Origin of the sequence: Lentzea flaviverrucosa, from assembly GCF_003350445.1 — a bacterium.
Classification (GTDB): domain Bacteria; phylum Actinomycetota; class Actinomycetes; order Mycobacteriales; family Pseudonocardiaceae; genus Lentzea; species Lentzea californiensis.
On record NZ_QQAU01000007.1, the window covers coordinates 341,686 to 398,481 of the forward strand.

Genomic DNA, 56,796 nt, shown 5'->3' on the forward strand with positions numbered 1-56,796 from the left:
TCATGACGGTGCGCCGGTCGAACCTGTCGCTGATGACGCCCGTCAGCGGGCTGAGCAACGACGGCGCGAAGTCGCCCACGAGCAGCAGCGCCGCCACCGCGATCGCTTTCCCCAGCACGGACTGCACGTGCACCATCAGCGTGACGAGACTGAGCGCGTCCCCCACGACAGAAACGACCCGTGCGGTGCTGAGCACGCGCAACGGGCCGTTTCCCTTCAGAAGCGTCAGCACATGGCTACTTTGCCAACACCTGGTCCAGCTGGTCAGCCAATTTGTTCATGATGCCGGCGTAGGAGGAGTAGCTCAGCGGCGCGACCGCGTTCCACTCGACGAACCGGCCGGCCTGCACGGCGGGCAGGCCCTGGAAGACCGGGTGGCCCTCCTTCATCTGCTCCGGGGTGAGCACGTGCTGGCGGGTGTCCCACATGATCACGTGCTCTTTGTACGTGCCGGAGTTCTCCCACGACAGCGACTGGAAGTAGCCGCCGCCCTCGGTGTCGGGCTTCTCCGGCGTGAGCAGCGGCAGCCCGAGCTCCTCGACGTACCAGTCGAGGTCGGGGTTGCGGGCGGGCACGGCGACGTAGAAGAGCTTCGGGTCCGCGCCGATCACCTGGATCTTCTGCTTCGCGTCCGTCATCTTCTTGCCGATGGCCTTGAGCCTGTCGGCGGCCTTGGTGAACGCCTCCTCGTCGGCCTTCACCTTCGCGGACTCGACGTCGGCGCCGAGCGACTTCGCGAGCTCCTTGAAGCGCTTGATCCCGTCCGGCAGCTGGATCTTCGACTGGCCGATGCCGACGGTCGGGGCGACCTTGAGGACCTTCTCCTCGAACTCGGCGGTGAGGTGCCAGAGCCCGGAGACCTCGGGGTAGTAGCCGGCGACGACCAGGTCGGCGTTCAGCGCGGCGAACTTCTCGAAGTCGATCTCGCCGTAGCCGGGGCCCGTGACGTCGGTGACCTTGCTCGGGTCGATGCTGCCGGCCTCCGGGTCGGTCGTGCCGTCCGCGCGCTTGAGCGGGCCGAACGTGCCGACGACGTTGATGCCGTAGTCCTTGAGGGCGCCCGCGGCGGACACCTGCGCGACGACGCGCTCCGGCCGTTTCGGCGCGGTGACCTCCTTACCGCGATCGTCCTTGAAGGACCACTGGCCACTTCCCTGCTCCGTGGGAGCGTTTCCACCGCACCCGGCCACTAGGCCGAGCAGCAGAACCGCGGCGACTGTCCTGCGCACCTGTCCACCTCCTGATTTAGGCTTGCCTAACCTATCAAGAGGTCGGCTAGCCGAAAATTCGCGGTAGGCGCGTCACCGTGCGGAATCGTCCGGCCACCGGGCGTTCGCACGCAGGTCGAAAAGGACCGCTCGTCCACCTCGACTGAACCCCGGCACCCGTTCGGCCGTAGGCCTCCTGAGAAGCCGATTCCGACTCCTGAGGAGGCCGCGTGCCCGGCCGTGCTGCAAGGACTACCGCTTTGGCCGCCGTGATCGCCGCGACGGTGGTGTCGATGCCTTCGGCGCACGCGCAACCCGCCGACGACGCGCTGAAGGTCTACAACGACCTGACGCGGGAGGCGGAGAAGCTCAGCCAGGACCACCTCAAGGCGCAGGGCGACCTGTCCAGGGCGAACGGGATCGTGGTCGCCGCCACCGAGGCCGAGAAGAAGGCGCTGGCCGAGTCGGAGCAGTTCCGCGGCCAGGTCGACACGCTGACCGAGGCGACGTTCGAGGGTGCCCGGCTCAACGACCTCTCGGCGTTCCTGACCTCGACGTCCCAGCAGGACTTCCTGGAGCGCATGCAGGCGATGAACATCATCGCCGCCGACCAGAACGCGGCGGTGTCGCGCATGAGCGCCACGCTGGCCGAGGCCACGAAGGCCCGCACCGACGCGACCAACGCCGCGGCCGCCGCGGAGAAGCTCGCCGCGGACGTCTCCACCCGCAAGGTCGCCATGGAACAGCAGGTGTCGACCGCGCGGACGAAGTACCAGTCGTTGTCCGCGCCGCAGAAGCAGACCCTGGCCGCTCCCGGCCCCAAGGTCACCGTGAACGCACCCGCGGGTGCGGCCGGCGTCGCGCTCACCTTCGCACTGGGCGAGCAGGGCAAGCCGTACGTGTTCGGCTCGAACGGACCGAACTCGTGGGACTGCTCGTCGCTGATGCAGGCCGCCTACCGGGCCGCCGGGGTGTCCATCCCGCGCGTCACCTACGACCAGGCGAAGGTCGGCCGTGGCGTGGGCCGCGGCGAGGTCGCGCCGGGCGACCTGATCATCTACTACTCGGGTCAGTCGCACGTGGCGATGGCCGTGGACGGCACCCGAGCGGTGCACGCCTCCACCGAGGGCACGCCGGTGAAGATCGCGAACATCGACTCGATCGGGCCTATTTCGGTGATTCGCCGGGTTGTCGGGTGACGCGTCTCTCCTACCCCGCGATAAACCCACGTGGAGGACTGTGAGAGCGTGCTGGCCGGTGAACTGATGGGGCCCGGTGGTGGACGAGAGCAAGGTCATTCCGTAACCTTGCCGAGACCTTCGGCCCAGCAGTTAACCCACTCGGGGCACCCGCCAAGGTTGTCGCCTCACGCGGAGTAGTTCTCGCGGGGGCGACTGCCAGGAAAAAGGAGGAACCGCGACGTGGTGTCGCAACCCTCACGCCGCATCGTGCGTGGAGCTCTCGTAGCGACGGCAGCAGTCGTCGCGGCGGCACTCCCCACGGCGCCGGCCACCGCACAGCCCAATGCCGCGGACGCGCTCAAGAAGTTCAACGAGCTGTCCGAGCAGGCCTCGAAGCTCAACCAGGACCACCTCAAGGCCCAGGAAGACCTGAAGGCCAAGCAGGGCGAGCTGGACAAGGCCAAGGGCGACCTGGCCAACGCTCAGAAGGCCGAGGAGTCCCTCCGCGGTCAGGTCGACCTCCTCACCGAGGCCACCAACTCCGGTGCGAACTTCAGCCAGATCTCCGCGCTGCTGGTGAGCGACTCGCAGCAGGACTTCCTCAACCGCATGTCGGCCATCAACATCCTCGCGGCCGACAACGCGGACGCGCTGCAGAAGCTGACCGACGCCGTCAACGCGGCCGACGCGGCGACGAAGTCGGCCAACGAGGCGACCGAGACGTCGAAGAAGCTCCTCGCCGAGATGGACCAGAAGAAGGCCGATCTCGACAAGCAGCTCGCGGAGGCGACCACCCAGTACCGGTCGCTCAGCAACACGGTGAAGAACCAGCTGGCCGCGTCCGGCGACATGTCGAACATCTCGGTGCCGGCCGGCACCGCGGGCCGGGCTCTTCAGTTCGCGCTCGGCGAGCGCGGCAAGCCCTACGTCTACGGCTCGAACGGTCCGAACTCCTGGGACTGCTCGTCGCTGATCCAGGCCGCGTACCGCGCTGCGGGCGTGAGCATCGGCCGCACCAGTTACGCGCAGGCGGCCGCCGGTCGCCCGGTGAGTCGTGGCGAGGTCAAGGCCGGCGACATCCTGGTCTACTACTCGAGCCAGTCCCACGTGGCGATGGCCGTGGACGGCATTCGCGCCGTGCACGCGTCGACCGAGGGTCAGCCGGTGAAGATCGCCGACATCGACTCGATCGGACCGATCTCGGGCATCCGCCGCATCGAGGGCTGATCTCCTTCTGGTGCTGAACGCCCTCTGCCTCCGGGCAGGGGGCGTTTTTCACTCCCTCGGGTGCACGTGCGCCGCTGATCCGGCGGCGCGGTGGCGGCCTGACTAGGTTCCGCTTCGGGCGCCGCCGGTTCGGGCGGTCGTCATCGTCCGAAGTGGAGTTTGTTGTGGACACCTTGCAAGCCGGGCAGGAACTCACCCGCGGTCAGCAGCTGACCAGCGCCAACGGGTACATGCTGACCCTGCAGTCCGACGGCAACCTGGTCCTGTCCGAGAACACCGGCACGGTGTGGGCCAGCGGCACCGACGGCAAGGGCGCGGTGCGTGCCGCGCTGCAGGCCGACGGCAACTTCGTGCTCTACACGAGCGACGACAACGCCGTGTGGTCCACCGGAACGCAGGGCAACGAGGGCGCGCGCCTGGTCCTGCAGGACGACAGGAACCTGGTCGTGTTCGGTGGTGACGGCGGCGCGAAGTGGGCCTCCAACACCAACACCGACTCGCCGCAGGCCTCCCCCGAGGCGGCTGCTCCGGCGCCGGTCGAGGAGGCGCCGGCCGCGCCCGCCGCTCCGGCCGTGCAGACCTACACCGTCGCGGGCGGTGACACGCTCTGGGCGATCGCCGAGCGCTTCTACGGCGACGGCAACCGCTACGGCGAGGTCGCGTCCGCCAACGGCATCGCGAACCCGGACCTCATCCACCCCGGTCAGGTGCTGACCATTCCCTGAGCCCGGGGCTGTCACGAATCGGGCCGGCCACTTCTCGTGAAGGGGTCCGGCCCGATTCGCATGCCGGGGAATCATCGTTGATCCCACCTGACCAAGAATCTCAGTCGGACGTCTCCTGGCGCGCGATCGCGAAGGCGGGGTTGCCCTCGTCGTCCTGGCGCACGTCGAGGACCTTGTCCTCCAGGAACTGTGCGGCCGCCGGCTCCAGGATGACCTTGGCGCCCGCGGGGGCCGCCACCACCTCGTCGCCGTCGACGGCCTCGCTGAGCGACAGTTCCAGCGCCGCCTGGCTGTCCTGCTCGGTGGCCAGGGCGAAACGCAGGCCGATGTCGTCGGTGGCGCCCTCTGACTGTGTCGTCAGCTCGTTGATGACCTCGGCGGCCATCGGCGTGACTTCGAGCATGTCGGCCCCTTACATCGGAAACAAGAAACTCGTTCCGTGTTCCCGGGCTGGGCCGACTTCAACCGCCGTTCGGCGAAGTCGCAGGTAGAAGGCCCTTTTCTCGCGGTAGGGCCGATGTTCTTGATCGACGGGGACACGATCCCGCGGTCGGGAACGCGAAGCCGGGAACGCTGCCGGATCTGGTTCGCCGGCCCGCCGGCCCGCCGGCCCCAGGCGACATCTCGCCACTCCTGCCGGCCAGCCCGAACTGCACCGCGCTGCTCAGACCAGCCGCCCAGGCGGCCCCTCGCCGCTCCTACCGGCCGACCCCAGGCGGCACCACGCCACTCCTGCCAGCCAGTCCAGGCGGCACCACACCACTCCCGCCAGCCAGTCCAGGCGGCACCACACCACTCCCGCCAGCCAGCCCAGGCGGCCCCTCGCCGCTCCTACCGGCCGACCCCAGGCGGCACCACACCACTCCCGCCAGCCCAGGCGGCACCACACCACTCCCGCCAGCCAGCCCAGGCGGCCCCTCGCCGCCCCTACCGGCCGACCCCAAGCAGCACCACGCCACTCCTGCCAACTGACCCAGGAGGCACCTCGCTGCTCCTGCCAGCCGACCGAGCGGCACTCACCGCCCTCAGGCGACGCGGTGCGCCTGCCGCGACACCTCGTTCCGCACGTGCCCGCAGGCCGAGCACACCCGCTGCACCGGGATCAGGTCGGCGACCAGCCGCCACGAGTCGGCGAACGACGGCACCTCCTGCCCCGGCACGAGCAGGCTGTCGAGCACCTCCTGCCGGCGGCGGCCCTTCTCACGGCTGCGCTCCACCGGGTCGCGCCGGTGGGCGAGGGCACGCGTCTCCGCCTGCGCCTGGCGGCCCTGCGAGCTGAGGGGTCCGCCCCGGCGAGGGGCGTTCAGGGCGGCGTTGCGGCGGTTCACGCGGTACCACTCGCCGAGGGAGATGCCCGCCAGCGGTGGCTTGGCGAGGCCCGCGCCGTCCGCCGTCCAGGTGCGCAGGCGGGCTCGCAGGAACTCGTGCGCGACCTGGGCGCGGGAACGGGGGCGGCCCTGGCTGGTGCCGTCCGGCTTCTTGTCGATGGCGACGAGCAGGGCGTCGACGCTCCAGCCCGCCCGGAACCACGGCTCGAGCAGGCGCCGCACCCAGCGGCGGTCGGCATCGGCCCACGAGGCGCGCACGCACAGGGACTCCACGGCGACGTCCACGTCGGAACCGGTGGACGGCACCACGCGGCCTGGCCAGCGGTTGGGTTCGATCTGCATCGGGAACTGACCTCCTCTAGCACGCACACGAACACCTGTTCGACATGCTGCCACGGGGGTCTGACAAAAAATGAACCTCCAGGCTCTGACCAGGGAGAACTCACCCGTTCAGCAGAGCCCGAACGGTGTGCGGCGTGGCCGTCGCACAACCCCCGGGACCGGCGCTAACCTGCGGAAATGACCCACCACGAGCCTCACGACGAGGTCACCGGCGATCGGATGAACTGGCTGCGCGCGGGCGTCCTCGGCGCCAACGACGGCATCGTGTCGACCGCCAGCCTCGTGGTGGGCGTCGCGGGCGCCACCACGGACCGCTCCCAGATCCTCGTCGCGGGCCTCGCGGGCCTCTTCGCGGGCGCCATGTCCATGGCCAGCGGCGAGTACGTGTCCGTGAGCAGCCAGCGCGACGCCGAACGAGCCCTGCTCGCCCAGGAGCGCCGAGAGCTCAGAGACACGCCCGAGCAGGAGCTCGAGGAGCTCAAGAAGATCTACGAGGACAAGGGCCTCGACGAGCAGACCGCGGAGGAGGTCGCCAGGCAGCTCACCGAACACGACGCGCTGGCCGCCCACGCCGACGCCGAACTGCACATCGACCCGGACGAGCTGACGAACCCGTGGGGTGCCGCCATCGCGAGCTTCGTCGCGTTCACGATCGGCGCGCTCCTCCCCCTCGCCGCGATCGCCCTCACCCCGACCGGCCTGCGTGTGCCGGTCACGGTCGCCGCCGCCGTCCTCACCCTCGCCCTGACGGGGTTCATCAGCGCCAGGCTCAGCGGTGCCGGCAAACGCCGCGCGGTCGTCCGCAACATCGCGGGCGGGCTGATCGCGATGGGCGTCACGTACGCCATCGGCTCGCTGGTCGGCCAAAGCATCGGATAGCGCCGTTTTGGGTACTGGGAGCCCATGAGCGAAGAACGCGGCGCCTACGTCCAGGAGAACAGCGAGGACTTCGAGGGCTTGGACGAGGACAACCTCGGACACGACCCGCTGGAGACCGAGCCGGAGGAGGGCTGGGCGGAGTCCACCAAGTACGGGATGACGGAGTACGAGCAGGCTCACCCGCGACCGCTGGACGAACGGCTCGCGGAAGAACGCAGCGATGTCGGTGAGACGGGTGCATGATCGAAACATGAGCCTCGGCATCCCGGAGAAGATCACCGCGTTGCTCTTCGACCTCGACGGCGTGCTCACGAGCACGGCCGTGCTGCACCGGCAGGCCTGGCGGCAGACGTTCGAGGCCATGGGGCAGCCGTTCAGCGAACAGGACTACCTGGCCTACGTGGACGGAAAACCGCGCTACGACGGCGTGCGCAGCTTCCTGACCTCACGCGGCCTCACGCCGTCGGAGGACGAGGTGCGCCGCATCGGCGACCAGAAGAACGACGTCGTCAACTCGATCATCGACGAGCAGGGCATCACGCCGTACCCGGCCTCGGTCGACTACCTGAAGGCGGCGAGGGCGGCGGGCATGCCCATCGGCGTCGTCACGTCGTCCGCGAACGCCATGCGCGTCCTGCGGGCGGGCAACCTGCTGGACTACGTCGACGCGCTGGTGGACGGCAACGTCATCATCGCGTCGAACCTGCGCGGCAAACCGGCGCCGGACTCGTTCGTCGAGGGCGCCAGAAGACTCAAGACCGCACCCGAGAACGCCGCTGTCTTCGAGGACGCGCTCGCGGGCGTGAAGGCAGGGCACGACGGCGGGTTCGGGTTCGTCGTCGGCGTCGACCGCGGCGACCAGGCGGAGGCGCTCAAGGCGGGCGGCGCCGACGTGGTCGTCGACGAGCTCGACGAGCTGCTGTCATGAGCTACGCCGTCGAACCGTGGCAGCTGCGCTGGCAGGGCCTGTCCGTGGGCCACCTGCACCAGACCGAGTCGACGTTCGCGCTGTCCAACGGCCACATCGGCATGCGCGGCAGTCTGGACGAGGGCGAGCCTAGGGGCCTGCCCGGCACGTACCTCAACGGCTTCTACGAAGAGCACCAGCTGCCCTACGGGGAGGGTGGCTACGGCTACCCGGAGGCCGGCCAGACCGTCGTCAACGTGACCGACGGCAAGATCATCCGGTTGCTGGTCGAGGACGAGCCGCTGGACATGCGCTACGGCAACGCCATCGAGCACGAACGCACGCTCGACTTCCGCTCCGGCACGTTGCGCCGCCGCACGGTCTGGGAGTCACCGACGGGCAGGCGTGTGACGGTGCGCAGCGAACGGCTCGTGTCGTTCACGCAGCGCGCGGTCGCGGCCATCAGGTACGAAGTCGAGCCGATGGACGACCTGCAGCTCGTCGTTCAGTCCGACCTGCTCGCCAACGAGCCGAACAAGAGCCGCAGCAGCGACCCGCGTGTCGCCGCCGCCCTGGACTCCCCGCTGGTCAACGACTTCACGATGGCCGAGAAGACGCGGGCCGTGCTGTGCCACCACACCAAGGTGTCCGGCCTGCGCATGGCCGCCGCGATGGACCACGAGATCGAAGTCGACGGCGTCGACACCCGCACGGAGATCCGCGCGGAGGACGACCTGGCCCGGTTCACCGCGGCCGTCGACGTGCCCGCGGGCGGCTGCCTGAAGCTCACGAAGTACATCGCCTACGGCTGGTCCGGCCAGCGCTCGACGCCCGCGCTCCGGGCGCAGGTGGAGGCCGCGCTCGCCGGCGCCTGTCAGACGGGCTGGGAAGGGCTCCTGCAGGAGCAGAAGGAGTTCCTGGACGACTTCTGGGAAGTCGCGGACATCGAGATCGAGGGCGACGACCAGCTGCAGCAGGCGATCCGGTTCGCGCTGTTCCACATTTTACAGGCCGGGGCGCGCGGCGAGTCCCGTGCCATCCCCGGAAAGGGCCTCACCGGGCCGGGCTACGACGGCCACGCGTTCTGGGACACCGAGATGTTCGTGCTGCCGGTGCTCACCTACACGGTTCCGGACGCGGCCCGCGACGCCCTGCGCTGGCGTCACTCCACATTGGACAAGGCCCGTGAGCGGGCGAAGGTGCTGGGGCTCGAGGGCGCCGCGTTCCCGTGGCGTTCGATCAACGGCGCCGAGTGCAGCGCGTACTGGCCGGCGGGCACGGCGGCGTTCCACGTCTCCGGCGACGTCGCGTACGCCACCCAGCAGTACCTGAACGCCACCGGTGACGAGGACTTCGATCGCGACGAAGCCACCGAGATCCTCGTGCAGACCGCACGGCTGTGGTTGTCACTGGGTCACCACGACCCGCACAACGGGTTCCGCATCGACGGTGTGACAGGCCCGGATGAGTACTCGGCCATCGTCGACAACAACGTCTACACCAACCTGATCGCCCAGCAGAACCTGTGGGCCGCCGCCGATGCCGCCGAACGGAACCCGTGCGACGCCACGGAAGAGGAGATCGCGGCCTGGCGCAGGGCCGCGGACGCGATGGCGGTCCCGTACGACGAGATGCTGCAGGTGCACCCGCAGGCGGACAACTTCACCAAGCACGCGGAGTGGGACTTCGAGAACACGCCGCAGGACAAGTACCCGCTGCTGCTGCACTACCCGTACTTCGACCTGTACCGGCGTCAGGTGATCAAGCAGGCGGACCTCGTGCTCGCCATGCACGTGCGCGGCGACGCGTTCACCGACGAGGAGAAGGCGCGCAACTTCGCCTACTACGAGGCCAGGACGGTGCGGGACTCGTCGTTGTCGGCGGGCACGCAGGCGGTGCTGGCCGCCGAGGTCGGGCACCTCGGACTCGCCTACGACTACCTGGTCGAGGCCGCGTTCACCGATCTCCACGACCTGCACGAGAACGTCACCAACGGCCTGCACATGGCCTCGCTGGCGGGGGCGTGGACGGCGCTGGTGGCCGGGTTCGGCGGCATGCGGGACCACGGCGGCGAGCTCACGTTCGCGCCGCGGCTGCCGGAGGAGCTGACACGCTTCTCGTTCCGGATGTCCTTCCAGGGCACGAGAATCTCGGTGGACGTCTCCGAATCCGGGGCCACCTACCGGATCGTGGACGGCACCGAGCTCACCACTCGGCACCACGGCGAGCAGATCACGATCACCGCGGACGCGCCGGTGACCATGCCGCTCCCGGAAGCTCCCGACCTCGAGCGACCGAAGTCGCCGTTCGGCCGGGAGCCTCGCAGGCATTAACCGAGTTGGGAGACCTGGTAGTGCGCGATCAGGTCTCCCTTCACGAGCACGCTGAGGTGGACGTTGAGCGTCGGCCGGTCGACGAACGAGAAATCGACGTTCAGATAGCCGAGAACGAGATCTTCGGCCAGCCGGCGCGTTTCCAGAATCTTGTACTCGGCTCTCAGCCCGATGGGCTGAGAATCGTAGTACTGGGCGACAGCGGCCCTGCCCACACCATAAGGGCGAAGGCCCTGGAAAATGGCGTCCTCGGTGAAGTTCGCGGCCACGCCCTCGGGGTCGTGCGCGTCCACGGCGGCCTTCCACCGGTCCATCACGTTCTCGATGATCATGTCAGTGCCCCGCGCTCTGGCCGCCGTCGACGTGCAGGACCTCGCCCGTGACGAACCCGGCCTGTTCCAGGAAGGTGATCGCGTCGACCACCTCGGAGATCTCACCGATCCGGCCGGCGGGGTGCAACCCGGCGAGCGCCTCGTGGGTCTCCGGGGCGTGCATCGGCGTCTTGATGATGCCGAGCGCGACCGTGTTGAAGCGGATGTCGCGCGCCGCGTACTCGACCGCCAGCGACTTCGTGACGGCGTTAAGACCGCCCTTGGTCAGCGACGCGAGGGCCGACGGCACGGCCGACAGGGCGTGGTCGACGAGGCTCGTGGACACGTTCACGACGTGGCCGCCGCTCGCCTCCATCGCCTTGACGGCGCTGCGGGTGATGTCGAAGAACCCGACGAGGTTGGTGCCGGTGACGGTGGCGAAGTCCTCGTCGGTGTACTCGGTGAACGGCTTGGCGACGAAGATGCCGGCGTTGTTCACGAGCGAGTCGACCCGGCCGAACCGCGCCTGCGTCTCCTGCACGACCCGCGCGCCCTCACCGGTCTTCGAGAGGTCGGCGCGGATGGCGAGCACCTCGGGGTCGTCCGAGTCCTCGATGGAACGCGAGACCGCGACAACCGAATAGCCGAGCTTGCGATAAGCGGGAACGAGTGCCGCGCCAATTCCCTGCGACGCTCCCGTGACGATTGCCACCTTGCTGGTCATTTTCCTGCTCGCTTTCGAAGGAGGAGTAGTGGATCTGACAGCCACAACCACCCGCGAACCGGCTTCATTTCACGGAATTGTGACGCCTTTCCTCCAACGTGTGAGGCTCAGCCTCCCAGTGCGCGGTAGGGGTCGTCGGAGGGCAGCCAGGCGCGGTCCAGATCGAGGTCGCCCACGTTCCGCACGATCGCTTCGGCCGCGGCGACGACGTCCGCGCGCTCCTCGTCCTCCCGGCGCACCAGCGACCAGGTCCACAGCGCCTCGGGGTCGACGACGGGCCGTGCCACCAGGTCCGGCGGCAACGGCGTGGTCTGCCCCTTCGGCGAGTTCAGCACCGGCGTCGTGCACACCCGCACGTGGTCGAAGAACGCCGGGCCGGTGATCGCGCCGTTGTGGATGCGCCGGACGCGGCAGCCGGTGTCCCTGGCGAACTCCTCGGCGTAGTCGTTCCAGGACTGCCACGACGTCACGTCGTCGTCCACCAGCACCGCGATGTCCTTCGCCCGGACCGGGCTCGTGTCCGTGCCCACCGCCACCGCGTAGAGCCGGTCGGCGCCGAGCAGCTGCGCCTTCAGTCCGAGCTGCTCGGCATCGGCCTTGCGGATCCAGCACACGGCCAGGTCGAGGCTGCCGTCCGCCACCCGCGCCGCCTGCTGGTGCGACGGCACGACCCACGCGTCCACGTAGAGCTGCGCGACCCCGGCCGTACGGGCGGTCAGGTCCGGCGGCAGCCAGTTGACGTACCCGATGCGCACCGGCCGCGACCCGGACAGCTGCCGCGCGTGGCGTTGCAGCTCGTCGGCCCGTTCCAGCAGCGCCCGCACCTCCGGGACGAGCGCGGCACCGGCGGACGTCAGCGCCACGGTGCGGCGGTCGCGGGCGAACAGCGGCACGCCGAGGTCCCGTTCCAGCGCCTTGATCTGCTGCGACAACGACGGCCCCGCGATCAGCAGCCGGGCCGCCGCCCGCCCGAAGTGCAGCTCCTCGGCGACCGCGAGGAAGTACCGGAGTTGACGCAGTTCCACGGCCGTCATCTTAGGAGGCTCAGGCTCCCACGCAGGAGAAAGCCGGTCGTGGCATCCGTCGCGCCCCGGTCGCACGATGAGGTCATGAGAGAGTTCATCGTCGAGATCACCACCACGATCCCGGACGGCACACCCCAGTCCGAAGTGGACTCGCGTCGCGCGGCCGAAGCGGTGCGGGCCAAGGAACTCACCGCGAGCGGCAACCTCGTCCGCCTGTGGCGCCCGATAGGCGAACTGCGCAGCATCGGCCTGTGGCGCGCGGAGGACGAGGCCGACCTCCACTCCCACGTGCTCGGCACCCTTCCGTTGAGCCCGTGGATGAAGTTCGACGTCACGGCCGTGCAGTCCCACCCGAACGATCCTGGCCGGCTGTGAGCGTCCGGGCCGCGGCGGCGCTGGCGGCGGCCATGGGCATCGGACGGTTCGTCTACACGCCGATCCTGCCGCTGATGACCGCGCAGGCGGGTCTGAGTGCCGCGTCGGCCGCCTCACTGGCCACCGCCAACTACCTCGGCTACTTCGCCGGCGCGTTGGTCACGATCGTCCGTGCACCAAGCAGGACCACGAACCGCGTCGCGCTCGTGCTGCTCGTGGCCACGCTCGCCGGGATGCCGCTGACGCACGGCATGGCGGCGTGGTTCGTGCTGCGGCTGGTGGCCGGCGTGGCGAGCGCGCTGGTGTTCGTCGCCGCGGTCAACGCTCAACCGGGCTGGGGCATGAGCGGGGTGGGCGCCGGCATCGCGTTGTCCGGCCTGATCGTGCTGGTCCACGCGCAGTGGGAGTTCGCGTGGTGGGTGGCGGCGGCCTTGTGCGCGGTGCTCTCGCTCGGGGCGTGGAACCTCCGGCCCGAACCCCCGCGGCCGCCGGTCACCGGCGCCAGGCAACGAGGCTTCGGCGCGCTGTTCACCAGTTACACCCTCGAGGGCGTCGGCTACATCATCGCCGGAACGTTCCTGGTCGCCGCCATCAGCGGGCCTCTCGGCAGCAGCGCGTGGATCCTGGCCGGCCTCTCCGCGATCCTCTCCCCCGTGCTGATCAAGCCGCGCCGGTACGCCCTCCCGATCGCGCTCGCCGTCCAGGCCGCAGGCATCGCGCTGCCGGTGCTCGTCGACGGCACCGCCCTGATCGCCGTGGTCCTGTTCGGCGGCACGTTCATCGGCATCGCCGCCACCTCGCTCAGACTCGGCACGGAACTCGGCTTCCCCCAAGCCGCCGCCATCCTCACGGCCGGCTACTCGGCGGGCCAGATCATCGGCCCGCTCGTCGCCACCCCGTTGCTGCACAACGGCTACGACCAGGCGTTGCTCCTGGCGGCCGCGATCGTCCTGCTTGCCGCGATCACAGCTCCAGCACCACCTTCACGTCACCGGGCCGCTGCTCGAACGCCTCGGCGAAGGACTCCAGCGGCACCCGCCGAGTGATCATCGCCGACAGCCAGGCGTCGTCCGCCCGGTCCAGCACGGCGGAGGCCTCCCGGTAGTGGCGCGGGTTCGCGTTGACCGTCCCGAACACGATCCCGTTGCGCAGCACCAGGTCCCGGTTGATCTGCCCGATGTCGGCGGGCACCACCTCGGTGGACGGCACGCCGGTCAGGCACACCAGGTCCCGCCCGAGCAGGCGCGCGACCAGTGACGGCGCACCGGTCGCCTCGATCACCACCGGGCAGTCGGGCAACGTCCGGTGGTAGGTGGCTCCCAGCGACTCGACCAGGTCCGGCTTCGGGCCGTCCACCGCCAGGTCGAACACGTGCACGTCGAGCCCGCGCTGCACTCCGATCAACGCCGCCAGCAGCCCGATCGGCCCGGCGCCGGTCACCAGCACGCTCTCGAACGGGTACAGCGCCAGCCGGTCCAGCCGCTCCCACGCCTTGACCACGACGGAGGCGGGCTCGACCAGGACACCCGTCGAAGAGCTGACACCGACGGCATAGGCGGCGGGCACCGTCCACAACGTGGAGCCGTAGCCGTCGAGGCCGGTGATGCCGCGCTCGGTGTACTGCCCGTTCCGGCACATGTCGAACTCGCCGTGCGCACACGCCACGCACGGCACCGGGTCGGGCCTGCGGACCACCCCGGCCACCAGCGAGCCCGGTTCGAACCCCGGGCCGCTCACGACACGCCCCAGGGACTCGTGTCCGATCACGAGAGTTCCGCCGACGCCGAACTCGCCGCGCACGATCTCGCGGTCCGTTCCGCAGATGCCGATCGCCAGCCCCTCGACCAGCAGGTCCTCCGGCCCGGGCACCGGATCGGGCAGTTCGGTCAAGGCCAGCGACCCGGCTCGTGCAAGATCCACCGTGAGTGCGCGCATGAGAACCATTCTTGACATATGAACCGCGACGCGCTGGTATGAGAGCGCTCTCACGCAACCCTGTCTCAGTGAGGAGATAGTCGATGCGCAAGCTCCTGCTGCTCGCGACATCGGCCCTAGTCGGGCTGACAACGATGTCTGCGCCTGTTCAGGCGGCTCCACCGAACCTGCTCCCGCTCACCGTCACGAACAACTCGGGCCGCGGCGACGCGACCCACCTGTACGTGTTCGGCGAGATGGGCGGCCGGCTCGGGTACGTGAACGCGAACGGCCAGTTCACCGCCTGGTCCGGAGGCGGTAACCCCCCGACCCCCGCACCGGACGTCTCGATCCCCGGCCCCGGGAACGGCGCCAGCCGGACCGTGCAGATCCCGCTCAACCTCGCCGGTGGCCGGATCTACATGTCCTTCCGGGACAAGCTGAAGTTCTCCCTGGTGCCGAACGGCCTGGTGCAACCGGCGCCGTGGGCCGCGGGTGACCCGAACCGCGACATCCTGTTCGACTGGAGCGAGTTCACCTACAACGGCGGCGGTTTGTGGCTGAACAGCTCGCAGGTGGACATGTTCTCGGTTCCCCACGCGGTCGAGGCGACGTCCCAGGCGGGCGCGACCAAGCGCACCGGCCAGGTCGTCTCCAACGGCCGCAACCGCATCTTCGACCAGCACCAGCAGCTGGGCGGAGACTGGGCGCGGCTCGTCCACACCCGCTCCGACGGCACGCGGCTGCGCGTGCTGAACCCGAGCAAGGGCCTCGACGCGGGCCTGTTCTCCAGCTCGTACTTCGCGAACTACGTCAGCAGCGCCTGGTCGACGTACCAGAACACGCCGCTGACCGTCGTGCCGTACCAGAACGAGCCGAACCGCAAGTTCACCGGCCGTGTCAGCGGCGGGGTCCTCAACTTCACCAACACCGCGGGCCAGCAGGTCGCGTCGTTCCAGCAGCCGTCCACCCGTGACATCCTGAACTGCGACGGCCGGCTCGCGGCACCGAACAACGACGTCGGCGCGATCTCGCGCTCGCTGTGCGCCGGGCTCAACCGCTCGACGTTCGGCTTCGTCCACACCCAGCCGACGTACGACGCGAGCCAGTTCTACACCCGCGCGACCACGAACCACTTCTCGAAGATCGTGCACCAGAACATGGTGGACGGGAAGGCCTACGGGTTCGCGTTCGACGACGTCGGCGCGTTCGAGTCACTTGTTCACGAACCGAACCCGCGTTCGGCGAAAATCACGCTGACCGGATTTTAGACCGAAGTATTCTTGCGTTTGATCGACTTTCACTCCACTGTGTGAGACGCCGTCGCCGCGGCTCTCACACAGTGGAGTCGTTGTGTGCGTACGGGTCCTGCTGGTCGAAGACGACGAGCGAATCCAGCAGGCTTTGGGCCTCGCCTTGTCCGATGAGGGTTTCTCAGTGGACGAGACGGGTTCGGGCGAAGAGGCGTTACACCGTTTGGAGACCGAATCGTTCGACGTGGTGCTGGTCGACCTCACCCTGCCGGGCGTGGACGGCCTGGAGGTCGTGCGAACCCTCCGCACACGCGGTGACCTGCCGATCATCGTGGTGACGGCGCGCACCGACGCCCGTGACGTGATCGCCGGGCTGGAGGCGGGAGCGGACGACTACGTCACGAAACCGTTGATGGCGAGCGTTCTCGCCGCACGCGTCCGCGCGTTGTTGCGCCGGCGCGGACCGGGCCGCGAATTCGTTCGGATAGGGGCACTGGAAATCCGTCCGCAGGAAGGCCTGGTGCACCGGGCGGGTGAACGCGTTCACCTCACCAGGACGGAATTCCGGCTGTTGCTGGAACTCGCTGGTGCGGGCGGCCGAATCGTCACCAGGGAACAGTTGCTGCAAAAGGTCTGGGGATACGACTACTTCGGCGACACCCGGTTGCTCGACGTGCACATAAGGCGACTTCGCCGCAAGATCGAGGCGAACCCGGACGATCCGGAGCTGCTTCTCACCGTGCGCGGCAGCGGCTATCGGATCCGCTCGTGAAACTGACGCTGCGCTGCCGGGTCACCCTCTCGTTCGGCTTCGGCCTGCTGGTCGTCACGAGCGTGCTGGCGTTCGCCACCTGGAACCTCGCCTCCGGCTACATGCTGCGGCAGCGGGAGGCGAGCGCCACGCGGCAGGCCGAGGTCAACGTGCGACTGGTCGAGAGGTCGCTGGCCTCGCCCGGTCTCGGCGAACTGCTGACCGGCCTCACGACCGGGCCCGACTCGTCGATCCTGGTGCTGAGGCACGACGGCCTGGTGCGAGCGGGCCGGGTGGTCGAGCCGTCCCAGCTGCCGGCCGGGCTGGTGGAGCACCCGCCGGGCACGCAGCGGATCACCGTGGACGGCCTGCCGATGCTCGCCGTCGCGCGGCCGGTGGCGGGCGACGCGGTCTACGTCGAGCTGTTCGGGTTGCAGCAGCTGAACCGGACGTTCGCGTTCCTGAGCGCGGTGCTGATCGCCGGCACGGTCGCCTCGGCGCTGCTCGGCGCGGCACTGGGCTCGTGGGCGTCGAAACGGGCCCTGAAACCGCTGGCGGAGCTGAACTCCGCAGCGGGCCGGATCGCCGGCGGCGACCTGCACGCCCGGCTGCCCGACCAGGACGACCCGGACCTCGCGGCACTGGCGGCGAAGTTCAACTCGACGGCGCACGCGCTGGAGCAGAGGGCGTTGCGGGACGCCCGGTTCGCCTCGGACGTCTCGCACGAGCTGCGGTCGCCGCTGACGACGATGGTGAACGCGGGCGCGGTGCTCCGCCGGCGTCGTGAGCACCTGCCGGGCACCGCCGGGACCGCGCTGGAACTGCTGACCTCGGAGGTCGACAGGTTCGCGCGGATGGTCGTGGACCTGCTGGAGATCTCTCGCGCCGACCAGACCGACGACTACGAGCCGGAGGAGCTCGACCTGAGCGCGTTGGTGCGCAACGTGATCGCGACCCGCTGGAACGCGGTGCCGGTCGAGGCGGGCCCGGTGCGGGTGCTCGGTGACCGGCGGCGGCTGGACCGGGTGCTGGCCAACCTCGTGGAGAACGCCGAACGGCACGCGGGCGGCGCGATCTTCGTGGCGGTGAGCAGGACGGGCGACAGGGCCCGCGTCGAGGTCGAGGACGACGGGCCGGGTGTGCCGGAAGCGTTGCGGGAGCAGATCTTCGAGCGGTTCGCGCGGGGCAGGCCCGGCAGCCGGGGCGACGACACCGGCAGCGGGCTCGGGCTCGCTCTGGTTCGTGAGCACGTGCAGCGCCACCACGGCCGCGTGTGGGTCGAGGACCGCTTCCCGCGTGGTGCGCGGTTCGTGGTGGAGCTGCCAGCTCTTACGAAGTCATGACGTGATGGGGTCGGGCGGCGCGCTACCCGGCGATCCGGTCCTACGGTCGGTCCATGCGAGTACTGATCACTGGCGGGGCCGGGTTCATCGGGTCGCACGTCGCGGACGAGCTGACCGCCCAGGGCCATGAATGCGTGGTGCTCGACGCGTTGCTGCCCCAAGCTCACGGCACTGTTCCTTCGCTGGAGCACGAACTGGTCGTCGGCGACGTGACCGACGCCGCCGCGCTGGGGCCGTTGCTGTCCACAGTGGACGCTGTGTGCCACCAGGCGGCGATGGTCGGGCACGGCGTGGATCCGTTCGACGCGCCTTCCTACGCGCGTCACAACGACCTGGGCACGGCGGTGCTGCTGGCCGAGATGCACAGGGCCGGGGTGTCGCGGCTGGTGCTGGCGTCGTCGATGGTCGTTTACGGCGAGGGGCGCTACCGGTGCCTCTCGCACGGGATCGTGCGGGCAGAACGGACCGCCGGGGACGTGGCCGCCGGCATGTACGAGCCGCGCTGCTTCTGCGGTGACTTCGTGGTGTCCGAACTGGTGCCCGAGGACGCTCCGCTGGAGCCGCGCAGCACCTACGCGGCGACCAAGCTGGCGCAGGAGCACCTCGCGCTGGCGTGGGCACGGCAGACCGGCGGCAGCGTGTGGGCCTTGCGCTACCACAACGTCTACGGCCCGCGGATGCCGCGCGACACCCCGTACGCCGGGGTGGCGTCGATCTTCCGGTCCGCACTGCAGAACGGCGTCGCACCGCGGGTGATGGAGGACGGGCGGCAGCGGCGCGACTTCGTGCACGTCACCGACGTGGCCAGGGCCAACGCGCTGGCGCTGGCGTCCCCGCGCCCCGGTTTCGAAGCCGTGAACGTCTGCTCCGGCACCCCGCACACGATCGGTGACCTGGCGTTCGCGCTGGCCGACGCGTGCGACGGACCGACTCCGGAGATCGTCGGCGGGGCGCGGGCGGGCGACGTCCGGCACGTCGTGGCGTCGCCCGCGAAGGCGTTGGACGTGCTGGGTTTCGAGGCGCGGGTCGGGTTCGAGGAAGGCGTGCGGGAGTTCGCCTTCGCCTCGCAGCGGGAACCGGTCACCAGTTCGTGAGCACCAGGTGGTTCACCGCCAGGGCCGTGACGGCCTGGGCGGTGAGCCACCGCTTGTCCAGCTTCGCCGTACCGGCGAGCAGCCAGACCGCGAACGGCAGCCAGATCCGCTCGGTCTCGGCCTTGCTCAGGCCGGACAGGTCCGCCGCCAGGATCGCGATGCCGGCCGCGACGACCCACTTGTCCCGGCGCAGTCCCTTGATCCCGGCCGGGCCGATCACCAGCGCGAGTGCCGCGAGGTTCGCCCAGGCCCAGTACCAGTACGGCCTGGTGTCGCCGATCCCCTGGTAGTAGCGGAGTTTCACGAGCTCGTAGCCGTCGAGCCACCAGAACCCGCTGAGCGCGAACGCCGCCACGACCGCGAGCGCACCCGCGACGGCCCAGCCGATCCTCCTGCCGACCGCGACGATCGCGAGCGGGGCCAGCAACACCAGCCCGTAGGACAGGAACAGGCACCAGCCGAGCACGACGCCGCCCAGCAACGGCCACCGGGTGAGCAGGTAGATGCCGACGGCCGCCACCCCCATGAACATGCCGTCCGCGGACGCCCCGACCCACACCGCGCCGGGGAACAGGACGAGGAACGGCAGCACCGCGTTGGTGCCGATGGCCTTGGGAATCGCCACCGCGGCGAGCGAACCGACGAGGACGCAGAAGATCGAGGCCGCCGCTCCCCCGCCGAGACCGATGCGGTCGAGCGCGACGAACGTGAGCAGCGCGCCCGGCGGGTGCCCGGAGACGTGCGTGGTCCACGAGTCGGGCTGGAAGTCCGGGATGCGCGCGGCGAACCCGCGCAGCATCGCCGGGACGTCGGTGACGCCGGGAACCTCGTGCAGGTACTCGTCGTCCGTCGTCAGCCTGGTGGCGAACCGGTTCCAGCCGTCGATCATCGCCAGCGAGAAGGTGAACGCCACCGAGGCCGCGTAGGCGATCGGCAGTGCGAACCTGTGCTCGGTGAGCTCGGGACCTTTGGCGACCACGAGGAACGCGATCAGGACCGCCACGGGCGTGCCGGGGCCCAGGTGGGGCTGCCAGTCGCCGAAGAGCGGTGCCGCGGCGGCGAACAGGACGCCGGGATCGTTGACGTTGACGACGACCCCGGTGATGATGGCGGCAGCGACGAGCAGCCCTGCGATGACTAGACGCACCGCGCCCAACCTAGGGGTTCGGCCGGGTGCTCGCGGACCTCGCAAGACAATCGTAAGAACTCTTCCGGGCGTCACAATTCCGTAAGCACCACAACACTTTTCGATGGTCCAGGGTGGACACATGGATGTCGTGTTGCCCTGCCTGGACGAGGCCGCCGCACTACCCGCGGTCCTCGCCTCCCTGCCTCCCGGACACCGCGCGATCGTCGTGGACAACGGGTCGTCCGACGGCTCGCCCGAGGTGGCCGCCGCGTGCGGCGCCCTGGTCGTGCACGAGTCGAAGCGCGGCTATGGCGCCGCCGTGCACACCGGTCTGCTCGCGGCCACCTCTGAGCTGGTGGCGTTCGCCGACGCGGACGGGTCGCTGGACCTGGCCGAACTGCCCGCGATGGCCACGCTCCTGGCCGATGCCGACCTCGTGGTCGGCCGGCGAAGGCCCGTGCACGCCGGCGTGTGGCCGTGGCACGCACGCGCCGGCAACGCCGTGATCGCGTCCCTGTTGCGGCGCAGGGGTTTGGACGTCCACGACATCGCACCGCTGCGCGTGTGCCGGCGAGAGGCGTTGCTGGCACTGGACCTCCAGGACCGCGCCTTCGGCTACCCGCTGGAACTGCTGGTGCGCGCGGCCGAAGCGGGCTGGCGGGTGCGCGAGGTCGACGTTTCCTACGGGCCTCGTGCGGCCGGCACGCGGTCGAAGGTGTCGGGCTCGGTGCGCGGCACGCTGCGGGCGGCACGGGACATGGCGGGAGTGCTGCGATGAGGTTCTGCCTGCTGATCATGGCCAAGTCGCCGGTGCCGGGCCAGGTCAAGACGCGGCTGTGCCCGCCGCTGTCGGCCGGGGAGGCGGCGGACGTGGCGGCGGCCTCGTTGCTGGACACGATCTCGGCGGCGCTGGACACCTCCGGCGCTGTGCCCGTGGTGGCGCTGGCGGGGGTGGTGCAGCGTGAGGACGTCCGCGACGCTCTCGCCGAGTGCGTGGTGGTCCCGCAGCGCGGTGCCTCGTTCGCCGAGCGGCTCGTGCACGCGCACGCCGACATCACGCGGTTCCGGATGCCGGTGCTGCAGATCGGGATGGACACGCCGCAGGTCACGCCGTCGTTGCTGGAGTCGTGCGCCGAGTTCGGGGAGGCGGCGCTCGGGCTCGCGGAGGACGGCGGCTGGTGGGCGCTCGGGCTGCGGGACCCGCTGCGGGCCGCGGCATTGCGGGACGTGCCGATGTCGCGTGCGGACACGGGAGCGCTGACGCTGGAGGCGTTGCACGGAATGGAGGTGCGGACGCTGCCGGTGCTGTCCGATGTGGACACGATGGCGGACGCCCGCGCGGTGGCACTGCAGGTGCCGGGCAGCCGGTTCGCGGCGGCACTGGCCCAGGCCGCGGCGGTGGCCCGATGATGTTCGACCAGGCCCTGAAGGGTCATCCCGGCTGGCTCGACCTCTCCGGCACGACTCCGCGCGAACTCAGCGTCGCCCGCTGGCACGCCGACGCGGACGGCGGCGACTGCGTCCTCCTCGACGCCTGCACCGGCCCCACCCTCGACGTCGGCTGCGGCCCCGGCCGTCTCGTCGCCGCGCTGCTGGACCGCCGGGTCCGCGCGCTCGGCGTCGACGTGTCCCCGGAGGCGATCCGGCGCACCACCGAACGCGGCGGCATCGCGATCCGCCGCGACGTGTTCGACCTGCTGCCGGGCGAGGGCCACTGGCAGCACGTCCTGCTCGCCGACGGCAACATCGGCATCGGCGGCGACCCGGCCGTCCTCCTGAGCCGCGTCCGGAACCTGCTGCGGCCCAGCGGAACCGTCGTCGTCGAGGTCGAACCGCCGGGTGCGGGCCTGACGACCGGCCAGGCACGGGTGCGCACCGAGGACACCCGCGGCCAGTGGTTCCCGTGGGCCTGGAGCGACGCGGAGTCCCTGACCGCCGACGGTTTCTTCCTGCTGTGGCAGACCGAACGCGCCGGGCGCTGGTTCGCGTGCTGGGAGCGGCTGTGAAACTCCCCGTCTTCAAAGCGCCCGTCTTCAAGGCGCCCGCCCACCACACGGGCGTGACCAGCCGAGTCGGCACGTGGCTCGGCATCACCTTCGGGCTGTGCTTCGTCACCGGCCTGATCAGCCACGGCGTGCAGCACGACTGGGTGTGGCCGACCCGGCCGGTCGACCTCTACCGCGTCACCCAGGGCGTGCACGTGATCTCCGGGGTCGCCTCGATCCCGTTGCTGCTGGCCAAGTTGTGGAGCGTCTACCCGAAGCTGTTCGAACGGCCGCTGGTGAAGTCCGTGCCGCACGCCCTGGAGCGCGGCTCGATCTTCGTGCTGATCGCGGCGTCGTTCTTCGAACTGGTCACCGGCCTGTTCAACGCGGCGCAGAACTACCCGTGGTCGTTCTACTTCCCCACCGCCCACTACGCGGTGGCGTGGATCGTGATCGGCGCCCTGCTCGTGCACATCGCGGTGAAGATCCCGCTGATCCGGCGCACCCTCGAACCGGCGTCCGAGGAGCGGACCATCCTGTCCCGCAGGGCTTTCCTGCGCGCCACCGCGCTCACGACCGGTGTAGCCGTGGTGGCGACGGCCGGTGTCACGGTGCCGTGGCTGCGCAAGATCTCCGTGCTGGCATGGCGATCCGACGGCGACCTGCCGGTCAACCGGACCGCGAAGGCCGCGAACGTGGTGGTGCCGCAGGACTGGCGGCTGAAGGCGGGCGCGAAGAGCTACTCGCTGGCCGAACTGCGGGCGATGCCGCAGACCACCGTCGACCTGCCGATCGCGTGCGTCGAAGGCTGGAGCCAGAACGCGACCTGGACCGGTGTCCGCGTCTCCGAGCTCGTGCGCGGAGGTGACGTGCGCGTCGAGTCGCTCGAGGAGGACGGGCTGTACCGGGCGACCACACTGCCCTCGGAGTTCGCCGAGGATCCGCTCACGCTGCTGGCACTGAGGCTCAACGGCGAGGAGCTCAGCCCCGACCACGGGTTCCCCTGCCGGCTGATCGCGCCGAACCGGCCGGGTGTGCTGCAGACGAAGTGGGTCACGTCGCTGGAGGTCCTGTGAGAGTCGTCCTCGGCGTCATCGGTGCGGGGCTGGGAGCCTGGGGCGCCTGGCTGCTCCTGCCCCAGATCACCGTCGAACTGCTGCTCTGGCTCGGCGGCGGCGTGGTCCTGCACGACTTCCTGATCGCCCCGCTCGTCGGCGCCGCCGGGCTCGTGGTGAAACGGCCGTCCATCGGCATCGGCCTGACCGTCTCCGGCGTCGTCGCCCTCCTCGCGGTGCCGCTGCTCTGGCGCGAGCACAGCGGGCCGGTCAACCCCGGCCTGCACGACCGCGACTACCCCACCGGAGTCGCGGTCGTGCTCGGCCTGACCTGGGCCGCCGTGGCCCTATACGAGATCGCGGCGCACTTTCAGAAGCGTCGCCGCGCCGACGAAGAACACGACGTACCCGACGAGGAACAACGCCGCGGTGGTGCCGCTCAGGTTCGTCAGCACGCCGGGGGCACCGGATCCGCCGACGGCGCCGGCGAGGTTGCCGGCCGATCCGCCCGGCAGGACCTCGGTCAGCGACTCGACCGGCCCGAGGAGGGTTCCCACGCCCCGCAACAGGTTCTCGGTCACGATCGCCCACATCAGGCCGAGGCCGACGGCCAGCGCGGGCCCCTTGGTGACGACGCCGAGGAACACGCCGAACCCCGTCCACATGGCGGCGATCAGCAGTGACGCGCCCAGAGCCTCGAAGACGCCGAGACCCGGCAGGCTCCAGTCCCAGCCCTCCAGCGACGCCACGGTCACCGCCGCGCCGAGGTTCACGACGAACGTGAGGGCCACCAGCAGCACCACGACGATCCCCAGCGCCCCGAGCGTGCCGGCCATCGCCGAGACCCGGCGCGGGCCGGCCGTCAGGGTCGTCTTCCAGGTGCCCCAGCCATATCCGCTGCCGACGGCGAGCGCCGCCAGCACGAGGACGATCGCGCCGCCGAACATGGGCAGGCCGCGTACGACGGCCGCGCCGACGTTCTCCGGCTGCATCGCGCTGATCAGCTGCTGCTGGGACATCGACCGAGTGTTGGTGCCGCCGTTCAGGGCGAGGTAGTTGAACACGTAGCCGAACGTCAGCGTCATCACCAGCCAGACGCCGATCAGCACCCAGGTCGCCGGCCACTTCCACAGCCTCAGCAGCTCCGCCCTCACGCTGCCCATCACGCCGCTCCCGTCATCTCGAAGAAGACCTCTTCCAGCGTCCGGCGCAGTGGCCGGACCTCCTGCACGTCGACGTCGGCGTGCACCAGCGTGCGCACCAACGCCGCTGCGTCCGTCTCCGGCACGTGCAGCACGTCGCCGTGCAACGAGCTGCCCTGGATCAACACGTGCGCCTTCTCGATCGGGTCGGCCTTGACCAGCAGGACCGTCTCGCCGCGCAGTTGCTCGACCGTGCTCTCGGCGACGAGCCTGCCGTTCGAGATCACGCCGACGCGGTCGCAGATCTCCTCGACCTCGCCGAGCAGGTGGCTCGACAGCAGCACCGTCTGGCCCTGCGCGGCCAGCGCCCGCACCAGGTCGCGCATGTCGGCCATGCCCGCCGGGTCGAGACCGTTGGTCGGCTCGTCGAGGATCAGCAGCTCCGGCCGGCCGAGCAGGGCCGCGGCGACGCCGAGCCGTTGCTTCATGCCGAGCGAGTACCGGCGGAACTTCTCGGCGGCGGCGCCCACCAGGTCGACCTGTTCCAGCGCGGCCTCGACGTGCGTCCTGTCCACGCCCCGGCGGGCGGCGTGCACGCGCAGGTTGTCGCGGCCGGACAGGTAGGGGTAGAAGCCGGGTCCCTCGATCAGCGACCCGACCTCGAGCAACACCCCGGGGGTGCCCGGCTTCTCACCGAGGACCCTGGCGGATCCGCTGGTCGGCCTCACGAGCCCGAGCAGCATGCGGATCGTGGTCGTCTTGCCCGCGCCGTTGGGACCGAGGAACCCGTAGACCTCGCCCCGCCGCACGGACAGACTGACCTCGTCCACCACGGCGCGGTCGCCGTAGCGCTTCGTCAGCTTCTCCGTCGTCACGATCATGGGCTCCACTGTGGTCCCGCGCACGACCTGGGTCGTCCGCTCCGGAGCGTCATGAAGATACGCACATCTGCGTACGTCCCCGGTCGTATGGTCGGCGGCATGCGGATCACATGGCAGGACGGCGCGCTCACGGCGGCGCTGCTGTTCTTCGGCCTCGCGGGCACGCGGTTCGCCGCGCGTCTTCAAGGCGGCGAACCCCTCGACGCCCTCGCGTACGCGCTCATCGTCGTGGCGGCCTGCGGCCTGCTGTTCCGCACAGTTCGTCCGATGTGGACGGTGACGGTCACGATCGCGTCGATCGTGGTCTACCTGGCGCTGGGCTACCCGTTCGGCCCGATCCTGGTGAGCGGTGTCGCCGCGATCTACGCGGTGGCCCTGTACGCGCGCATCGAACTCGCCGCCGTCAGTGCCCTGCTGTATGCCCTGGCTCTCCTGCCGTGGTGGAACGACACGCTGACGTCGTGGGTCACCTGGTCGGCCGGCTGGATCCTGCTGCCGGGCGCGGCGGGTGTGCTGGTGAAGCTGTGGCGCCGGTCCGCTGTGGACGTTCGCGAGCGCACCGCGATCTCCGAACGCCTCCGGCTCGCCCAGGAGGTCCACGACGTCGTCGGCCACGGCCTCTCGGTGATCGCCATGCAGGCGGGCGTCGCGCTCTACGTGCTGGACAAGGACCCGGCGAAGGCGCGCGCGTCACTCGAAGCCATCCGCGACACGTCGAAGGAGGCTCTGGACGGTCTGCGGTCCGAACTGGACACGCTGCGCGGCTCGGCTCCCCTGGCACCGGTGATCACGCTCGACGACGTGCCGGCACTGGCGGCGCGGATGCGCGAGGCGGGGCTGGAGGTGTCGGTCGAGGTCGCCCGGATCGAGCTGCCGGACACCTACCAGCTGGCCGTGTACCGGATCGTGCAGGAGTCGCTGACCAACGTCCTGCGCCACTCCTCCCCCGGCGTCACCGCGTCCGTCAGGGTCTTCACCGTGCGCGACGAACTGGTCGTCCACGTGACCGACACCGGCACGCCGGCCGAGTTCACCGAGGGCCACGGCATCACGGGCATGCGCTCGCGGGCCGAAGCGCTCGGCGGCACGCTCGAAGCCGACGCATCGCAGGGCTTCTCGGTGATCGCCCGGATACCGTTGCCCGCATGATTCGCGTGGTGGTGGCCGACGACCAGCCGCTGGTCCGGATGGGGCTGCGGACGTTGATCGAGACCGAGGACGGCGTCCAGCTCGCCGGCGAGGCCGCCGACGGGCGGGAGGCCCTGGCGCTGATCCAGGCGACGAAGCCGGACGTGGTGTTCCTCGACATCCGCATGCCGCTGGTGGACGGCCTGGAGGTGTTGCGCCGCGTCAGCGCCGACCCCGCGTGCGCCCAGGTCAGGATCATCATGCTCACGACGTTCGACCTCGACGAGTACGTGTTCGAGGCGCTGCGCACGGGCGCGTCCGGGTTCCTGGTGAAAGACTCCGACCCGACGGACCTGCTGCGCGCGGTGCACGTGGTGGCCGACGGCGGTTCGCTGCTCTCGCCGTCCGTCACGCGCCGGGTGATCGACCGGTTCGCGTCCGGGGCGTCGGCACGGCCCGTGCCGCACCTCGACAGGCTGACCGAACGCGAGCGGGAGATCATGCGGCACGTGGCGTCCGGCGCGTCCAACGACGAGATCGCCGCGGTGCTGGTGATCTCGCCCGCGACGGTGCGCACGCACGTGTCGCGGGCGATGGTGAAGCTGGGCGCACGCGATCGCGCCCAGCTCGTCGTGTTCGCCGTGCAGTCAGGCCTGACTTGATTCGAACGCGGCCTTGAGGCCCCGCGCGATCTCGGGCGGGATCGAGTCGTAGGCGCGCGGCGGCTGCGGGTCGTACTCGATGCCGACCTGCACGGCCTGCGCGACCATCTCGCCGAACTCGGCCTCGACCAGCCGCAACGCCATGTCGATGCCCGCCGACACGCCCGCGCCGCTGACGACCTTGCCGTCGAACACGACCCGGTCGGTGCTCACCTCGACGCCCCGCACCTCCAGGTCCTCCCGCGCGGCCCAGTGCGTCGTGGCCCTCGAGACCAGCCCTGCCTCGGCGAGCAGCGTCGACCCGGTGCACACCGACGTCGTCCACTTCGTCGTCGGGTGCACCTCCCGCAGCCACTCGACGACGCCGCCGGAGTCCTTCAGCAGCGCCTTCCAGTGCCCGGAACCCGGCACCACCACGATGTCGGTCGACTTGAGCGAGTCGAACGTGTCGGTCGGCGTCACGACCAGCCCGTTGTCGGACTTCACGGGGTCGAGCGTCGCGGCGACGAACCGCGCGGAGACCACCGGCACGCTGGCCAGCACCTCGAACGGGCCGACGAAGTCGAGCGCGGTCATGTTCGGGTAGAGCACGAAAGTGGCATCCATCAGGCAACCCCAGTGGTCCGGAAACGGGCGCGGTAGCTGCCCGGCGACACGCCGAGCACGCGCAGGAAGGCCCGCCGCAGGGTCTCGGACGAGCCGAACCCCGACTGACGGGCGACGAGGTCGAGCGAGTCGCCGCTGCTGGCCAGCCGGTCGGCGGCGGCCTCGACGCGGGCTCGTTCGACGTACTGCGCGGGCGAGACGCCCACGCTGCGGGAGAAGACCCTGGCGAAGTGCCGCACGCTCATCATCGCCTTGCGGGCCATGACCGGCACCGTCCACTCCCGCGTCGGATCGGCGTGGATGTCGTCGAGCAACGCGCGCAGCGAGCCGTCCGACACCGGCTTCGCGCGGGTGTGCACGCTGAACTGCGACTGGCCGCCCGAGCGTTGCAGGAAGACGACCAGGTACTGCGCGATCCTGCGGGCCAGCGCGGGCCCGTGGTCCTGCTCGACCATGGCCAGCGCCAGGTCGATGCCCGCCGTCACCCCTGCCGACGTGGCCACCTGGCCGTCGCACACGAAGATCGCGTCCGGCTCCACCTCGACGCCGCGGTTCTCCAGCTCGCCCGTGAACGCCCAGTGCGTCGTCGCCTTCTTGCCCTCGAGCAGCCCGGCCCCGGCCAGCACCACGGCCCCCGTGCAGACCCCCGCGACGCGACGGGACCGCAGCGCCAGCCGCCGCAGGTTCGTCGTGAGCACCGCGTCGGACGCGGCCTCGCCGTACCCCCAGCCGCCGACGACGAGCAGCGTGTCGATCGGACGGTCCAGCGTGAGCAGATCGGCGCCCGCCTCGACGCGCACACCGGCGGTGGCGGTGAACGGTCCTCCCCCGAGCGTGGCGACGGTGATCTGGTAGCGCTGCTCGCCGTAGTTCGCCGCCTGGAACACCTCGATCGGCCCCGCCAGGTCCAGCAACGCGGTGTGGTCGTAGCCGACCACGACTATCTCCCTCAGATTCCCCACACCTCCACTTTCCTCATCCCCGACTGAGGCGGCAACGACATATCCCCCTCGCATTCGGCCACCCACGTAAACTGGCACGCGATGCGCAAAGTGCTCTTCTTCGCGGCGATCGGCCTGCTCACGATGGTGCTGGTCGTGAGCGACCACGTGTTCCCGCCGCCCTCCGACGCGGACAGGGAGACCAGGACCGCGGTCGTCGCGCTGGGTGACAGCACGATGTCCGGCGAGGGCGCCGGCTCCTACGAGGCGGGGACCGACGGCGAGGACGGCGGCAACTGGTGCCACCGCTCGCGCGACGCCGAGATCATGAAGACCTCGTTCGAGGCCGACCAGAAGATCAACCTGGCCTGCTCGGGCGCGAACTCCGACAAGCTGCGCAACGAGCAGTTGCCCCGCCTGCGCACGATCGCCGGCTCGAACCAGGTCGTCGCCATCGTCGTGGCCGTGGGCGCGAACGACGACCCGCGCTTCTCCGAGATCCTCAACAAGTGCTTCGAGGCGTGGGGCAAGCGCAGCGACTGCACGTCGTCCGTGGCACCGGAGTGGACCAAGCGCGTGCGGCGGATGGTCCCGAAGGTCGAGAACACGCTGAAGGCCATCCGCCAGACCATGCGCGACTCCGGCTACCTCGACTCCTCCTACCAGCTGGTCGTGCAGTCTTACGCGGCACCGGTCTCACCGAAGATGCCCCAGTCGCTGCAGAACCTGTCCGGCTGCCCGCTGCGCACCGCCGACCTGCAGTGGGTCGTCGAGGAGGCCGTGCCGGAGCTGTCGAACGGCCTGCGCGCCGCCGCGGGCAAGGTCAACGCGCGGTTCCTCGACCTGGCGCGGGCCGGCGAGGGCCGTGAGGCGTGCGTGGGCGGGGACGAGCCGGAGACCGAGTGGTTCACGCGGCTGACGGTCGACTTCGACGGTCTGAAGGATCAGAGGCGCGCATCGCACGCGTTGCAGGAGTCGTTCCACCCCAACGCGCGGGGGCATGAGCAGATCGGGCGGTGCCTGACCGAGTTCCTGGCCTCGGACAAGCGGGACGGGGCGTGCGTGCCCCGGTTGGACGGGTCGCTCGGCCTCACCACGGAAAGCTAGACCCAGCGCTTCAGTTCGTGCTGGTGCCAGCCGGGATCGCCTGTCCGGGCGAACCTCGCCCAAGCCGCCGCGATGTCACCCCGGAACATGTCCGGCACGTCCGCACCGTGGTGCGCCGGCGTACGGGCGTAGATCGACCGGAACGCGCGCCCGTGCTCGTCCGCCAGCCGCATCGTCGGGCGCTGGAACAGTTGCGCGTCCTCATCAGCGGTGTGGCACACCAGGAGGTCCACGTCGTACGGGCCTTCCAGCGGACTGCGCGGCAGCGTGTCACCGTCGATGATCGGTTGGTACAGCACGACTTCCGGGTCGGCTCGCCGTTGCACCTCGACGGCTTCGAGCGGCGTGAAGAACCGCCCGGCGAGGCTGTGCGCGATCGCCCGGTGGAACAGACCGGCGGCGGACGGCATGACCATCAGGCTCGCGACGGTCTGCGCACCGGACGACTGACCGGCCACGGTGACGTTCGACGGATCGCCGCCGTAACGGGCGATGTTGCGCTGGATCCACCGCAATGCGGAGACGACGTCGAGCAGGCCGCGGTTGTGCGGAAACCCTTCAAGCGCACCGTATCCGTCAACGGCGAGTCGGTAGTCGCAGCTGACGAACACGATCCCGTGCGAGGCGATGACGTCACCCGCGTACTCGGGTTGAGCCGACGAGCCGACGGTGTTCGCGCCGCCGTGGACCCAGAGGAGCACCGGCGCTCCGGCGTCCACTGTGGACCAGACGTTCAGCGTGTGCCGGTCGCCGAACGCGCCGGTCGGCTCGCCGTCGCAGTCCACCGGTGGGTGGAGGCGCAGCGGGCCGACCGGCGGTTCCGCGTAACGGATGCCGAGGTTCAGGCCGTCACCTGGTGCGAGACCGGCAGCACGCGCAGGTTCGCCGCCGCCCGTTCCAGCTGGGAGAGCACGCTCGGCCGCATCCCCGCGATCTCCAGGTCCGCGGCCGGTCCGGCGATCTCCTGCAGCAGCACCTGCTGCGGGTGGTCACCCTCGGCTTCGGCCACCGCGAGCACGCGGAACGGCGTGCCGGGCGGGAAGACCACGCGTTCCTCGGTGGCCACGGCGACGCGGTCGGTCACCTCGACCACGCGGCCGGTGACCGACCAGATCAGGTACTCGGTGACGCCGTCGACGCGCTGGGACGGGTTCGCGACGGCGTCCAGCAGGCCGTGCTCCACCAGGACCTCGCCGTGGCGGTAGCGCCGCGGACCCGTGGGACCGCTCACGCCCCACACGGCCGCGATGCCGTTGTGCACGGGCAGGCGGTTCAGGCCCGAGACGATGCACGCGACGTACGGGCGCAGGCGGCCCAGGCGTCCCATGCGGAGCGTCTCGACGACCATCTCCTCGTCCTGCGACACGCACGCCAGCAACGCCGTGAGGTCGGTGACCATGGCCTCGAACGCGGCCGGGTCCTCCTCCGCGTCCGGGCGCTGGGAGAGCAGGCGGACGACCGTCGCCGCGTGCACGCCGTAGCGCTCGCCGAGGGCACGGCGGACCGTGTCGCGTTCGGCGTCGGAGCTGCTGTGATCCGGCGCGATCGTCTCGCGGTCGCCGTTGTCCTCCGGCGGGGCCTCCCACTGGGCCAGCGGCTGCAGCGGGAGCGGGCCGTCGACGCGGAAGCGCACCGGGGCGTGGTCCGGGTCGTCCGACGGGAACGCGGCCTCGTCCGGGTCGTCCGCCAGCGCGTGCGACGTCACGGTCGCGATCGCCGGACCCGCGCCCATGCTCACGTACGCGGGTCTGTCCTGTTCGGGTTCGGCCGGCGTGACGGCGGTGAAGAAGCCGGTGCCGTTGTCCGAGGGCTCCCGCGTCGACAGCGCGTGTGCCGCCGTGCTCAGAGCCGCTACCGGACTGCTGACCGGAGGCGGGGGTGGCGGCGCCGGCGCGATGACCTTGGAGTCGCAGAACACCAGGCGCAGCAGCTTGCGCACCTCGGGCTCCAGGCGTTCCACGAGAGCAGCGCCGTGCACCGCGACCGCACCGGGCGTGGTGCGCCCTGGCGTGCCCACGGTCAGACGAGCCCATTCCGGGTCCAACGGCAGCGTGCGCACCTCGGCGGCGTTGTACGGCTCGTCCTGCTCACGCACCCACAGACCTGAGGGCACGACTTCGAGCACAACGCCGTCGCCGAGCGCGAACACCCCGGGCGAGACCTCGGTCAGGCCCTGCACGGGCGCCCGGTAGCCGGAGACCACGGGCACGGCCTCGTCCGGCACGCACAGCACCTCGGTGACGAACGGGCGCCACGTCTGCTGCCCGCGCGGGTCGACCGCGACCACCGCGGGCCCTCCGCCGCGCAGGTTGCCCACCGGCAGGCCGGTGAACATCGCGATCGGCTCGCCGATCTGGTCGGCGACGAGGCTGCCGATGGCGGCGTCGATGCCGTACGGCACGAGCCGCACGCGGGACCGGGCCGCCTGGGGCAGCGCCGTGAGCAGGCGGCACACCTCGTCGATCGGGATCGACGACTGGCCGGGCCCGCCGACGACGACCGTCAGCACGTTGTCGCGGCACGGCAGCGCCACGATCGGACGCGAGTCCTGGGCGGCAGGGTCGAACGGCGGCTGCTGCGCGCGCAGCCAGAGGCCGCTCGGGATCGGCTCGGAGATGCCGATCTCGCCCGTCGGCCACGGCGAGTTCGGGTCCATCGCCTCCCACTGCGGCACCGGGAAGCGGCGGCCGTACGGCATCGGGGACGCGTTCGGCTGGAACTTCACCCAGCTGCCGTAGCCCTGCGTGCCGACGACGAACGCGGCACCGGGCACCGTGGTCAGCACGCCGTCCGGCGCCACGACCTCGGCCTGCAGCTGCTCGGCGAGCCACTGCGCGGGAGCGGTCGGCCGCATCGTGCCGGCGTGCGAGACCGCGAGCCGGATGGGCCCGCGGCCGTGCAGCGCCGTCACGACGTGCGGCCAGAAAGTGCTTTGGTCCCCGCCCGGGAAGTCGACCACGACGACGGTGCGGCCGTTGTCGGCCGGAAGCGCGCGGGCGAGACCCGCGGCGCCCTGGCTCGGGCCCTCGGGAGCGGAGACGACGAGCGTCGACCCCACGGAGCTCGCCGCGAACGGCGTCCTCTGGGGTACCGGCTCCGGCTGCGGCGCTGCTGCCGGGGGCTGCTCGACGGGATACAGATCCAGGTCCTGGTCGGTGCTCGTAATGGTCTGAACTCCGAAACTGCTCTGGCCAGAACTCTGCTGGGGCTGTGGTTGCTGGTCGCCATGGGCGGCGGCACGTCGGCCCATCAAGCGCCTGATCACCTCCGTGCCATCCCGGTCACTCGCCCTTTCGGCTTAATCGGGCAACGGTCGTGCACGCTATCAAGACGCGCCGCACTTCTGTCACCCAGTCGGGTTATTTGATCTCATCCGATCGATACCCACACAGCCCGTGCTCGTCCGCACACTCCGTCAGGTCCGATGATGGCGGACGCCGAGTAGGCCTTGCGCCCGTCCTTTCCAAGCTCCCACGCCAGGAGCACGTGGTCCACGCCCAGTTCGACCGGCCGTTCCACCCGGGCGACGAAGGTGCCGAGCACGAAGGCCGGGCCACCGTCCGGTGCGACGGGCTGCGCGGACGGACAGTCGAGCGCGGCCCAGACGATCTCCGGGAGCACGGTGGCCCCGTCGTTCGGCAGGACGTCCGTCGGCGTCCACACGCCGGCCCACTCGCTGCGGCCGTCGAGCGGGCCGAGCAGCGCGGCGATGCCGTCCTCGCGGCCGGGACCGCAGCCGAAGCACGTCGGGAACGGGTGGTTGTCGCGCCACGGGACCTTCGCGGACGCCTTCAGCGCCTCGGCGAGCGTCGGTGCGGCCGGAACCTCCAGGTCGAGCTCGGCGGGCTCGGCCGAGGCGACCACGACGTCACCGTCGAGCAACTGCCCGTCGCTGACCTGCATCTCCCGGTCCAGCGGCACCGGCTTGCGCAACCGGACGCTCACGGCCCGGGCGTCGACGTGCGCGGCGAGCAGACCGGCCGAGTAGCCGCCGTTGCCCATGCCGGGAGGCCCGTTGAACCTGCTCGCGACCGTCACCGTGCTCATTCCAGGCCCTCCGCGTACACCCACTGGCCGTTCTCCCTGATGAACCTGCTCCGCTCGTGCACGACACCGCCGACGTAGTGCGCCCGGAACTCCACCACACCCTCGGCCTGGAGCAGACCGCCGTTCTCGGTCGACAGGATTTCGAGCTTCAGCCAGCGGTCGGTCGAGTCGATCCCGGCGCTCGAAGGGCGGTGCCTCGCGGCCCACGTGCGCAGCAGGTAGTCCTCATCGGACACGGCGAAAGCGCTGTAGCGAGAACGCATCAGCTGCTCGGCGGTGGCCGCTTTTCGGGCCCCGGAGTGCAGCGCACCGCAACAGTCCACATAGGACTGACCGGTACCGCAGGGGCACAGTTTGTTGGTCACGTCCACATTGTGCCTGGTGAACCCGTTAGAACCGATGTCGCGCCCTGTACGTACCCCTTGTCAAGACTGACTCGCGGGAGGCAGAGGAGACGGCAGTGAGTGTCGACAGCAGGACTGAGCTCGTACCGCTGCGCACGTGGTTCGGGCTCCGATGGCGCGGTTACGACCGCGACGAGGTGGACGACTACGTCGCCGAGCTGGAAGCCGAACTTCGCCTGGTCACAGCCGACCGCGACGCCTCGGGAGCTCGCGCGGAGGCCTTGGCCGCAAGACTGGTCACGGTCCAGGAGGAGAACGCAGCCCTGCAGGACGGCCTGCACCGCATCTGCCTGACCCCGATCGACCTGAAGGGCCTGCCCGAACGGCTCGCCCGGATGGTCGCCCTGGCCGAGGAGGAACGCCGTGACGTCATCAGGGATGCCCAGCTCAAAGCGTTGATGATCGTGGGCGAGGCCGAACAACGGGCCCGCCGGCTCGACGAGGAGGCCGCCGAGAAGCGCGAGGGCGTCCGCGAGGACTTCCGGCTCGCGATGTCGGCCCGCCGCGCCGAGGCGATGCGGGCCCTGGCCGAACTGCGCAACGTCGCCCGTGACGAGGCGGACCGCATCGTCGCGGAGGCGAAGATCCAGAGCCTCCACATCGAGTAGCCGGCCGAAGCAGTCCTGGCGGGGCCCGGAGGACCCCGCCACAACCGCCGACGACCACCTGGCGGAGCGCCCCGAAACGGTGCCGGGTCACACCACTAGAAGGCCTTGGACACGGACACCGGCGCGATCTCAGGCACAGGAATCGGCACGTGCACCACCTCGGGCACCCCGCAGGGCTGGGAGGCGCCGATCTCGAACGGGCCCACCGCGAACGTCATCTCGAACGCGTAGGCCAGCAGGGTCACGACAACCAGGAGGACGGAGACCCTCAGCACCGCGAACCAGGTGCCGAGCACCGCCTGCCACACCCCGGCCGGCGGGGCCGTCCCCCCGGCCGCGGCCGGGGTCGTGCGGCGAGTTCCACTCACTCGCCGACGGGATTCGCTCTTGTTGCGGGTTCGCTGCCTGAACAACCGTCGTATGTTCATGGTGCTTCCTTGGCGAGATGCTCCGCTGGAAATGTGGCTGTCTTGCTCGGGAGGTCCGGCGGGCTCCTGTGCGACCAGGGGCTCGCCTCCCGTCCGGGGGCCGTGAGCTTTCGCGGTCCCCGGACCACGTGACGCCGGCGCCGAGCGCCTGCGATCAGCTCGACGCGGCAGGCCTGTGACGGAGGTCACTCGATTCGGCCTTCGTGAGGTGAAACATTTCAAGCGCCTCCTCGTACAAACAACTTGACTCGGGACCGACACATTCATCCGCAGGGCTGCGATCCAGCGGATGACGACCGTTCACCAAGTATCCATCAAGTCCCACCATGCCGACTTGGATATAAGACCTGGCCGATCCCAGGTCACGAAACGACCGCTACGCGGCGACGAGCACAGTGATTGTCCGAAATTTCGAACAATCCCCTCCGGGCAGCCCACGACCAGCCTGGAGAACGTCCGCGGAATGGGAGAGGCACTGACGCCGAGAACCACGTTCAGGCCGCTCAGGGCATCCAGCAGGCCCGTCCTGATCCGAACGAGTGACGGCACTTGCGCCTCACACGTCAGGCATTGGAATGTACACATCGCTGGAAATTCTCCGATGCCTCGACTCCTCACGACTCAGGACCGACCTCGGATGCCCTGCGAAAGCGGAGCCCCGGCTGCGAACCTCAGGCTCCGCTTTCGGGTGAATTTGCAGCGCGCCATCGGCGCCTCCGTCGACAACCGCGCAAAATATTCGCACGTCAGGGCCGTGAACAAGCCTTCGTCACGCCGCATCCCACGCCTCCGAACGCCCGCGTGGTCTTCATCACCCGAATGGCGGGGCAGCGGACAGCAGAGGCCCTGCACCAGCTTCGTCGGGGAGCTAAGGAACCAAGAACCACCCATGGCCAAGTCGCACGAGGCGGACGGGTCGAAGAGACCCGGAACTCCTGGGCCTTCGCTGCCGGACAAGCTCGAGGACTTCAAGGACGAGTGCACGCTCGCGCCCGACGAGAAGGAGTTCGTCATCAGGGTGTGCAAGGTCCTCCGCAGGCACCCCACGCGCAACAACGTCCGCCAGTTCGTGAGGTGGACCGAGGAGCAGCCCGATCGCCCCGAGTGGGCGAGGTGCACGACCCGCAAGCTCAAGGACTCGCTGTACGAGTCGCTCAACTGCTCGGCCAAGCACATCCCGCCCTGGCCGATGGTCGCGTGGATCATCGAGGGCACCATGTCGCTCGATCCCGGCCGCGACGACGTCGAGCAGCAGCTGGCGACGGAGTACAAGCGGCTCACCGGCGTGCATCCTCCCGGCTACACCACCCGGGCCCTGATCGGCGAACCGCCGTTGACAGCGGGCGACGCGCCCGACACCGCGACCGAGATGTCCCTGCTTCGCAAGGAGGTCTCGACCAGGAACGCCGAGCTCGCCGAGGCCCGGCACCGGCTGGCGAGGCTGAGCACGACCGCCGCCGAGCTCGACGCCGCGCGGGACGAGATCAGCCGGCTGCGGACCACGATCACCGAACAGCGCGACTCGCTGCGGCGTGACCGGGAGGGGTGGCGCCGCCGCACCACCTCGGTGGCGCTGGCCGGCACCCGCAGCGCCAATCACGTGGCCGTCACCGCGGCGTGGCTCGACGCACACGGCATCATGCACGCCGACTTCGACTACTGCGTCCGGTTGCTCAACGTCCGGCGCCATCCCGAGGCACGGGTGCCCCGGATCCTCTCCGCGCCGCGGCAGCACGGGTACCGAGCGGTGACCAGGTGGATCACCGTCCACCTCAGGGCGTTCGTCCTCAGCCGCTATGGCGACGACATCGAGGCCGCCTTCATCGACGACTCCACCGGGCAGCTCTCGGCGCTGGTGCAGCACGGCACGCTGCCGTCCGCGGCCGCCGTGAAACCGCTTCTGGCCCCGCACCAGCTCCTCAACAGGTTCGTGCCCAGGCTGCTGGAAGAGGCCGAGGCGGAATGCCTGCGACGAGCGGACGAACGCTCCGGACTGGGCGAAACGACCGTGCTCGACGCCATTCCCGCGCAGAGCACGAACGACGAGCACGGGCGTCAGCTCGTGACCCCCTCCCCCGCGCGCGCCGCCGCACTGGTCCTGTCACCGGCGATGCCACCACCGGACGAGTTGAGCGCGCGCCGCGACGAGAAGCGGATGAACGGTGAGACCGTCTTCCTGCAGATCTCCGCGCTCACGCAGCAGGACATGACCGACCCGAACGCCGCGGAACGGGTGATCGCGCGCCTTCGCGCACTGGAGGGTCACACCGCCTGACCGCTGGCCTTCAGGAGGATCAGGCAAGAATGCGAGAGCTTCGATCTCTCGCACACGCTGGCACCGCTGGTCTCATTGGTTCCACAAGACCAATCAGGCCAGACAGGTGGTAGGAAAATGTCAGTCGCACTCGTGACCGGTGGCAGCTCGGGCATCGGCTGGAGCACGGCCGTCGAACTCGCCCGGCGAGGCTCGGCCGTGATCCTCACCTACAGCGCCAACGAGGCGGGCGCCAAGCAGGCGGTGGCGGCCATCGAGCAGAACGGCGGCAAGGCCACCGCGCTGCACCTGGACGTCGGCCGCAGCGACACCTTCGCGGCGTTCCGCGACCGGGTCGGCGAAGTGCTGCGCGGCTGGGGCCGGGACGACTTCGACGTGCTCGTCAACAACGCGGGCTTCTCCCACACCGCCCTGTTCCCCGACACGACGGAAGAGCTCTTCGACAGGCTCTACCGGGTCCTGCTCAAGGGCCCGTTCTTCCTCACCCAGACCCTGCTCCCGCTCCTCGCGGACGGCGGCGCGGTGATCAACACGACCAGCAGCTCCACCGACCAGCCCGAGCCCGGCTACTCCGGCTACGCCAGCATGAAGGGCGCCCTGGTCGTGCTGACGCGCTACCTGGCCAAGGAGCTCAGCCCGCGCCGCATCCGCGTCAACTCCGTCTCCCCCGGCGCCACCCGGACCAGGCTCGGCGGCGACGCCTTCGAGAAGTTCCCGGAGTTCATCCCCTTGCTGGCCGAGAAGACCGCGCTGGGCCGCGTCGGTGAGCCCGGCGACGTGGCGGTGGCCATCGCGGCGCTCGCCGGTGAGGACGGCCGGTGGATCACCGCGCAGAACGTCGAGGTGTCCGGCGGCTTCGGGCTCTAACCGTTCCGGGAACCGCCTCCGCCGCCGCGCTGGGCGCCGAGACACGAGGTCCTTGCCGTCGCGTCGGCCTCCAGTAGGTAGCGGTAGGTCATTCCCTAATGCCCAGGCGTTCAACGAACCCGACCTACGAGCACGCTGCAGCTCGATGAAACCTTTCGAATGGCAAAGCTGCCAGGCACGATGTCACGTCATGCTTGGACATGTAGCGATCTTCAGCCAGGGCGCCGCGCGGCCGCCTCTGCGAGAGCGGCAACGACCATAGGAGAATCCTCGCTCAAGGTGTGCTGAACCAGCCCTCTCCGTCGGCGAGATCCGCCAAGCTCGAGTGCCGAATTTTACCTGAATACAACTGTTCTGAAACCGAAACCCAATCTGACGACAATTCCGCAGGCTTCACGAGAACATCACGCACGACGCCACCCGGCAGACCATTCTGAGGATCGCAATTCAGATACCATTGAGGACCAGCAGCGCGAAGCAACTCAAGGCACTCCAAGGATGGCTCGGACAGCATCCGGAAGTTGATTGCTTGCGCCGCTGGCCATGAATAGATCTCGAAATTGATCATCGCGCCCAGAAATTCAGAGGAGAAGCCAGACAGCGAGTTGGATTCGTCTACCGCAACTGTGTGATGTAGCACAAGAAGCGCCGTGGCGCTCGCACACCGGTCGAGCCGCTCCAGAACAGACCGATCAAGGCGCCGCGCATGTCCGGCTGAGCCCAGCCTGCTGGATGCAAACCGAACCGCGCGCAAGTCGGATTCAGGCAAGGTTCTGGTGACCTCGTCGACGAGGTCTAGGCACTCTACGATCACAGCGGTGTCCGCGACCGCCAGCAAGCTCAGCACCCAGGTGGCACGCGAGAGATCGTCGAAATACCGCTCGAACATGGAAGTCCACCACAGGTGATCACTCCTGTTGCGCCGAACTTCCCTGAGCAACTGGCCGTAGTCGACTTCTGCGCCGAAAGGCTCTGAATCTTCCGTCAGGTCTCCGTCGGTCTTTGCCAGCTCAAGTGGAAGCGCGGCGCCTATTATCGTGATCTCGGCAGCCAGCAGGGATGGGCCGTGGATTGCAGTCAATTCCCGCGCGGCGTCACTCCACACGGATGTGGTTTTCTTCTCCTTTCCATCGAGCTTCGCGGCGCCATCAACGCGCGCGTATCGAACATCCCGGGCGATCAGCCGCTTCGCGATCTGCCTCCGAAGACCTGCAGACATCTCGCCGTAGCTGTGAAGCCTGCCAGAACCCGACCGATTTGGCGCCACGGCTCGCGCTTCACGGTAGAAGTTGTACGGCGCCCACATCAAGATCAGCTCAGCTGCCTCACCCATGGCATCGAAGGGAGACGCGTCACTGCAATGTCCTTTGAGGACGAACTCAAGCAGTCGTCTAGCCTGAACAGAGCCATTTGGCACAGACACCGAGCCGACCAATGCCGCATCGGCGGCACCAGGTGTATCAAGCTCCAGTGTCCTGACGGCCGCAGCCGAAATACGATTACCGCTTCTCATCGGCGCGCCGAGTGTCAGCCACGTGGCTTCCTCGGCGCTACCGGCAGCCGCGATGAGTCGTGATTGCCACCACGTACTCCAACTCTCTTCGCCCTCGCCCACCATGTACGCCGCGAGCTGGGCCCGGCTGTGGCTGATTGACTGTCGAGGGTCTGCGGCGATGGCCTCCTGCAGCGCCTTCATGAGGACCAAACCGCCTCGGTCTGGAGCTATCAGGGGAAGTTCATATCGTCTAGAAAGCAGTCTGATGCTCAGGTCATCGGTGAGCAGTAGCGCGACACGGGCCTGGGTCCTGGGACGCGCGGCGAACACGCCATCCGCCAACAACGTCCACACGACCAATCGTGTGTGCTCGATGAGAACGTCCGGCGACGCGAGGTCGAACGGAGCCGAGGACCGCTCGATCTCCTCCTCCAGGACCTCCGCGAGCGCTGCCAGGTCGTTGACTGAGGCGAACCCGGCGTAGAAGCGGCACGTGTTGAACCAGTAGGGGCGCCGCACCAGGGCGCGGAAGACGTCGGATCCATTAAATCCCCGTTGTTCCGCCCCCGCCACATGGAAGAGGTAACTGGCGGCGAAGTACTCCTGCACCGGCTGGACGTCGAAACGGAAGCTGTCCTGCTCCTTGCTGGTGAGCGCCCAGACCCGGTCGGTCACCGCCGTGAACAGCTCGTCGACCAGGTGCGTGCTCTTCTGAGCCTCATACAGGTAGCCCAGGACAGCCTTCTTGATCTCTTTCACCGAGAGTTGGCTGTCGGCTCCGTCCAACTCGGCAAGGGCCTGAAAATGCCAGCCGAGAAAAGCCGTGACTTCCTCCAGGTCGTCGCGGTGTTTCTGCACCGCCGAGGTCTTGGCAGCTTCCCGATCCAGGAATGTTTCCATGTAGGACCGATACAATTCGGTTCGCGTTTGGGGAATCGACTCTCCGCGCTTCTGGATCAGGTAGAGCAAGATGGTCAGCTGCATCGGATTCTGAGCCAGTTGGGCTATGTGCGGTTCACCCGAACGCTCCTCGAAAATCCGCTCTAGCGTCGCCCGATCACCCGGCGGCAACCGGCGCGCTTCAGCCCACTTCTCGAGGAACTCAGACCGCAGCTGAGTACTGAGCGGGCTCAACGTGATCGTGTCGAAACGATCCGCAGACGGTTCGGCCAGACCAGAAGAGTTCGGCCGGGCTGTCACTATCACCTGCGGACTGCATTCGGCGGCGGTCAGACGTGCGGTCAGTTGGTCGATATGGGTCACGACGTCCTTGCGAACTTCCGCCAACGCCACCTCGTCGAGCCCGTCCAACACGAGCAATGGGGGAAACCGTGTGATGAGGTCGTGCGCGTCCCGGACGCTCACGGGCATGTCGCCGCTCTTCACCTGCAGTAGATGCGCGAGAAACGATTCCAGCGACCGCGCGTTTCCGTCCGACTTCTTTGGAACGGCCTTAAGTGGCGAGTGGTCGAACGGATCGTGCCCCTGCAACCAGCTCGCGTAGTCGCGCAGATCCACCCGTAGAGGAAAACGGGGATGCTCGACCGTGAATTCGCCAGCGGCTTTGTCGGCGGACGACAGGAAGGCCGCGCGATGCAGCTGGCACAGGTACTGGGTGAGAGTCGACTTTCCCTGACCCGGTGCACCGAGGACCAGGGTGAACGGCCGAATGGTCGTCAGCAGGTGCCGAGCAGCGCCTCCCAGCTCATCGGCGCCTGGGAGCGGCAGATTCACACGGTCAGCGGCACGTGGCGAGACGACGCGTTCGGCCTCCACGTCGACGAACAGATCCACGAGTGCGCAGGAGTCCAGATCGACCTGCTTGAACTTGACCTTCGAGTCCTCTACCCATTGTGTGGCGACGACTTTCGTCACCACGTCGCGAAGCCATGCCTCGCGTTCGCGCAGCTCCGAGGATTCCCTGAGATAGCGAATCAACTGCCACCCGGCGAGCATGTCCGCGTAGGACCACAACAACTCTTGCGGCGCCGTATCCAGGCGGGCATCGAGGTCTGCACGCCACAAGCACCGCATCGAAATGCCGTACTCGGCCGAGCGCTCGCGCAGAAACGCAGCAACGCGATCCATGGTGCCCCGGCCGGGAACGCTCGTCCCCGCCACAGAGGTGATCAGGAAGTACTCAGTGGCGCCCTCCGCGGCCAGTCGCCGGATATTGTCGGCTTCGCCGTCCAGCGCGGCCTTCAACCAGGCGACGATGCGCCGCTCCGTCTTCGACGACCACTTGACCTGGTACACGATGAAGCCGCCGCCAGGAGCCGGGCGCACAATGTCGCGCCCGCCGTCGGACTGGCCCACCGGCATGCAGGTAACGTCAGGGAAGTCGCGCGCCAGCAGTGCACCACACAACTGCTGGAAGGGCTTTTCCCCCAGTCGCTCGTAGAGGTAGCGACCCTGAACGACTTCGAACCCTGATTCCCTTGGCACCTCGGCACCGTATCGCGCCACCCCGACAGTCTCGACCGGTCCGCGCGACTCAATCGGCCATGGCGAAGCTGTAGGAACCCGCTCCTGTGCACCCATCGCCCGGTTCGACGTCCGCGTCGAACCGGTAAGCGCCAGCCGACATCGCCTTCTTGATGCCCAGCCGGATCCCGGAGGGGTAGTAGTTGCAGGACACGGATCCCTGCTCGACGGGCGTCTGTGCTTCGCTGGCGTACAGCCGCCAGGTCATCGTGCAGCCCGACTTGATCCGCCCGGACTCGTTCGAGACCAAGCCCGTCAGGATGATGCACCAGACCTGGGTCGTTCTGGTGCAGGCTCGCGCATTGTCTTGCCTACTGCTAGTCCGTCCACGAAGACGAAGCTGACGAGGAGCGGGCGGCGGGTTTTCGGAGTGTTCAGTGAAGTTGCGAGTGCCGACGCCTACACCGTTGGCACCTTGGTAGCGGCAACCGCCGCAGTCATGGTGATGATCGCGTTCTGTGGTGTGAAGCTCGTGATCACAGCTGGGTTCTTCGGCGACACCGCCGTCGTCGGAGAATCACTTCCGCTGAACAGCTCTCTGCCAACGGACAAGCTCCTCGAACATCTGTGAATACGCCACGACCGCGAGCGTGGCCGCAAGAACCAGATAGCGCGCTTACGGCCGGCGGGGTCCACCACGATCACATCGATTCTCTGCCTGCGTACGAGCGACTACAGGTGACCACCGTTTACACACGGCAGAGGGGTTACTGTCTGCAGTTCTGAAGCGCCCCGGCATGGGAGCCATGGCCTGTCACGCGAAATGAGCACCAGGCCATGTCCCTGCCGGTAGTCAGCGCTGACTAGTCCCGTTCGATCAGGTGCCCGATGATGTCCGGACCGGGGTGTGCGTGGCCGGAGCCGTCGCGGCGCGGGTCGATGGCCGGCAACTCCACCGGTGTGCCCTTGTCGTCCGCACCCGCCGGGCGCGCGCCGATCCACGCGAGCACCAGGTGCGTCTCGCCCTTGAGGAAGCGCTGCGACCGCACGCCGCCCGTCGCGCGGCCCTTGGCCGGGTATTCGCTGAACGGCGTGACCTTCACGCTCTGGCCGGACGAGGTGACGACCATCGGCTCGCCGTGCTCGTCGTCGTCCGTGCGGATCGCGCCGAAGAACACCACGTACGCGTCGCCACTCAGGTTGATGCCCGCCATGCCGCCGCCCTTGAGGCCCTGGGGCCGCACGAGTTTCGCGTCGTAGCGCAGGAGCGACGAGTCGGAGCTGACGAACGCGAGGGTCTCGCTGCCGTCGGTGAGCCAGGTGCAACCGACGATCTCGTCGCCGTCCTTGAGCGAGATGACCTCGAACTCGTCCGAGCGGACCGGCCACTCCGGCACGCAGATCTTCACGGTGCCCTGCTTCGTGCCCAGTGCGATGCCCGGTGAGTCCTTCGGGTCGAGCGGCGCGATGCCGACGACCTTCTCGCCCTTGTTCAGCGGCACCAGCTCGGAGGCCGCCATACCGCCGCGCATCGAGACCGTGCCGCTTTGTTCTGGCAGCACCGGTAGTGGGAGCACGTCCGTCTTGAACGCGCGGCCCAGGTTCGTGATGAGAACGACCTGGCCTCGCGCCGTGGAGTGCACCACGGCCAGCACCGCGTCGTGCTTCACGCGGCCCGCCCGGCGCTTGCCCTCGGAAGCCTCCTCCGACTCGGCCGCGGTGCGCGCGACGAGACCGGCGGCGCTCAGGATCACCTGGCACGGGTCGTCCGCGACCTCCAGCGGACCGGCGGGCTTGGACGCCGCCAGCACCTCCTTGAGGTCGCCGTCGATGAGGCTGGTGCGGCGCTCGCCGCCCAGGTCCTTCGCCACGGCCGCGAGCTCGGTCGAGACGAGCTTCCTGAGCACGCCCTCGTCCTCCAGGATCGCGGTGAGCTCCGCGATCTCCTTGCGCAGCTTGTCCTGCTCGGTCTCGAGCTCGAGCTTGTCGAACTTGGTCAGGCGGCGCAGCGGCGTGTCGAGGATGTAGGAGGCCTGGATCTCCGACAGCTTGAACTGCTTCATCAGGCCGTCCTTGGCGGCAGCCGCGTTCTCGCTGCCCCGGATCAGCTTGATGACCTTGTCGATGTCGAGCAGGGCCAGCAACAGGCCCTCGACCAGGTGCAGGCGCTCCTCGCGCTTGCGGCGGCGGAACTTCGTGCGCCGCGTGACGACCTCGTAGCGGTGCTGGAGGAAGACCTCCAGCAGCTGCTTGAGGCCCAGCGTCTGCGGCTGGCCGTCGACCAGCACCAGGTTGTTGATGCCGAACGACTGCTCCATCGGCGTCAGCCGGTACAGGTCCGCGAGCAGGGCCTGCGGGTTCACGCCGACCTTGCACTCGATGACGAGCCGGATGCCGTTCTCGCGGTCGGTGAGGTCCTTGACGTCCGCGATGCCCGTGAGGCGCTTGGACTTGTTGACCTCGTCGGTGATCTTCTCGACGATCCGCTCCGAGCCCACGCCGTACGGGAGCTGCGTGACGGTGATCGCCTGCCGGCCCCTGCTGCCCTCGAGCAGGCCGATCTCGACCTTCGCGCGCATCCGGACCACACCGCGGCCCGTCTCGTAGGCCTTCCTGACCTCGTCGAGGCCCAGCAGGATGCCGCCGGTCGGCAGGTCGGGCCCCGGCACGAACTCCATGAGCTTGTCGAGGCTCGCGTCCGGGTGCGTGATCAGCCACCGCGCCGCCCCGATCACCTCGCGGAGGTTGTGCGGGATCATGTTCGTGGCCATGCCGACCGCGATGCCGGACGTGCCGTTGACCAGCAGGTTCGGGAACGCCGCCGGGAGCACGCTCGGCTCTTCCAGCGAACCGTCGTAGTTCGGCCGGAAGTCGACCGTGTCCTCGTTGAGCTCGCCGATGAGCTGCATCGCGACCGGCGACATGCGGCACTCGGTATAGCGCGCGGCAGCCGGTCCGTCGTCCGGGGATCCGAAGTTGCCGTGGCCGTCGATCAGCGGCTCGTTGAGGCTGAAGTCCTGCGCCAGGCGGACCAGCGCGTCGTAGATCGCCGTGTCACCGTGAGGGTGGTACTTGCCCATGCAGTCCCCCGTCACACGGGCCGACTTCACGTAAGCGTGCGAGGGCCGGTACCCCTGCTCGTGCATCGAGTAGAGGATGCGGCGGTGCACCGGTTTGAGGCCGTCCCGCGCGTCCGGCAGGGCCCGCGAGTGGATGACCGAGTACGCGTACTCCAGGTACGAGTCCTCGATCTCCGTCTTCAGCGGGTTGTCGAGCACCCTGGCGCCGGCCCGGTCGAACGCGGCTGGGTCGACCTTGGTCGTGGGTCCCTTGCGGCGTGCCATGACTTCGTGACTCCGTCTGTCTCTTGAAGGCTTAGAGGTCGATGGCCGACTGGTCGACCCGTGCGGCCGACTCGACGAGCCAGTTGCGGCGGGGTTCGACCTTCTCGCCCATCAGCAGTTCGAGGGCTTGCTCGGCGGCGTCGACGTCGTCCATGGTGATGCGCCGGACCGAGCGGGTGGAGGGGTTCATCGTGGTGTCCCACAACTCGTCCGCGTCCATCTCGCCCAAGCCCTTGAACCGCGGCACCGGTGTGACGACCTGCTTGCCCGCCTTCTCCAGCGACGCGACCTTCTGCTCCATCTGGCGCTGGGTGAAGGTGAAGTGCGTCTCGGCGTTGCGGCCGCGCGTCACGACCTTGTGCAACGGGGGCATGGCCGCGTAGAGGCGGCCGTCCTCGATCACCGGGCGCATGTACTTGGCGAACAACGTGATCAGCAACGTGCGGATGTGGCTGCCGTCGACGTCCGCGTCCGCCATCAGGATGACGCGGCCGTACCGCATCTGCGAGATCTCGAACGTGCGGCCGGTGCCGGCGCCCAGGACCTGGACGATGGACGCGATCTCGGCGTTGCGCAGCGTGTCGGCCAGCGAGGCCTTCTGCACGTTGAGGATCTTGCCGCGCAACGGAAGCAGCGCCTGGTACTCGGAGACGCGCGCCATTCTGGCCGAGCCGAGGGCGCTGTCACCTTCCACGAGAAAAAGTTCGCTACGCGAAACACCTGTGGTGCGGCAGTCGACCAGCTTGGCCGGCATCGCCGCGCCTTCCAGCGCGGTCTTGCGGCGTGCCGCGTCCTTCTGCTGCTTCTGCGTGAGCCGGACGCGCGAGGCGTCGACGACCTTCTGCAGCACGGTCTTGGCTTCGAGCTTGGTCTTGCGGTCCTCGGTCCACGCGCGGATCTGCTGGTCGACGATGCCCTGCAGCACCTTGGTGATGCCGGCGGTGGAGAGCTCGTCCTTGGTCTGCGAGGTGAACTGCGGTTCGGGGATGCGGACGTGGATGACGGCGGTCATGCCTTCGAGCACGTCGTCCAGGGTCGGCATCTCCTCCTTCGGCTTCAGCAGGCCGCGGGTCTTGGAGATGGCGTCCTGCACCGACTTCACCACGGCGCGGTCGAAGCCGCGGCGGTGCGTGCCGCCGTGCACGTTGCGGATCGTGTTGGTGAAGCATTCGACGGTGCGTTCGTAGCCGGTGCCCCAGCGCAGTGCCACCTCGATCTCGGCCTGACGCTCCACTTTGGACCGCATCACGCCGTTCTCGTCGGCGGCGTTCTCGAAGTAGGTGCCGGTGCCGGTGATCACCAGCGTGCCGGAGACCGCCCGGTCGCCCGCGGGGGCGAGGAAGTCGACCATGTCGGTGAGGCCGTTGGGGTACTGGAAGACCTCTTCGGAGATCGAGTCTTCCAGGGCGGTCCGCATGACGTAGGTGACGCCGGGGACGAGGAACGCCGTGTTGCGCAGCTTCTGGCGGACGGTCTCCACGTCGAGCGCGGCGCCGTTCTCGAAGTAGCGCGCGTCGTACCAGTAGCGGGTCGAGGTGCCGGTCGACTCGTTGCGCTTCATCTTGCCGACGATGTTCAGCCCGTTCTGGCGGGTGAACTTGGCCTTGGGGCCGGGGCCGTCGAAGACGCCGGGGACGCCGTGGGCGAACGACATCTCGTGGACCTTGCCGCCGCGCCGCACGGTGACGTCGTAGCGGTGGGAGAGGGCGTTGACGGCGGAGGCGCCGACGCCGTGCAGGCCGCCGGAGGTCTTGTAGCCGGAGCCGCCGAACTTGCCGCCGGCGTGCAGCTTGGTGAGCACCAGTTCCACACCGGACAGACCGGACTTCGCGTGCACGTCGGTCGGGATGCCGCGGCCGTCGTCGTCGACCTGGACGCTGCCGTCGGCGTGCAGGGTCACCACGATCTTCGTCGCGTGCCCGGCGACGCCCTCGTCGGTGGAGTTGTCGACGATCTCGCTGAAGAGGTGGTTGATGCCCCGGCTGTCGGTGGACCCGATGTACATGCCTGGCCGTTTGCGTACGGCCTCCAGACCTTCCAGGTGGGTGAGGTCGTCGGCCCCGTACAGGGTCTCTGCGGTCACGGGTATTGCTCCCTGATTGTGTGCGGACTGCCAGCAGGGTATCCGCACCCACCGACAATATTTCGCAAGACGCCCGTCACGGTCGCGGAAACCGTCCTGGGTGGTGCGTCACGAAGCCCGGCGCCACGGTCTCCTCGCGGGGTGGAGTCGTGGTCCGGTCCTGGAGTACCCGCATCTCAGGGCCGTGCTGACCTGCCATGTCGTGCACGTCGGCGTGCTGCCGGCGGCCGGTCGAGATGCGGTCTTCGAGGACACGCAGAGCGACGAGTTCTTCTGCCGCCGTGTGCTTGCAGTGCCCGGCGCGGTTGACGGGGAGTTGTCGTACGTCACGTCCGCGGTAGGCGCCGGAGTGCCCGACCGGGGTGGGGTCGCCGGGCGCGTGCAGCGTCACGACGGGTGAGCGGGGCCGGCCGGGGGGATCGCCGGACGATCGGAGCCGGCGGTCGGCAGGGCCGCTGCCCCACGATGGCGACGTGGCGAACGTTCGGTCGTGAACGGCTGCCTGCGCCACCGCCTCCGCCACTTCCACCGGACGGGGTTCGTGCACCCGAGACCAGGCCGGGATACCCGCTACGGCGTCGGCCGGCGCCGGCCGGGCGCGTCCGGCCGCCGAACTCGGCGCCGAGTCGACGGCCGCGAACGCCCGTGCCTCGTTCGAAGCCACGTCCGAGATCCGCACGACCTCCGGGGACGGTTCCAGCAGGGTCCGGATGACGAACCCCAGGTCGAGCAGCTGGTCGGACCGCCCGGCGGCGTGTACCCGGCGGGACAGGTGCCGTGGATGTGGAGCAGAAGCGTTCCGTTCCAACGAGTTGGAACCTCGACCCGGCACTCGGCACCGTCGATCCGTCCGGTGTGGACAGTCAACGAACCGGGCTCCACCGACATCGGCAACGGCACCTCGGGCAGCGACTTCCCCAGCGTCCCGACCCCCTCCGACGAGCACGTGGTTCCCACCCTCCCGAAAGCCGGATCGACCGGCGTCCGCCGACGCGAGGATCGGGAGTGCGCGAGGTTGCGCACGAGACCGTTCCGAGACCTTCCCGAAACGGACCCGTGAACCGGGATGAACATCGGCACGTATGCCCCGGTGTCGGAAACGGATCGAAGGACGGAGTGATCGCGTGCGGCATGGTGTGGACTCGGGTCTCTTCCAGCAGACCGCGCACAGCCCGTCCTACTTCGAGCTGTCGCGGACGGGTGCGGGTGAGCTCGTCGACTTCTGCATCCCGTGCAATCCGTACTTTCCGACGCCGGAGATGTTCGAGGAGCTGTCGAAGAACCTGGAGTCCGTGCTCAAGTTCTACCCGAGCGACTCCAGCAAGATCGCGGACCAGCTCTCCAAGGTGCTGGGGCTGAACCCGGCGACGCTCGCGATGTCGAACGGCTCGACCGAGCTGATCACGTGGATGGACCACCTGTGGATCCACGAGAGCGTCGCGATCCCGATCCCGACCTTCGGGCGCTGGACCGACCAGCCGATGGAGAGCAACAAGCGCGTCGACATGTTCCTGCTCCAGGAGAGCAACAACTTCGAGCTGGACATCGACGAGTACATCAAGTTCATCCGCACGCGTGGCAGCAGGGTCGCGGTCATCTGCAACCCGAACAACCCCGACGGCGGCTACCTGCCGCGCCGGGAGATCATCCGGTTCATGGACGAGTTGTCCGACCTCGACCTGATCGTGATCGACGAGTCGTTCATCGACTTCGTGGAGGTCGAGCGCAACCCGTCGGTCGCCGCCGAGGCGTCCATCCGGCCCAACGTGGTCGTGCTGAAGAGCCTCGGCAAGAACTTCGGCCTGCACGGCATCCGGTTCGGCTACCTGGTCGCGAACCCGGGACTCGCCGGGAAGATGCGCAAGACGCTGCCGAAGTGGAACCTCAACTCCCTCGCGGAGACCGTCGTGTTCATGCTGGCCGACCACGAGGCCGAGTACGCCGAGAGCCTGCGGCTGCTCAGCCGTGACCGCTACCGCATGGGCATGGAGCTGTCGCGCATTCCCGACCTGACCGTGTACTCGTCCCAGGCGAACTTCCTGTTCGTGAAGCTCGGCGGAGGCATGGACGGCCGCGAACTGCGCGACCACCTGCTGGCCAGGCACCAGGTCTTCATCCGCGAATGCGGCAACAAGCTCGGCATGACCAGCAAGTTCGCCCGGCTCGTCGTGCGGCCCGAACAGGACGTGGAACGACTCGTCGAGGGCATTCGCGACTTCACCCAGGCGCGGTGGACGAGCCACGCCGTGCACGCAAGCCATTCCAGCGAACCGTCGCTGCTCATGCACAGCGCCTGAACGCACAAACCTGAACCATCTCCGAAAGGTTGCCCACGAATGTCATCACCGCACGCCCTCAGCGGTCGGCGCGGCCAGGTGGCTGCGGCCGCGCTGGTGGCCGCCACACTGCTGAACGCGGCCATGTTCGGCGGTACCAACGCCACGGCGTCGTCCCACCGCGAGGCTCCGCTCATCGCGGGTGACCCGGCCGTGGACAACACGGACCTGTACGCGTTCGTGAGTCCCGACCACAAGGACACCGTGACGCTGGTCGGCAACTGGTCCGGGTTCCAGGAACCCAACGGTGGACCCAACTTCTTCCCGTGGGCCGAGGACGCGCAGTACGACTTCAACGTCGACAGCGACGGCGACGCCAAGCCCGACGTCACCCTGCGGTTCACCTTCCAGGACGACGACCGGCGCAAGAACAACACGTTCCTGTACGCCAACGGTGTCGTGGACTCGCTCGACGACGAGAACCTGCTGTTCCGGCAGCGCTACAACCTCGAGGCGATCTACCAGAACGGCCAGAAGGTCAAGCTGGTCAGCAACGCCCCGGTCGCGCCGTCCCCGAACGGCCCGGCGTCGATGCCGGACTTCAAGAAGCTGCGCGACCAGGCGGTCACGCAGATCGCCGGTGGCGGCAAGGTCTACGTGGGCCCGTCCGAGGACGCGTTCTTCGCCGACCTGCGCGTGTTCGACCTGCTCTACGGCGGCAACCTGAGCGAGGTCGGCCAGGACACGCTGCGCGGCTACAACGTCAACACCATCGCGATCCAGCTGCCCAAGCAGGCGCTGGCGTTGCGCAACGACGCCCACCGCAACCCGAACATCGGCATCTGGAGCACCACGCAGCGCCGCACCATGAAGCTCTCGCCCGGCAAGGCGGAGGCGGTCGGCGACTTCGTGCAGGTCTCCCGCCTGGGCAACCCGCTGGTGAACGAGGTCGTGGCCCCCGCGGGCCTCAAGGACGCGTTCAACGGCCTGCGCCCCGACCAGGACGCCGGCGTGAAGGAGCTCGTCGACCGGGTCGTGAACCCGGAGCTGCCCAAGCTGATCGAGGCGATCTACAAGATCCCGGCGCCGCAGGGCCAGCGCGACGACCTGGCCGAGATCTTCCTGACCGGCATCACGCGCAAGCTCGGCGCGCAGATCAACGCCGACCTGAACTCGCAGGTCAACAACCAGGACGTGGACGCGAGGCGGTTCCGCCCCTCGGAGATGCTGCGGCTGAACATGATGATCGAGCCGAACGCCAACCCGAACCGCCTGGGCCTGCTCGCGGGTGACACGCAGGGCTTCCCGAACGGCCGTCGCCTGACCGACGACGTGGTGGACATCGCCGTCCAGGCGATGGAGGGTGCCGCGGCGTCCGGCAAGCTCGTCGACGCACTGGCCACGGGGGACAAGGTCGACGCGAACGACCAGCCCTTCGAGGCTGCCTTCCCGTACGTGGGCCTGCCCCGCAACGGCACCGCCGTCAACGCCTCCGGCAACACCGCCGAGGTCGCGGTCAACCCGGTCGGCAAGATCGGGAACATCGACCCGATGGCCATGACCACCGCGGTCGGTTCGGCGGCCGTGTTCGGCGCTGGTTTCCTCCTGTGGCGCAAGCGTCAGCAGCACATCCGCAAGTACGGATCGCACTCGAAGTGAAGTACCAGCAACGGCAGGCCGTCGCGGTGGTTCTCCTGGTCACCGCGGCGCTTGCCTACCTCGCCGCCTCCGGTCCTGCCGACAGCAGGGCCGGGGGCGCGCCCCTTGAGCCCGTGGTCCCCGCCGTGGCGCAGCAGAACCAGATGCACAAGGTGGTGCACCGGCTGCAGCAGCGGCTGCACGAGCTGCCGCAGGACAAGGACGCCTGGGCGCGGCTCGGTTCGTCCTATGTGGAACTGGCAAGGGTGACGGCCGACCCGGCGTACTACGCCAAGGCCGAAGGCGCGTTGAAGAACGCGGGCGACACGGGCCTTGCCGCCATCGGCATGGGCACGCTGGCCAACGCCCGCCACGACTTCCACAAGGCCCGCGACTGGGGCCTGAAAGCCGTTGCCGCACTGCCCGCCTCCGCGGAGGCGCACGGCGTGCTGGCGGACGCGTTGACGCAGCTCGGCGACGACGCGGGCGCGCAGGACGCGGTGCAGAAGATGCTGGACCTCAAACCGAACACGGCGTCCTTCGCCCGTGCTTCCTTCCACTTCGAACTCCACGGCGACGTCGACGGTGCCCACGACGCGATGCAGCGCGCGCTGAAGGCCTCCACGACGCCCGAGGAGATCGCGTTCTGCCGTTACCGGCTGGGCGAACTCGCGTTCGACCACAACCGGCTAGACGTTGCCGCTGAGCACTACGAGCAGGGACTGGCGGCGAGAGGAGACGACATGACTCTCACTCAAGGCATGGCCAAGGTCGCGGCGGCACGGGGCGAGATCCCGGTGGCGCTGGAGTCGTACCGCAGGCTCGTGGCGCGAGCTCCCCTGCCCCAGTACCTGCAGGAGTACGCGGAGCTGCTCGAAGCCGGCGGGAGGACCGAAGAGGCCGCCCAGCAGTACGCCGTGCTCACCGAACAGCAACGACTGATGGAGTCGCAGGGTGCTTCCGACGATCTGGCCGCGGCTCTCGTCGCCGCAGACCGGGGTGATGGCATGCAGGCGCTGCGCCGTGCGGAAAGCGAGTGGGGCCGCCGGCAGAGCGTCTTCGTGGCCGACGCCATGGCGTGGGCACTGCACGTCAACGGAAGGGACGCGGAGGCGTTGAGCTACTCCGACCGCGCGGTGGCGCGGGGGTGGCAGAACGCCACCTTCTCCTACCACCGCGGCATGATCCTGGCCGCGCTCGGCCGCGTCGCCGAAGCCCAGGAGGCACTGGTGCAGGCACTCAGGCTGAACGCGAACTTCTCCCCGCTGCAGGCCCTGAAGGCGGGTCGCAAGCTCGCGGAGCTTCGAGGCGGCCGGTGAGCCTGTCCAGCTGGGTGGTGCGGCCCGTCCTGGTGGCGGCGTTGCTGCTCGCCGGCATCTTCTTCATCAACGGCGAGGCGTCCGCCCACCCGCTGGGCAACTTCAGCGTCAACCACTACCACGGGCTGCACCTGCACCCGGACCGGATCGACCTGCGGTCCGTGGTCGACGTGGCGGAGATCCCGACGCTGCAGGAGAACCTGAAGACCCGCGACGCGCGGCAGTGGTGCGACGAGGTCTCCCGCACCGACCGCTCCACCGTGGACGGGCGCCGGATCACCTGGACGCTGTCCAGTTCCGCCAAGGAGCACCCGGTCGGTCAGGCCGACCTCCTCACCACCCGGCTGGTCTGCGAGTTCACCGCCAAGGTGGACCTGGACCGGCCGGCCAGGCTCGAGTTCCGCGACGAGTCGAACACCGACCGGGTCGGCTGGCGTGAGATCACCGCCGCCGGCAGCGGCATCCGGCTCACCGACTCGAAGGTGCCGACCGAGAGCATCAGCGACGAGCTGCGGACGTATCCCGAGGACCTGCTCAGCAGCCCGATGGACGTCCGCAGCGTCGCGTTCAGCGCGGAACCGGGCAGCGGGTCGGAGCCGAAGATCGCCACCGGCTCCCCCGTCCAGTCGTTCAGCGTCACGGCGGCCAAGCTCAACGACATCCTGGGCAGCGACGACCTCACGCCGTGGCTCGGGTTCCTGGCGTTGTTGCTGTCGTTGGTGCTCGGCGCCTCGCACGCCGCGTTGCCCGGTCACGGCAAGACGCTCATCGCCGCCTACCTGGCCGGACGACAGGGCACGCCGAAGGACGCGTTCATCGTCGGTGCGTCGGTCACGGCCACGCACACCGGTGGCGTGCTGGTCCTCGGCCTGGTCATCAGCGCCTCGAGCGCGCTGGCCGGTGAACAGGTGCTGCGCTGGCTCGGGCTGGTCAGCGGCGTGCTGATCGCGATGATCGGCGTGATGCTGCTGCGCTCGGCCCTGTCGACGACCCGCGAACCCGCACTCGCCGGCGTTGCGACGGGGCATGGACACGGGCACGGACATGGTCACGGGCACGGTCATGGCCACGGACATGGGCACGGCCACGGCTACAGCCGCGCGAGCCTCGTCGGCATGGGCGCGGCCAACGGCCTGGTCCCCTCCCCGTCCGCACTGGTGGTCCTGCTCGGCGCGATGGCGCTGGGCCGCACGTGGTTCGGCGTCCTGCTGGTCCTCGGCTACGGCATCGGCATGGCCGGCACGCTCACCGCGGTCGGGCTGCTGCTCGTGAAGGCTCGGGACCGCGTCGAAAGAATCCTGGACGGCCGTGCCACTCGCCTGCTGTCGCATTACGCACCTGTCGGCACGGCCGCGACGGTCATCGTCGTAGGCATCTGGTTGACATTGCAAGCCGTGTAATTACACCAATGCAAGGCGAAGGGCCCGGATTCTTCCGAATCCGGGCCCTTCGCCTGTTTCCGTCCTTACAGGTTCGCCACCACGAACTGCTTGCCCTCGGTGTTCTCGACCGCGATCGACTGCACCTGGTCCGACGGGACGCTCACCACGCCGCGCACCGTCGCGCCCTCGACCCTGGCCTTCTCGGACGAGGTCCACGCGAACGCCTCGGACCTCGTGCCGTCCTTGGCGATCACGACCAGCTTGCACTTCTGCAGGGCGGGCAGGCCGTTGATCTTGGCCGTGACCATGTACCGGTCCTGTGACGACGGTTCGATGCCCGCCACCAGCTTGATCCCACCGGTCGCCGTGGCCTCGCCCGTGCGAGGTCCGGCGATCGACGTCTGCGGAGCCTGGTTCTGCATGAGCACCGCGGCACCCCCGAACGCGACCACCGCGGCTACTGCCGCGGCGGCGAGATAACCCGGCCAGCGCCGGGGCTTGGCGTGCAGCGGTTCGGGGAGGTCCTCCACCGGCTGCGGACTGGCTCTCGGGCGTGGAGCGGCCTCCCGCTGCTGCGGGATGACCGACTCCTGCCTGATCTGCCGCAGCGTGCGCTGCAGCAGCAGGTCCGAAGGCATGGGCAGGTCGTCCTCGAGCTCGTGCAGAAATGCCTCACGAGGCACGTCGTCAAGTGCTGTTCGGATCCGATGGAAGTCGGCGACCTGCGCACGGCAGGACGGACAGCCCCGAAGGTGCTGCTCAACGCCAAGACTCTCGTGCGCGTCCAGAACGCCGAGCGCGTAGCAGCCAAGGGTGACCGCGTCGTGCGCGCCAGCTGTCATACGACCTCCTCGTCGTCCCGATTCGACCCCCGCGGCGAAACGGTGTCACGAAGGAAAACGGGCAGATAGGAGTGGTCGGTTCAGCGTTCGAACGAGTTCATTCTGATTGCGCATAACAATGGCATTACGTAACCGCCCAACTACCCTTCTGCCCTGCGCTGAGCTGCCCTTTTCACTCGATCGGACGACTCAAGGTGGGATGATTGACTACAAGCACGTCTGTGTACGAACCAGCGGTCGTTCGTCGGACTCGATGAACACCGCGAGCCCGTCGAGGACCCGCGCGAGGCCGAACTCGAACTCGTCGAGGAGGCGTTCGAAGCCGCCCGAGTTCCAGATCCGGGTCGTCATCGGCAGCCGGTCCGGCGTGAAGTGCTCCCAGAGCGCGTCACGGCCGTCCCACCAGTCCTCCTCGGACACGCCGGTCTCCCGTTCGGCCTGGACGCGGTCCGCCATCGTGCGGCCGACGCCGTCGACGAAGTGGGCCACCGTCGTCACCACGGCCACGATCTCCTCGGTCGCCAGCCCCAGCTCCGAGACGGCGGCGTAGGCCGCGTCCTGGCGCGTCATGGCGTGCGGGCCGGGCATCCGGCGCGAGGTCGTCAGCTGCAGCATCCACGGGTGCGCGCGGTACATCGCCCACACCTGCCGGGCGAAGAACTCCAGACCGGCGCGCCAGGGGCCCTCGGGCGTGGGTTCGGTCTCTCCCCACACCGCGTCGACCATCAGGTCCAGCAGCTCGGACTTGCCCGGCACGTGCCGGTAGAGCGACATCGCGGTGTTGCCCAGCGTCTCGGCGACCCGGCGCATCGTGAGCGCGTCGATGCCGTCGGCGTCGGCCACCTTGATGGCCGCCTCGACGACCCGCGACTGGCTCAGCGCGGCCTTCGGTCCCCTGGTCGGCTCGGCGGGCGGCTCCCACAACAGGCGCACGCTCCGGTCCCGATCGCTCTTCACCCAGCCCCCTTCACAACTCTGCTTGCTGTGAATCCTAGAACCGTGTACAACGTACACCCTGTGTACAAAGTAAGCAGTTAAGCCACGGGGGTGAAGTCGTGGGACACGCGGTGCTCGCGGAAGGCCTGCGCAAGAGATTCGGCAAGAACTGGGCGCTCGACGGGTTCGACCTGGCGGTGCCCACCGGAACGGTGTGCGGGCTGCTCGGCCCGAACGGCGCCGGGAAGACCACGGCGGTGCGCATCCTGGCCACGTTGCTGCGCCTGGACGGCGGCCGTGCCGAGGTAGCGGGCCACGACGTGGTGCGCGAGGCGCCGGCCGTGCGCCGCCAGGTGGCGTTGAACGGCCAGCAGTCCACGGTCGACGACGTGCTGACCGGCAAGGAGAACCTGGTCATGTGGGGGCGGCTATACCACCTCTCCCAGCGCCAGGCCGAGGTGCGGGCGGACGAGCTGCTGGAGCAGTTCGGGCTCACCGACGCGGCGGGCAAACGGGCCAAGCAGTACTCGGGCGGCATGCGGCGGCGCCTGGACCTGGCGTCGAGCTTCGTCATGAGGCCGTCGGTGCTGTTCCTGGACGAACCGACGACCGGCCTCGACCCGCGCAACCGCGGCGAGGTGTGGCGGGAGGTGAAGCGGGTCGTCGCGGAGGGGACGACGGTGCTGCTGACCACGCAGTACCTGGACGAGGCGGACCAGCTCGCCGACCAGATCGTCGTGATGGACACCGGCCGCGTCGCCGCGCAGGGCACGCCGGACCAGCTCAAGTCCAAGCTCGGCGGCGACCGGATCGAGGTCGTGGTCCGCAACGCCGACGAACTGCCGCTCGTGGCGGACGTGCTCGGCCCCGAC

At 69.0% G+C, this 56,796-nt stretch carries 54 protein-coding genes (2 of these 54 cut by a window edge); 29 read left to right on the plus strand and 25 right to left on the minus strand.

Going from position 1 to position 56,796, the window contains the following annotated elements; all coding sequences use genetic code 11:
• Together DFR72_RS23755 and DFR72_RS23760 are read right to left on the minus strand one after the other, a co-directional pair.
• A protein-coding gene (locus DFR72_RS23755) for an MFS transporter (RefSeq protein ID WP_211335504.1) crosses the window boundary here: on the minus strand, window positions 1–232 show its 5' end (the start). It extends 968 nt beyond the left edge of the window; 232 of the gene's 1,200 nt are visible here — the first part of the coding sequence; it begins with the start codon at window positions 230–232; its stop codon lies beyond the left edge, outside the window.
• A 4-nt stretch (window positions 233–236) separates the two neighbouring features.
• Complete coding sequence (locus tag DFR72_RS23760) at window positions 237–1,229, minus strand: ABC transporter substrate-binding protein (protein WP_090064932.1); 993 nt, start codon at window positions 1,227–1,229, stop codon at window positions 237–239.
• 248 nt (window positions 1,230–1,477) lie between these two features.
• On the opposite strand from DFR72_RS23760, the gene DFR72_RS23765 reads away from it, so the two are divergent.
• The 3 genes from DFR72_RS23765 (at window position 1,478) to DFR72_RS23775 (ending at window position 4,341) form a co-directional block, all read left to right on the plus strand.
• A complete protein-coding gene (locus tag DFR72_RS23765) occupies window positions 1,478–2,407 on the plus strand; it encodes a C40 family peptidase (RefSeq protein ID WP_245983434.1) in 930 nt (309 codons plus the stop codon).
• A 222-nt stretch (window positions 2,408–2,629) separates the two neighbouring features.
• Window positions 2,630–3,616 carry a C40 family peptidase gene (locus tag DFR72_RS23770; protein WP_090064933.1) on the plus strand — a complete coding sequence of 329 codons (987 nt, stop codon included), beginning with the start codon at window positions 2,630–2,632 and terminating at the stop codon, window positions 3,614–3,616.
• A gap of 164 nt (window positions 3,617–3,780) precedes the next feature.
• Window positions 3,781–4,341, plus strand: a complete 561-nt coding sequence (locus tag DFR72_RS23775; RefSeq protein WP_245983404.1) for a LysM peptidoglycan-binding domain-containing protein — start codon at window positions 3,781–3,783, stop codon at window positions 4,339–4,341.
• Window positions 4,342–4,441: 100 nt separating this feature from the next.
• Here DFR72_RS23775 and DFR72_RS23780 read toward each other — a convergent pair whose 3' ends face one another.
• Window positions 4,442–4,744, minus strand: coding sequence for a hypothetical protein (locus tag DFR72_RS23780; RefSeq protein WP_090064934.1), 303 nt, complete (start codon window positions 4,742–4,744; stop codon window positions 4,442–4,444).
• Window positions 4,745–5,366: 622 nt separating this feature from the next.
• Window positions 5,367–6,011 carry a hypothetical protein gene (locus DFR72_RS23785; protein ID WP_090064935.1) on the minus strand — a complete coding sequence of 215 codons (645 nt, stop codon included), beginning with the start codon at window positions 6,009–6,011 and terminating at the stop codon, window positions 5,367–5,369.
• Window positions 6,012–6,188: 177 nt separating this feature from the next.
• Between DFR72_RS23785 and DFR72_RS23790 the strand changes: the two genes are divergently transcribed.
• Genes DFR72_RS23790 through DFR72_RS23805 form a run of 4 tightly spaced genes read left to right on the plus strand, consistent with a single transcriptional unit; the run spans window position 6,189 to window position 10,130 of the window.
• Window positions 6,189–6,890 (plus strand): VIT1/CCC1 transporter family protein, encoded by a 702-nt coding sequence (locus tag DFR72_RS23790; protein ID WP_090064936.1) that lies wholly within the window; start codon window positions 6,189–6,191, stop codon window positions 6,888–6,890.
• A gap of 24 nt (window positions 6,891–6,914) precedes the next feature.
• A complete protein-coding gene (locus DFR72_RS23795) occupies window positions 6,915–7,133 on the plus strand; it encodes a hypothetical protein (protein ID WP_090064937.1) in 219 nt (72 codons plus the stop codon).
• A 7-nt stretch (window positions 7,134–7,140) separates the two neighbouring features.
• Complete coding sequence (locus DFR72_RS23800; RefSeq protein ID WP_090064938.1) at window positions 7,141–7,818, plus strand: HAD family hydrolase; 678 nt, start codon at window positions 7,141–7,143, stop codon at window positions 7,816–7,818.
• A complete protein-coding gene (locus DFR72_RS23805; RefSeq protein ID WP_090064939.1) occupies window positions 7,815–10,130 on the plus strand; it encodes a glycoside hydrolase family 65 protein in 2,316 nt (771 codons plus the stop codon). The genes DFR72_RS23800 and DFR72_RS23805 overlap by 4 nt, the downstream gene beginning before the upstream one ends.
• On the opposite strand, the gene DFR72_RS23810 is transcribed toward DFR72_RS23805, so the two are convergent.
• The 3 genes from DFR72_RS23810 to DFR72_RS23820 all read right to left on the minus strand — a co-directional run bounded on the left by DFR72_RS23810 (window position 10,127) and on the right by DFR72_RS23820 (window position 12,199).
• Window positions 10,127–10,462 carry a nuclear transport factor 2 family protein gene (locus DFR72_RS23810; protein WP_090064940.1) on the minus strand — a complete coding sequence of 112 codons (336 nt, stop codon included), beginning with the start codon at window positions 10,460–10,462 and terminating at the stop codon, window positions 10,127–10,129. The genes DFR72_RS23805 and DFR72_RS23810 overlap by 4 nt on opposite strands.
• A gap of 1 nt (window position 10,463) precedes the next feature.
• The gene (locus DFR72_RS23815) at window positions 10,464–11,165 is read right to left on the minus strand and encodes an SDR family NAD(P)-dependent oxidoreductase (protein ID WP_090064941.1); all 702 of its coding nucleotides are present in this window, start codon (window positions 11,163–11,165) and stop codon (window positions 10,464–10,466) included.
• 107 nt (window positions 11,166–11,272) lie between these two features.
• Window positions 11,273–12,199, minus strand: a complete 927-nt coding sequence (locus DFR72_RS23820; RefSeq protein WP_425459912.1) for a LysR family transcriptional regulator — start codon at window positions 12,197–12,199, stop codon at window positions 11,273–11,275.
• Window positions 12,200–12,274: 75 nt separating this feature from the next.
• Here DFR72_RS23820 and DFR72_RS23825 point away from each other — a divergent pair, with 75 nt between their 5' ends.
• Together DFR72_RS23825 and DFR72_RS23830 are read left to right on the plus strand one after the other, a co-directional pair.
• Window positions 12,275–12,565 carry a muconolactone Delta-isomerase family protein gene (locus DFR72_RS23825; RefSeq protein ID WP_090064942.1) on the plus strand — a complete coding sequence of 97 codons (291 nt, stop codon included), beginning with the start codon at window positions 12,275–12,277 and terminating at the stop codon, window positions 12,563–12,565.
• Window positions 12,562–13,611 carry a YbfB/YjiJ family MFS transporter gene (locus DFR72_RS23830; RefSeq protein WP_245983406.1) on the plus strand — a complete coding sequence of 350 codons (1,050 nt, stop codon included), beginning with the start codon at window positions 12,562–12,564 and terminating at the stop codon, window positions 13,609–13,611. The genes DFR72_RS23825 and DFR72_RS23830 overlap by 4 nt, the downstream gene beginning before the upstream one ends.
• Here the strand turns inward: DFR72_RS23830 and DFR72_RS23835 are convergent.
• Complete coding sequence (locus tag DFR72_RS23835; RefSeq protein ID WP_090065250.1) at window positions 13,529–14,500, minus strand: alcohol dehydrogenase catalytic domain-containing protein; 972 nt, start codon at window positions 14,498–14,500, stop codon at window positions 13,529–13,531. The two genes, DFR72_RS23830 and DFR72_RS23835, sit on opposite strands and share 83 nt — an antisense overlap.
• Before the next feature lie 83 nt (window positions 14,501–14,583).
• Here DFR72_RS23835 and DFR72_RS23840 point away from each other — a divergent pair, with 83 nt between their 5' ends.
• The 4 genes from DFR72_RS23840 to DFR72_RS23855 all read left to right on the plus strand — a co-directional run bounded on the left by DFR72_RS23840 (window position 14,584) and on the right by DFR72_RS23855 (window position 18,920).
• The gene (locus tag DFR72_RS23840; RefSeq protein ID WP_090064943.1) at window positions 14,584–15,750 is read left to right on the plus strand and encodes a beta-1,3-glucanase family protein; all 1,167 of its coding nucleotides are present in this window, start codon (window positions 14,584–14,586) and stop codon (window positions 15,748–15,750) included.
• Window positions 15,751–15,832: 82 nt separating this feature from the next.
• Window positions 15,833–16,504 (plus strand): response regulator transcription factor, encoded by a 672-nt coding sequence (locus tag DFR72_RS23845; RefSeq protein WP_090064944.1) that lies wholly within the window; start codon window positions 15,833–15,835, stop codon window positions 16,502–16,504.
• Entirely contained in the window at window positions 16,501–17,826 is a 1,326-nt protein-coding gene (locus DFR72_RS23850; RefSeq protein WP_090064945.1) for a sensor histidine kinase, read from the plus strand. The genes DFR72_RS23845 and DFR72_RS23850 overlap by 4 nt, the downstream gene beginning before the upstream one ends.
• Window positions 17,827–17,879: 53 nt before the next feature.
• On the plus strand, window positions 17,880–18,920 hold the full coding sequence (locus DFR72_RS23855; RefSeq protein WP_090064946.1) for an NAD-dependent epimerase/dehydratase family protein: 1,041 nt from the start codon (window positions 17,880–17,882) through the stop codon (window positions 18,918–18,920).
• On the opposite strand, the gene DFR72_RS23860 is transcribed toward DFR72_RS23855, so the two are convergent.
• Complete coding sequence (locus DFR72_RS23860) at window positions 18,907–20,067, minus strand: hypothetical protein (RefSeq protein WP_090065251.1); 1,161 nt, start codon at window positions 20,065–20,067, stop codon at window positions 18,907–18,909. The two genes, DFR72_RS23855 and DFR72_RS23860, sit on opposite strands and share 14 nt — an antisense overlap.
• Window positions 20,068–20,188: 121 nt before the next feature.
• On the opposite strand from DFR72_RS23860, the gene DFR72_RS23865 reads away from it, so the two are divergent.
• The 4 genes from DFR72_RS23865 to DFR72_RS23880 are packed head-to-tail and all read left to right on the plus strand — an operon-like array spanning window position 20,189 to window position 23,110.
• The gene (locus DFR72_RS23865; protein ID WP_090064947.1) at window positions 20,189–20,827 is read left to right on the plus strand and encodes a glycosyltransferase family 2 protein; all 639 of its coding nucleotides are present in this window, start codon (window positions 20,189–20,191) and stop codon (window positions 20,825–20,827) included.
• Window positions 20,824–21,459 (plus strand): TIGR04282 family arsenosugar biosynthesis glycosyltransferase, encoded by a 636-nt coding sequence (locus DFR72_RS23870; protein ID WP_090064948.1) that lies wholly within the window; start codon window positions 20,824–20,826, stop codon window positions 21,457–21,459. Before DFR72_RS23865 ends, DFR72_RS23870 begins: the two co-directional genes overlap by 4 nt.
• The gene (locus DFR72_RS23875) at window positions 21,456–22,055 is read left to right on the plus strand and encodes a methyltransferase domain-containing protein (protein ID WP_090064949.1); all 600 of its coding nucleotides are present in this window, start codon (window positions 21,456–21,458) and stop codon (window positions 22,053–22,055) included. Before DFR72_RS23870 ends, DFR72_RS23875 begins: the two co-directional genes overlap by 4 nt.
• Window positions 22,052–23,110, plus strand: a complete 1,059-nt coding sequence (locus DFR72_RS23880) for a molybdopterin-dependent oxidoreductase (protein WP_090064950.1) — start codon at window positions 22,052–22,054, stop codon at window positions 23,108–23,110. Before DFR72_RS23875 ends, DFR72_RS23880 begins: the two co-directional genes overlap by 4 nt.
• A 326-nt stretch (window positions 23,111–23,436) precedes the next feature.
• On the opposite strand, the gene DFR72_RS23890 is transcribed toward DFR72_RS23880, so the two are convergent.
• Window positions 23,437–24,252 (minus strand): hypothetical protein, encoded by an 816-nt coding sequence (locus DFR72_RS23890; protein ID WP_090064951.1) that lies wholly within the window; start codon window positions 24,250–24,252, stop codon window positions 23,437–23,439.
• Window positions 24,252–25,112 carry an ABC transporter ATP-binding protein gene (locus DFR72_RS23895; protein ID WP_211335505.1) on the minus strand — a complete coding sequence of 287 codons (861 nt, stop codon included), beginning with the start codon at window positions 25,110–25,112 and terminating at the stop codon, window positions 24,252–24,254. Before DFR72_RS23895 ends, DFR72_RS23890 begins: the two co-directional genes overlap by 1 nt.
• A 99-nt stretch (window positions 25,113–25,211) precedes the next feature.
• On the opposite strand from DFR72_RS23895, the gene DFR72_RS23900 reads away from it, so the two are divergent.
• Both DFR72_RS23900 and DFR72_RS23905 read left to right on the plus strand, forming a co-directional pair.
• A complete protein-coding gene (locus DFR72_RS23900; protein WP_170176367.1) occupies window positions 25,212–26,261 on the plus strand; it encodes a sensor histidine kinase in 1,050 nt (349 codons plus the stop codon).
• Entirely contained in the window at window positions 26,258–26,902 is a 645-nt protein-coding gene (locus DFR72_RS23905; RefSeq protein WP_090064954.1) for a response regulator, read from the plus strand. The genes DFR72_RS23900 and DFR72_RS23905 overlap by 4 nt, the downstream gene beginning before the upstream one ends.
• On the opposite strand, the gene DFR72_RS23910 is transcribed toward DFR72_RS23905, so the two are convergent.
• Both DFR72_RS23910 and DFR72_RS23915 read right to left on the minus strand, forming a co-directional pair.
• Window positions 26,888–27,508 (minus strand): DJ-1/PfpI family protein, encoded by a 621-nt coding sequence (locus DFR72_RS23910; RefSeq protein WP_090064955.1) that lies wholly within the window; start codon window positions 27,506–27,508, stop codon window positions 26,888–26,890. The two genes, DFR72_RS23905 and DFR72_RS23910, sit on opposite strands and share 15 nt — an antisense overlap.
• Window positions 27,508–28,470, minus strand: coding sequence for a GlxA family transcriptional regulator (locus DFR72_RS23915; protein ID WP_245983407.1), 963 nt, complete (start codon window positions 28,468–28,470; stop codon window positions 27,508–27,510). Before DFR72_RS23915 ends, DFR72_RS23910 begins: the two co-directional genes overlap by 1 nt.
• Window positions 28,471–28,551: 81 nt before the next feature.
• Between DFR72_RS23915 and DFR72_RS23920 the strand changes: the two genes are divergently transcribed.
• Window positions 28,552–29,556, plus strand: coding sequence for a GDSL-type esterase/lipase family protein (locus tag DFR72_RS23920; protein WP_090064957.1), 1,005 nt, complete (start codon window positions 28,552–28,554; stop codon window positions 29,554–29,556).
• Here DFR72_RS23920 and DFR72_RS23925 read toward each other — a convergent pair.
• The 4 genes from DFR72_RS23925 to DFR72_RS23940 all read right to left on the minus strand — a co-directional run bounded on the left by DFR72_RS23925 (window position 29,553) and on the right by DFR72_RS23940 (window position 33,968).
• Window positions 29,553–30,341 (minus strand): carboxylesterase family protein, encoded by a 789-nt coding sequence (locus DFR72_RS23925; RefSeq protein ID WP_170176368.1) that lies wholly within the window; start codon window positions 30,339–30,341, stop codon window positions 29,553–29,555. The two genes, DFR72_RS23920 and DFR72_RS23925, sit on opposite strands and share 4 nt — an antisense overlap.
• Window positions 30,342–30,397: 56 nt before the next feature.
• On the minus strand, window positions 30,398–32,614 hold the full coding sequence (locus DFR72_RS46395) for a hypothetical protein (protein WP_177224530.1): 2,217 nt from the start codon (window positions 32,612–32,614) through the stop codon (window positions 30,398–30,400).
• Between the two features lie 311 nt (window positions 32,615–32,925).
• Entirely contained in the window at window positions 32,926–33,603 is a 678-nt protein-coding gene (locus DFR72_RS23935) for a hypothetical protein (RefSeq protein WP_090064959.1), read from the minus strand.
• Window positions 33,600–33,968 (minus strand): YchJ family protein, encoded by a 369-nt coding sequence (locus DFR72_RS23940; RefSeq protein ID WP_090065252.1) that lies wholly within the window; start codon window positions 33,966–33,968, stop codon window positions 33,600–33,602. Before DFR72_RS23940 ends, DFR72_RS23935 begins: the two co-directional genes overlap by 4 nt.
• A gap of 95 nt (window positions 33,969–34,063) precedes the next feature.
• Here DFR72_RS23940 and DFR72_RS23945 point away from each other — a divergent pair, with 95 nt between their 5' ends.
• Complete coding sequence (locus tag DFR72_RS23945; RefSeq protein ID WP_090064960.1) at window positions 34,064–34,615, plus strand: DivIVA domain-containing protein; 552 nt, start codon at window positions 34,064–34,066, stop codon at window positions 34,613–34,615.
• 95 nt (window positions 34,616–34,710) lie between these two features.
• Here the strand turns inward: DFR72_RS23945 and DFR72_RS23950 are convergent, their stop codons facing one another.
• Complete coding sequence (locus DFR72_RS23950; protein WP_143086683.1) at window positions 34,711–34,983, minus strand: hypothetical protein; 273 nt, start codon at window positions 34,981–34,983, stop codon at window positions 34,711–34,713.
• Between the two features lie 949 nt (window positions 34,984–35,932).
• Here DFR72_RS23950 and DFR72_RS23955 point away from each other — a divergent pair.
• Both DFR72_RS23955 and DFR72_RS23960 read left to right on the plus strand, forming a co-directional pair.
• Entirely contained in the window at window positions 35,933–37,318 is a 1,386-nt protein-coding gene (locus DFR72_RS23955) for a hypothetical protein (RefSeq protein WP_090064962.1), read from the plus strand.
• 117 nt (window positions 37,319–37,435) lie between these two features.
• Window positions 37,436–38,185, plus strand: coding sequence for an SDR family NAD(P)-dependent oxidoreductase (locus DFR72_RS23960; protein ID WP_090064963.1), 750 nt, complete (start codon window positions 37,436–37,438; stop codon window positions 38,183–38,185).
• A gap of 274 nt (window positions 38,186–38,459) precedes the next feature.
• Here the strand turns inward: DFR72_RS23960 and DFR72_RS23965 are convergent, their stop codons facing one another.
• On the minus strand, window positions 38,460–42,146 hold the full coding sequence (locus DFR72_RS23965) for an NACHT domain-containing protein (RefSeq protein ID WP_090064964.1): 3,687 nt from the start codon (window positions 42,144–42,146) through the stop codon (window positions 38,460–38,462).
• Between the two features lie 28 nt (window positions 42,147–42,174).
• Window positions 42,175–42,414 (minus strand): hypothetical protein, encoded by a 240-nt coding sequence (locus DFR72_RS23970; protein ID WP_090064965.1) that lies wholly within the window; start codon window positions 42,412–42,414, stop codon window positions 42,175–42,177.
• A gap of 120 nt (window positions 42,415–42,534) precedes the next feature.
• Here DFR72_RS23970 and DFR72_RS45035 point away from each other — a divergent pair, with 120 nt between their 5' ends.
• Window positions 42,535–42,735, plus strand: a complete 201-nt coding sequence (locus DFR72_RS45035) for a hypothetical protein (RefSeq protein WP_143086684.1) — start codon at window positions 42,535–42,537, stop codon at window positions 42,733–42,735.
• A 232-nt stretch (window positions 42,736–42,967) separates the two neighbouring features.
• Here DFR72_RS45035 and DFR72_RS23975 read toward each other — a convergent pair whose 3' ends face one another.
• From DFR72_RS23975 to DFR72_RS23985, 3 genes are all read right to left on the minus strand, one after another.
• Window positions 42,968–45,448, minus strand: coding sequence for a DNA gyrase/topoisomerase IV subunit A (locus tag DFR72_RS23975; RefSeq protein WP_090064966.1), 2,481 nt, complete (start codon window positions 45,446–45,448; stop codon window positions 42,968–42,970).
• Window positions 45,449–45,479: 31 nt separating this feature from the next.
• Window positions 45,480–47,531 (minus strand): DNA gyrase/topoisomerase IV subunit B, encoded by a 2,052-nt coding sequence (locus tag DFR72_RS23980; RefSeq protein ID WP_090064967.1) that lies wholly within the window; start codon window positions 47,529–47,531, stop codon window positions 45,480–45,482.
• A 76-nt stretch (window positions 47,532–47,607) separates the two neighbouring features.
• Complete coding sequence (locus DFR72_RS23985) at window positions 47,608–48,339, minus strand: hypothetical protein (RefSeq protein WP_090064968.1); 732 nt, start codon at window positions 48,337–48,339, stop codon at window positions 47,608–47,610.
• Window positions 48,340–48,655: 316 nt separating this feature from the next.
• Here DFR72_RS23985 and DFR72_RS23995 point away from each other — a divergent pair, with 316 nt between their 5' ends.
• Genes DFR72_RS23995 through DFR72_RS24010 form a run of 4 tightly spaced genes read left to right on the plus strand, consistent with a single transcriptional unit; the run spans window position 48,656 to window position 54,164 of the window.
• Entirely contained in the window at window positions 48,656–49,828 is a 1,173-nt protein-coding gene (locus DFR72_RS23995) for a pyridoxal phosphate-dependent aminotransferase (RefSeq protein WP_211335506.1), read from the plus strand.
• Window positions 49,829–49,867: 39 nt separating this feature from the next.
• Window positions 49,868–51,466, plus strand: a complete 1,599-nt coding sequence (locus tag DFR72_RS24000; RefSeq protein ID WP_090064971.1) for a DUF4331 domain-containing protein — start codon at window positions 49,868–49,870, stop codon at window positions 51,464–51,466.
• The gene (locus DFR72_RS24005) at window positions 51,463–52,764 is read left to right on the plus strand and encodes a tetratricopeptide repeat protein (protein WP_090064972.1); all 1,302 of its coding nucleotides are present in this window, start codon (window positions 51,463–51,465) and stop codon (window positions 52,762–52,764) included. Before DFR72_RS24000 ends, DFR72_RS24005 begins: the two co-directional genes overlap by 4 nt.
• Window positions 52,761–54,164 carry a nickel/cobalt transporter gene (locus DFR72_RS24010; RefSeq protein WP_245983410.1) on the plus strand — a complete coding sequence of 468 codons (1,404 nt, stop codon included), beginning with the start codon at window positions 52,761–52,763 and terminating at the stop codon, window positions 54,162–54,164. Before DFR72_RS24005 ends, DFR72_RS24010 begins: the two co-directional genes overlap by 4 nt.
• A 65-nt stretch (window positions 54,165–54,229) precedes the next feature.
• Here the strand turns inward: DFR72_RS24010 and DFR72_RS24015 are convergent, their stop codons facing one another.
• On the minus strand, window positions 54,230–54,988 hold the full coding sequence (locus DFR72_RS24015; protein ID WP_114773742.1) for an anti-sigma factor family protein: 759 nt from the start codon (window positions 54,986–54,988) through the stop codon (window positions 54,230–54,232).
• Between the two features lie 207 nt (window positions 54,989–55,195).
• A complete protein-coding gene (locus DFR72_RS24020; protein WP_143086685.1) occupies window positions 55,196–55,945 on the minus strand; it encodes a TetR/AcrR family transcriptional regulator in 750 nt (249 codons plus the stop codon).
• Window positions 55,946–56,043: 98 nt separating this feature from the next.
• Here DFR72_RS24020 and DFR72_RS24025 point away from each other — a divergent pair, with 98 nt between their 5' ends.
• Window positions 56,044–56,796 carry the 5' portion of an ATP-binding cassette domain-containing protein gene (locus DFR72_RS24025; protein WP_090064975.1) on the plus strand. The gene runs 192 nt beyond the window's last position, so 753 of the gene's 945 nt are visible here — the first part of the coding sequence; it begins with the start codon at window positions 56,044–56,046; its stop codon lies beyond the right edge, outside the window.

Excerpts from the sequence above, each read along its gene's own strand:
- DFR72_RS23905 (WP_090064954.1), top strand. The coding sequence starts at position 26,258 with ATGATTCGCGTGGTGGTGGCCGACGACCAGCCGCTGGTCCGGATGGGG.
- DFR72_RS23790 (WP_090064936.1), top strand. The coding sequence starts at position 6,189 with ATGACCCACCACGAGCCTCACGACGAGGTCACCGGCGATCGGATGAAC.
- DFR72_RS23815 (WP_090064941.1), bottom strand. The coding sequence starts at position 11,165 with ATGACCAGCAAGGTGGCAATCGTCACGGGAGCGTCGCAGGGAATTGGC.
- DFR72_RS23810 (WP_090064940.1), bottom strand. The coding sequence starts at position 10,462 with ATGATCATCGAGAACGTGATGGACCGGTGGAAGGCCGCCGTGGACGCG.
- DFR72_RS23900 (WP_170176367.1), top strand. The coding sequence starts at position 25,212 with ATGCGGATCACATGGCAGGACGGCGCGCTCACGGCGGCGCTGCTGTTC.
- DFR72_RS23780 (WP_090064934.1), bottom strand. The coding sequence starts at position 4,744 with ATGCTCGAAGTCACGCCGATGGCCGCCGAGGTCATCAACGAGCTGACG.
- DFR72_RS23795 (WP_090064937.1), top strand. The coding sequence starts at position 6,915 with ATGAGCGAAGAACGCGGCGCCTACGTCCAGGAGAACAGCGAGGACTTC.
- DFR72_RS23890 (WP_090064951.1), bottom strand. The coding sequence starts at position 24,252 with ATGGGCAGCGTGAGGGCGGAGCTGCTGAGGCTGTGGAAGTGGCCGGCG.
- DFR72_RS23855 (WP_090064946.1), top strand. The coding sequence starts at position 17,880 with ATGCGAGTACTGATCACTGGCGGGGCCGGGTTCATCGGGTCGCACGTC.
- DFR72_RS23785 (WP_090064935.1), bottom strand. The coding sequence starts at position 6,011 with ATGCAGATCGAACCCAACCGCTGGCCAGGCCGCGTGGTGCCGTCCACC.
- DFR72_RS23820 (WP_425459912.1), bottom strand. The coding sequence starts at position 12,199 with ATGACGGCCGTGGAACTGCGTCAACTCCGGTACTTCCTCGCGGTCGCC.
- DFR72_RS23835 (WP_090065250.1), bottom strand. The coding sequence starts at position 14,500 with ATGCGCGCACTCACGGTGGATCTTGCACGAGCCGGGTCGCTGGCCTTG.
- DFR72_RS23975 (WP_090064966.1), bottom strand. The coding sequence starts at position 45,448 with ATGGCACGCCGCAAGGGACCCACGACCAAGGTCGACCCAGCCGCGTTC.
- DFR72_RS23920 (WP_090064957.1), top strand. The coding sequence starts at position 28,552 with ATGCGCAAAGTGCTCTTCTTCGCGGCGATCGGCCTGCTCACGATGGTG.
- DFR72_RS23870 (WP_090064948.1), top strand. The coding sequence starts at position 20,824 with ATGAGGTTCTGCCTGCTGATCATGGCCAAGTCGCCGGTGCCGGGCCAG.
- DFR72_RS23865 (WP_090064947.1), top strand. The coding sequence starts at position 20,189 with ATGGATGTCGTGTTGCCCTGCCTGGACGAGGCCGCCGCACTACCCGCG.
- DFR72_RS23910 (WP_090064955.1), bottom strand. The coding sequence starts at position 27,508 with ATGGATGCCACTTTCGTGCTCTACCCGAACATGACCGCGCTCGACTTC.
- DFR72_RS23955 (WP_090064962.1), top strand. The coding sequence starts at position 35,933 with ATGGCCAAGTCGCACGAGGCGGACGGGTCGAAGAGACCCGGAACTCCT.
- DFR72_RS23935 (WP_090064959.1), bottom strand. The coding sequence starts at position 33,603 with ATGAGCACGGTGACGGTCGCGAGCAGGTTCAACGGGCCTCCCGGCATG.
- DFR72_RS24000 (WP_090064971.1), top strand. The coding sequence starts at position 49,868 with ATGTCATCACCGCACGCCCTCAGCGGTCGGCGCGGCCAGGTGGCTGCG.
- DFR72_RS23960 (WP_090064963.1), top strand. The coding sequence starts at position 37,436 with ATGTCAGTCGCACTCGTGACCGGTGGCAGCTCGGGCATCGGCTGGAGC.
- DFR72_RS24015 (WP_114773742.1), bottom strand. The coding sequence starts at position 54,988 with ATGACAGCTGGCGCGCACGACGCGGTCACCCTTGGCTGCTACGCGCTC.
- DFR72_RS23875 (WP_090064949.1), top strand. The coding sequence starts at position 21,456 with ATGATGTTCGACCAGGCCCTGAAGGGTCATCCCGGCTGGCTCGACCTC.
- DFR72_RS23895 (WP_211335505.1), bottom strand. The coding sequence starts at position 25,112 with ATGATCGTGACGACGGAGAAGCTGACGAAGCGCTACGGCGACCGCGCC.
- DFR72_RS23800 (WP_090064938.1), top strand. The coding sequence starts at position 7,141 with ATGAGCCTCGGCATCCCGGAGAAGATCACCGCGTTGCTCTTCGACCTC.
- DFR72_RS23805 (WP_090064939.1), top strand. The coding sequence starts at position 7,815 with ATGAGCTACGCCGTCGAACCGTGGCAGCTGCGCTGGCAGGGCCTGTCC.
- DFR72_RS23825 (WP_090064942.1), top strand. The coding sequence starts at position 12,275 with ATGAGAGAGTTCATCGTCGAGATCACCACCACGATCCCGGACGGCACA.
- DFR72_RS23840 (WP_090064943.1), top strand. The coding sequence starts at position 14,584 with ATGCGCAAGCTCCTGCTGCTCGCGACATCGGCCCTAGTCGGGCTGACA.